At 68.1% G+C, this 55,316-nt stretch carries 57 protein-coding genes and 1 tRNA gene (2 of these 58 running past the window's edge); 45 read left to right on the top strand and 13 right to left on the bottom strand.

The genetic code is table 11. The features are described 5' to 3' along the window. The 8 genes from tig to GBB76_RS05950 form a co-directional block, all read left to right on the top strand. On the top strand, positions 1 to 1,112 hold the 3' portion of the coding sequence (tig, locus tag GBB76_RS05985; protein WP_152304764.1) for a trigger factor. The gene continues 241 nt to the left of window position 1, outside the view; only the last 1,112 of its 1,353 coding nucleotides appear in the window; its start codon lies beyond the left edge, outside the window; its stop codon occupies positions 1,110 to 1,112. Between the two features lie 153 nt (positions 1,113 to 1,265). Next, complete coding sequence (locus GBB76_RS05980) at positions 1,266 to 1,898, top strand: ATP-dependent Clp protease proteolytic subunit (protein WP_152302453.1); 633 nt, start codon at positions 1,266 to 1,268, stop codon at positions 1,896 to 1,898. A gap of 380 nt (positions 1,899 to 2,278) precedes the next feature. Further along, positions 2,279 to 3,550, top strand: coding sequence for an ATP-dependent Clp protease ATP-binding subunit ClpX (gene clpX, locus GBB76_RS05975; RefSeq protein WP_152302452.1), 1,272 nt, complete (start codon positions 2,279 to 2,281; stop codon positions 3,548 to 3,550). 250 nt (positions 3,551 to 3,800) lie between these two features. Beyond that, complete coding sequence (lon, locus tag GBB76_RS05970; RefSeq protein WP_152302451.1) at positions 3,801 to 6,236, top strand: endopeptidase La; 2,436 nt, start codon at positions 3,801 to 3,803, stop codon at positions 6,234 to 6,236. A gap of 309 nt (positions 6,237 to 6,545) precedes the next feature. Continuing rightward, the gene (locus tag GBB76_RS05965; RefSeq protein WP_013167015.1) at positions 6,546 to 6,824 is read left to right on the top strand and encodes an HU family DNA-binding protein; all 279 of its coding nucleotides are present in this window, start codon (positions 6,546 to 6,548) and stop codon (positions 6,822 to 6,824) included. 386 nt (positions 6,825 to 7,210) lie between these two features. Continuing rightward, a tRNA-Val gene (locus GBB76_RS05960) sits at positions 7,211 to 7,286 on the top strand. A gap of 148 nt (positions 7,287 to 7,434) precedes the next feature. After that, positions 7,435 to 8,106 carry an HAD-IA family hydrolase gene (locus GBB76_RS05955; RefSeq protein WP_152302450.1) on the top strand — a complete coding sequence of 224 codons (672 nt, stop codon included), beginning with the start codon at positions 7,435 to 7,437 and terminating at the stop codon, positions 8,104 to 8,106. Continuing rightward, positions 8,103 to 8,867, top strand: coding sequence for an ATP12 family chaperone protein (locus tag GBB76_RS05950; RefSeq protein WP_152302449.1), 765 nt, complete (start codon positions 8,103 to 8,105; stop codon positions 8,865 to 8,867). The genes GBB76_RS05955 and GBB76_RS05950 overlap by 4 nt, the downstream gene beginning before the upstream one ends. A 6-nt stretch (positions 8,868 to 8,873) precedes the next feature. Here the strand turns inward: GBB76_RS05950 and GBB76_RS05945 are convergent, their stop codons facing one another. From GBB76_RS05945 to GBB76_RS05935, 3 genes are all read right to left on the bottom strand, one after another. Continuing rightward, on the bottom strand, positions 8,874 to 10,061 hold the full coding sequence (locus GBB76_RS05945) for an acetate/propionate family kinase (RefSeq protein ID WP_152302448.1): 1,188 nt from the start codon (positions 10,059 to 10,061) through the stop codon (positions 8,874 to 8,876). 3 nt (positions 10,062 to 10,064) lie between these two features. Then, on the bottom strand, positions 10,065 to 11,021 hold the full coding sequence (locus GBB76_RS05940; RefSeq protein WP_152302447.1) for a phosphate acetyltransferase: 957 nt from the start codon (positions 11,019 to 11,021) through the stop codon (positions 10,065 to 10,067). 134 nt (positions 11,022 to 11,155) lie between these two features. Further along, positions 11,156 to 11,755 carry a hypothetical protein gene (locus tag GBB76_RS05935; RefSeq protein WP_152302446.1) on the bottom strand — a complete coding sequence of 200 codons (600 nt, stop codon included), beginning with the start codon at positions 11,753 to 11,755 and terminating at the stop codon, positions 11,156 to 11,158. Between the two features lie 510 nt (positions 11,756 to 12,265). Between GBB76_RS05935 and GBB76_RS05930 the strand changes: the two genes are divergently transcribed. From GBB76_RS05930 to GBB76_RS18625, 5 genes are all read left to right on the top strand, one after another. Beyond that, positions 12,266 to 13,222 (top strand): metal ABC transporter substrate-binding protein, encoded by a 957-nt coding sequence (locus GBB76_RS05930; RefSeq protein ID WP_152302445.1) that lies wholly within the window; start codon positions 12,266 to 12,268, stop codon positions 13,220 to 13,222. Next, positions 13,209 to 14,087, top strand: a complete 879-nt coding sequence (locus tag GBB76_RS05925; protein ID WP_152302444.1) for a metal ABC transporter permease — start codon at positions 13,209 to 13,211, stop codon at positions 14,085 to 14,087. The genes GBB76_RS05930 and GBB76_RS05925 overlap by 14 nt, the downstream gene beginning before the upstream one ends. A 20-nt stretch (positions 14,088 to 14,107) precedes the next feature. Beyond that, complete coding sequence (locus GBB76_RS05920) at positions 14,108 to 17,215, top strand: efflux RND transporter permease subunit (protein WP_152302443.1); 3,108 nt, start codon at positions 14,108 to 14,110, stop codon at positions 17,213 to 17,215. 67 nt (positions 17,216 to 17,282) lie between these two features. Continuing rightward, on the top strand, positions 17,283 to 17,918 hold the full coding sequence (gene parA, locus GBB76_RS05915; RefSeq protein ID WP_152302442.1) for a ParA family partition ATPase: 636 nt from the start codon (positions 17,283 to 17,285) through the stop codon (positions 17,916 to 17,918). Then, positions 17,915 to 19,348, top strand: coding sequence for a hypothetical protein (locus GBB76_RS18625; RefSeq protein WP_162375492.1), 1,434 nt, complete (start codon positions 17,915 to 17,917; stop codon positions 19,346 to 19,348). Before parA ends, GBB76_RS18625 begins: the two co-directional genes overlap by 4 nt. 7 nt (positions 19,349 to 19,355) lie before the next feature. Here the strand turns inward: GBB76_RS18625 and GBB76_RS05905 are convergent, their stop codons facing one another. After that, positions 19,356 to 19,550, bottom strand: coding sequence for a hypothetical protein (locus GBB76_RS05905; protein WP_152302441.1), 195 nt, complete (start codon positions 19,548 to 19,550; stop codon positions 19,356 to 19,358). 162 nt (positions 19,551 to 19,712) lie between these two features. Here GBB76_RS05905 and GBB76_RS05900 point away from each other — a divergent pair, with 162 nt between their 5' ends. Both GBB76_RS05900 and GBB76_RS05895 read left to right on the top strand, forming a co-directional pair. Next, positions 19,713 to 20,069: a hypothetical protein gene (locus GBB76_RS05900; protein ID WP_152302440.1), complete on the top strand. Its 357-nt coding sequence runs from the start codon at positions 19,713 to 19,715 to the stop codon at positions 20,067 to 20,069. A 23-nt stretch (positions 20,070 to 20,092) separates the two neighbouring features. After that, the gene (locus GBB76_RS05895) at positions 20,093 to 20,647 is read left to right on the top strand and encodes a hypothetical protein (protein WP_152302439.1); all 555 of its coding nucleotides are present in this window, start codon (positions 20,093 to 20,095) and stop codon (positions 20,645 to 20,647) included. A gap of 5 nt (positions 20,648 to 20,652) precedes the next feature. Here the strand turns inward: GBB76_RS05895 and GBB76_RS05890 are convergent, their stop codons facing one another. Continuing rightward, positions 20,653 to 21,087: a DUF6524 family protein gene (locus GBB76_RS05890; RefSeq protein ID WP_152302438.1), complete on the bottom strand. Its 435-nt coding sequence runs from the start codon at positions 21,085 to 21,087 to the stop codon at positions 20,653 to 20,655. Positions 21,088 to 21,179: 92 nt separating this feature from the next. Here GBB76_RS05890 and GBB76_RS05885 point away from each other — a divergent pair, with 92 nt between their 5' ends. The 4 genes from GBB76_RS05885 to GBB76_RS05870 all read left to right on the top strand — a co-directional run bounded on the left by GBB76_RS05885 (position 21,180) and on the right by GBB76_RS05870 (position 24,948). After that, positions 21,180 to 22,379 (top strand): hypothetical protein, encoded by a 1,200-nt coding sequence (locus tag GBB76_RS05885; RefSeq protein WP_152302437.1) that lies wholly within the window; start codon positions 21,180 to 21,182, stop codon positions 22,377 to 22,379. Beyond that, positions 22,376 to 23,896, top strand: a complete 1,521-nt coding sequence (locus GBB76_RS05880) for an ABC transporter ATP-binding protein (protein WP_152302436.1) — start codon at positions 22,376 to 22,378, stop codon at positions 23,894 to 23,896. Before GBB76_RS05885 ends, GBB76_RS05880 begins: the two co-directional genes overlap by 4 nt. 96 nt (positions 23,897 to 23,992) lie before the next feature. Then, positions 23,993 to 24,463, top strand: coding sequence for a hypothetical protein (locus tag GBB76_RS05875; protein WP_152302435.1), 471 nt, complete (start codon positions 23,993 to 23,995; stop codon positions 24,461 to 24,463). 86 nt (positions 24,464 to 24,549) lie between these two features. Continuing rightward, complete coding sequence (locus GBB76_RS05870; RefSeq protein WP_152302434.1) at positions 24,550 to 24,948, top strand: hypothetical protein; 399 nt, start codon at positions 24,550 to 24,552, stop codon at positions 24,946 to 24,948. Positions 24,949 to 24,993: 45 nt separating this feature from the next. On the opposite strand, the gene GBB76_RS05865 is transcribed toward GBB76_RS05870, so the two are convergent. Further along, positions 24,994 to 25,533, bottom strand: coding sequence for a hypothetical protein (locus GBB76_RS05865; RefSeq protein WP_152302433.1), 540 nt, complete (start codon positions 25,531 to 25,533; stop codon positions 24,994 to 24,996). A 220-nt stretch (positions 25,534 to 25,753) separates the two neighbouring features. Here GBB76_RS05865 and GBB76_RS05860 point away from each other — a divergent pair, with 220 nt between their 5' ends. The 4 genes from GBB76_RS05860 (at position 25,754) to GBB76_RS05845 (ending at position 29,707) form a co-directional block, all read left to right on the top strand. Further along, complete coding sequence (locus GBB76_RS05860; protein WP_152302432.1) at positions 25,754 to 27,304, top strand: efflux RND transporter periplasmic adaptor subunit; 1,551 nt, start codon at positions 25,754 to 25,756, stop codon at positions 27,302 to 27,304. A 21-nt stretch (positions 27,305 to 27,325) separates the two neighbouring features. Continuing rightward, positions 27,326 to 27,652: a hypothetical protein gene (locus GBB76_RS05855; protein WP_152302431.1), complete on the top strand. Its 327-nt coding sequence runs from the start codon at positions 27,326 to 27,328 to the stop codon at positions 27,650 to 27,652. A gap of 63 nt (positions 27,653 to 27,715) precedes the next feature. Further along, complete coding sequence (locus GBB76_RS05850; protein WP_152302430.1) at positions 27,716 to 28,507, top strand: VacJ family lipoprotein; 792 nt, start codon at positions 27,716 to 27,718, stop codon at positions 28,505 to 28,507. 183 nt (positions 28,508 to 28,690) lie between these two features. Then, positions 28,691 to 29,707: a cation diffusion facilitator family transporter gene (locus tag GBB76_RS05845; RefSeq protein WP_152302429.1), complete on the top strand. Its 1,017-nt coding sequence runs from the start codon at positions 28,691 to 28,693 to the stop codon at positions 29,705 to 29,707. 44 nt (positions 29,708 to 29,751) lie between these two features. On the opposite strand, the gene GBB76_RS05840 is transcribed toward GBB76_RS05845, so the two are convergent. Together GBB76_RS05840 and GBB76_RS05835 are read right to left on the bottom strand one after the other, a co-directional pair. Then, a complete protein-coding gene (locus tag GBB76_RS05840) occupies positions 29,752 to 30,183 on the bottom strand; it encodes a DUF6524 family protein (RefSeq protein WP_152302428.1) in 432 nt (143 codons plus the stop codon). A 1-nt stretch (position 30,184) separates the two neighbouring features. Continuing rightward, the gene (locus tag GBB76_RS05835) at positions 30,185 to 30,607 is read right to left on the bottom strand and encodes a DUF6524 family protein (protein WP_152302427.1); all 423 of its coding nucleotides are present in this window, start codon (positions 30,605 to 30,607) and stop codon (positions 30,185 to 30,187) included. 163 nt (positions 30,608 to 30,770) lie between these two features. Here GBB76_RS05835 and GBB76_RS05830 point away from each other — a divergent pair, with 163 nt between their 5' ends. The 8 genes from GBB76_RS05830 (at position 30,771) to GBB76_RS05795 (ending at position 38,280) form a co-directional block, all read left to right on the top strand. Continuing rightward, positions 30,771 to 31,646 carry a hypothetical protein gene (locus GBB76_RS05830; RefSeq protein ID WP_152302426.1) on the top strand — a complete coding sequence of 292 codons (876 nt, stop codon included), beginning with the start codon at positions 30,771 to 30,773 and terminating at the stop codon, positions 31,644 to 31,646. Then, positions 31,643 to 33,703, top strand: coding sequence for an MFS transporter (locus GBB76_RS05825; protein WP_152302425.1), 2,061 nt, complete (start codon positions 31,643 to 31,645; stop codon positions 33,701 to 33,703). Before GBB76_RS05830 ends, GBB76_RS05825 begins: the two co-directional genes overlap by 4 nt. Beyond that, positions 33,700 to 34,779 (top strand): ABC transporter substrate-binding protein, encoded by a 1,080-nt coding sequence (locus GBB76_RS05820; RefSeq protein WP_152302424.1) that lies wholly within the window; start codon positions 33,700 to 33,702, stop codon positions 34,777 to 34,779. Before GBB76_RS05825 ends, GBB76_RS05820 begins: the two co-directional genes overlap by 4 nt. A gap of 13 nt (positions 34,780 to 34,792) precedes the next feature. Further along, on the top strand, positions 34,793 to 35,635 hold the full coding sequence (locus GBB76_RS05815) for a formyltransferase family protein (protein WP_152302423.1): 843 nt from the start codon (positions 34,793 to 34,795) through the stop codon (positions 35,633 to 35,635). A 55-nt stretch (positions 35,636 to 35,690) separates the two neighbouring features. Next, positions 35,691 to 36,809: a tetratricopeptide repeat protein gene (locus tag GBB76_RS05810; protein WP_152302422.1), complete on the top strand. Its 1,119-nt coding sequence runs from the start codon at positions 35,691 to 35,693 to the stop codon at positions 36,807 to 36,809. Positions 36,810 to 36,928: 119 nt separating this feature from the next. Then, positions 36,929 to 37,180 (top strand): hypothetical protein, encoded by a 252-nt coding sequence (locus tag GBB76_RS05805; RefSeq protein WP_152302421.1) that lies wholly within the window; start codon positions 36,929 to 36,931, stop codon positions 37,178 to 37,180. 122 nt (positions 37,181 to 37,302) lie between these two features. Then, complete coding sequence (locus GBB76_RS05800; RefSeq protein WP_152302420.1) at positions 37,303 to 37,914, top strand: hypothetical protein; 612 nt, start codon at positions 37,303 to 37,305, stop codon at positions 37,912 to 37,914. Between the two features lie 33 nt (positions 37,915 to 37,947). Continuing rightward, positions 37,948 to 38,280, top strand: a complete 333-nt coding sequence (locus GBB76_RS05795; RefSeq protein WP_152302419.1) for a hypothetical protein — start codon at positions 37,948 to 37,950, stop codon at positions 38,278 to 38,280. 43 nt (positions 38,281 to 38,323) lie between these two features. Here the strand turns inward: GBB76_RS05795 and GBB76_RS05790 are convergent, their stop codons facing one another. Next, positions 38,324 to 38,716 carry a RidA family protein gene (locus GBB76_RS05790; protein WP_246669052.1) on the bottom strand — a complete coding sequence of 131 codons (393 nt, stop codon included), beginning with the start codon at positions 38,714 to 38,716 and terminating at the stop codon, positions 38,324 to 38,326. A 209-nt stretch (positions 38,717 to 38,925) separates the two neighbouring features. On the opposite strand from GBB76_RS05790, the gene GBB76_RS05785 reads away from it, so the two are divergent. Then, complete coding sequence (locus tag GBB76_RS05785) at positions 38,926 to 39,579, top strand: SH3 domain-containing protein (protein ID WP_152302418.1); 654 nt, start codon at positions 38,926 to 38,928, stop codon at positions 39,577 to 39,579. A gap of 73 nt (positions 39,580 to 39,652) precedes the next feature. Here GBB76_RS05785 and GBB76_RS05780 read toward each other — a convergent pair whose 3' ends face one another. From GBB76_RS05780 to GBB76_RS05770, 3 genes are all read right to left on the bottom strand, one after another. Next, positions 39,653 to 40,225, bottom strand: coding sequence for a hypothetical protein (locus GBB76_RS05780; RefSeq protein ID WP_152302417.1), 573 nt, complete (start codon positions 40,223 to 40,225; stop codon positions 39,653 to 39,655). An 85-nt stretch (positions 40,226 to 40,310) separates the two neighbouring features. Beyond that, positions 40,311 to 41,627 carry an ATP-binding protein gene (locus GBB76_RS05775; protein WP_152302416.1) on the bottom strand — a complete coding sequence of 439 codons (1,317 nt, stop codon included), beginning with the start codon at positions 41,625 to 41,627 and terminating at the stop codon, positions 40,311 to 40,313. Between the two features lie 9 nt (positions 41,628 to 41,636). Then, positions 41,637 to 42,353 carry a response regulator gene (locus tag GBB76_RS05770; protein WP_152302415.1) on the bottom strand — a complete coding sequence of 239 codons (717 nt, stop codon included), beginning with the start codon at positions 42,351 to 42,353 and terminating at the stop codon, positions 41,637 to 41,639. Between the two features lie 269 nt (positions 42,354 to 42,622). Between GBB76_RS05770 and GBB76_RS05765 the strand changes: the two genes are divergently transcribed. From GBB76_RS05765 to irrA, 6 genes are all read left to right on the top strand, one after another. Beyond that, positions 42,623 to 42,880 carry a cysteine rich repeat-containing protein gene (locus GBB76_RS05765; RefSeq protein ID WP_246669051.1) on the top strand — a complete coding sequence of 86 codons (258 nt, stop codon included), beginning with the start codon at positions 42,623 to 42,625 and terminating at the stop codon, positions 42,878 to 42,880. 21 nt (positions 42,881 to 42,901) lie between these two features. Next, complete coding sequence (locus GBB76_RS05760) at positions 42,902 to 44,128, top strand: efflux RND transporter periplasmic adaptor subunit (protein ID WP_152302413.1); 1,227 nt, start codon at positions 42,902 to 42,904, stop codon at positions 44,126 to 44,128. Next, positions 44,125 to 45,285, top strand: coding sequence for an ABC transporter permease (locus tag GBB76_RS05755; RefSeq protein WP_152302412.1), 1,161 nt, complete (start codon positions 44,125 to 44,127; stop codon positions 45,283 to 45,285). Before GBB76_RS05760 ends, GBB76_RS05755 begins: the two co-directional genes overlap by 4 nt. Continuing rightward, the gene (locus GBB76_RS05750) at positions 45,282 to 46,013 is read left to right on the top strand and encodes an ABC transporter ATP-binding protein (RefSeq protein ID WP_152302411.1); all 732 of its coding nucleotides are present in this window, start codon (positions 45,282 to 45,284) and stop codon (positions 46,011 to 46,013) included. The genes GBB76_RS05755 and GBB76_RS05750 overlap by 4 nt, the downstream gene beginning before the upstream one ends. Before the next feature lie 107 nt (positions 46,014 to 46,120). Further along, on the top strand, positions 46,121 to 47,137 hold the full coding sequence (locus GBB76_RS05745; RefSeq protein ID WP_152302410.1) for a GDP-mannose 4,6-dehydratase: 1,017 nt from the start codon (positions 46,121 to 46,123) through the stop codon (positions 47,135 to 47,137). Between the two features lie 266 nt (positions 47,138 to 47,403). Further along, positions 47,404 to 47,895 (top strand): iron response transcriptional regulator IrrA, encoded by a 492-nt coding sequence (gene irrA, locus GBB76_RS05740; protein ID WP_152302409.1) that lies wholly within the window; start codon positions 47,404 to 47,406, stop codon positions 47,893 to 47,895. 94 nt (positions 47,896 to 47,989) lie between these two features. Here the strand turns inward: irrA and GBB76_RS05735 are convergent, their stop codons facing one another. Then, positions 47,990 to 48,688, bottom strand: coding sequence for a substrate-binding domain-containing protein (locus GBB76_RS05735; protein WP_152302408.1), 699 nt, complete (start codon positions 48,686 to 48,688; stop codon positions 47,990 to 47,992). 487 nt (positions 48,689 to 49,175) lie between these two features. Here GBB76_RS05735 and GBB76_RS05730 point away from each other — a divergent pair, with 487 nt between their 5' ends. From GBB76_RS05730 to GBB76_RS05700, 7 genes are all read left to right on the top strand, one after another. Beyond that, positions 49,176 to 49,889, top strand: a complete 714-nt coding sequence (locus GBB76_RS05730; RefSeq protein WP_152302407.1) for a VOC family protein — start codon at positions 49,176 to 49,178, stop codon at positions 49,887 to 49,889. A 112-nt stretch (positions 49,890 to 50,001) separates the two neighbouring features. Then, positions 50,002 to 50,979, top strand: a complete 978-nt coding sequence (locus GBB76_RS05725) for a tripartite tricarboxylate transporter substrate binding protein (protein WP_162375490.1) — start codon at positions 50,002 to 50,004, stop codon at positions 50,977 to 50,979. Between the two features lie 145 nt (positions 50,980 to 51,124). Further along, positions 51,125 to 51,694 carry a chromate transporter gene (locus GBB76_RS05720; RefSeq protein WP_162375487.1) on the top strand — a complete coding sequence of 190 codons (570 nt, stop codon included), beginning with the start codon at positions 51,125 to 51,127 and terminating at the stop codon, positions 51,692 to 51,694. Continuing rightward, a complete protein-coding gene (locus GBB76_RS05715; RefSeq protein WP_152302404.1) occupies positions 51,687 to 52,229 on the top strand; it encodes a chromate transporter in 543 nt (180 codons plus the stop codon). Before GBB76_RS05720 ends, GBB76_RS05715 begins: the two co-directional genes overlap by 8 nt. A gap of 81 nt (positions 52,230 to 52,310) precedes the next feature. Then, a complete protein-coding gene (locus GBB76_RS05710; protein WP_152302403.1) occupies positions 52,311 to 52,787 on the top strand; it encodes a tripartite tricarboxylate transporter TctB family protein in 477 nt (158 codons plus the stop codon). A 1-nt stretch (position 52,788) separates the two neighbouring features. Next, the gene (locus GBB76_RS05705; protein ID WP_152302402.1) at positions 52,789 to 54,291 is read left to right on the top strand and encodes a tripartite tricarboxylate transporter permease; all 1,503 of its coding nucleotides are present in this window, start codon (positions 52,789 to 52,791) and stop codon (positions 54,289 to 54,291) included. A gap of 89 nt (positions 54,292 to 54,380) precedes the next feature. Then, positions 54,381 to 55,316 carry the 5' portion of an Hsp70 family protein gene (locus tag GBB76_RS05700; protein WP_152302401.1) on the top strand. It continues 384 nt past the right edge of the window, so the window shows 936 of its 1,320 coding nt (coding positions 1-936); its start codon is at positions 54,381 to 54,383; the stop codon falls past the right edge of the window.

Here is a 55,316-nt window from a genome sequence, read left to right as displayed (position 1 = left end):
ACAACGGCTTCAAGCTGGCGCTGCAGCCCAAGGTCGAGCTGCCGCAGGACGAGGCGGTCGTCAACGAGGTGATCGAGGGCAAGGCCGACCTGTCCTACACCGTCGGCCTCGAAGTGCTGCCGAAGATCGAGCTGGGCGACTTCAAGTCCATCGCCCTCGACAAGCCGGTGCTGGCGGTCGGCGACGAGGAGATCGAGGACACCCTCACCCGCATCGCCGAATCGAACCGCCCCTATGCCGCCAAGCAGGGCGCCGCCGAGAAGGGCGACCGCGTCCACATCAATTTCGTCGGCTCGATCGACGGCGAGAAGTTCGAGGGCGGCTCGGGCGAGGACGTCCCGCTCGTGCTCGGCTCGGGCAGCTTCATCCCCGGCTTCGAGGACCAGCTCCTCGGCATCAAGGAAGACGAGACCCGCACCGTCGAGGTCACGTTCCCGGACGAGTACCAGGCCGCCCATCTCGCCGGCAAGGCCGCGTCCTTCGAAGTGACCGCGCGCATGATCGAATCGCCCGCCGAACTGCCGGCCGGCGACGAGTTCGCCAAGGCGCTCGGCCTTGAGAGCTACGAGGCGCTGCGCGAGCAGGTGAAGAGCCGCATCGCCCAGGAGCACAACGGCCAGAGCCGCTCCAAGGTGAAGCGCCGCCTGCTCGACGCGCTCGACGAACTGCACCAGTTCGATGTGCCGCCCTCGCTGGCGCAGCAGGAATTCGACGGCATCTGGAACTCGGTGACCTCGGAGATGGAAGCGCAGAAGCGCACCTTCGCCGACGAGGGCACCACCGAGGAGGAGGCCCGCGCCGACTACGACAAGATCGCCAAGCGCCGCGTGCGACTCGGGCTGGTCCTTGCGGAAATCGGTGAGAAGAACAACATCCAGGTCACCGACGACGAAGTGACCCGCGCCGTCGTCGAACGTGCCCGCCAGTTCCCCGGGCAGGAACAGCAGGTTTGGGAGTTCTATCGTCAGAACGCCCAGGCGCTCGCAAGCCTTCGCGCGCCGATCTTCGAGGAGAAGGTCGTCGACTTCCTGCTCGAGCTTGCCAAGGTGAACGAGGTTCCCGTCACTCGCGAGGAACTCTACGCCGAGGACGAGGCCGACAAGGCCGCCTGAGTTTGCCGGTTGTCAGTGGGGCTGCGCGCGAGCGCGGCCCCACCCGCCGCGGCTTAATGGCCCGACGGACTGGCGGGGACGCGCTTTCCCATTATTGTGGGCGGGGTGGATTCGCGGGCGGTGCCTTTGCACCGAGCCGCCGAGGAACGGAATATGCGTGACCCGATCGATACTTACATGAATTATCTGGTCCCGATGGTGGTCGAGCAGACCAACCGGGGCGAACGTTCCTATGACATTTATTCGCGCCTCCTGAAGGAGCGCATCATTTTCCTGACCGGCCCGGTCGAGGACAACATGGCGACCCTCATGGTCGCGCAGCTGCTGTTCCTCGAGGCGGAAAACCCGAAGAAGGAAATCTCGATGTACATCAACTCCCCGGGGGGAGTGGTGACGTCGGGTCTGGCGATCTACGACACGATGCAGTTCATCAAGCCGGCCGTGTCGACGCTCTGCGTCGGCCAGGCGGCGTCGATGGGCTCGCTGCTGCTGACCGCCGGCGAGAAGGGCATGCGCTTCGCGTTGCCGAACGCGCGAATCATGGTGCACCAGCCCTCCGGCGGCTATCAGGGGCAGGTGACGGACATTCTCATTCACGCCAAGGAGGTCGAAAGCCTCAAGCGGCGGCTGAACGAGATCTACGTCAAGCACACCGGCCAGTCGCTGCAGGCGGTGGAGGACGCGCTCGAGCGCGACAACTTCCTGACTGCCGATACGGCCAAGAGCTTCGGCCTTATCGACAATGTGATCGACAAGCGTCCCGAGGAGGCTGCGGCCAAGCCCTGACGGGGCTCCCGGCCGTGTTTCCGAAGCCACGCCGGCTTCCTATATTGAAGGGCAGGCCCGCGTTCATGTGAAGCGCGGGCTTGCGTGCATCGCGGTATCGCGCTTGCATGACATTTGGATGATGTGTCGCCTGGAGGTGTGACAGGGGGACGACGGGGGCAAGCGCCCCATTCGCGCTAAGTCGGGGATGGATCGAATGCCTTCTTGATCGTGTCGGTTCCGGCATGCTTGGCTAGACCGAACGACAGGACCCTTAAGTCGCTTCCTTTTGACGGCCTTTTCGAGCCGTCGCGTTTCTCCCCACTTGGAGGCCCGCGGCGGCCTGCGAGACTGGGGCGGACCCGGGCGATGCCTGGGCCGCCGAGCGGACGGAGAGACGCATGAGCAAGGTTGGCGGCGGCGACAGCAAGAACACTCTTTATTGCTCGTTCTGCGGCAAGAGCCAGCACGAGGTCCGCAAGCTGATTGCGGGACCTACCGTGTTCATCTGCGATGAATGCGTCGAGCTGTGCATGGACATCATCCGCGAGGAGAACAAGTCCTCGCTGGTGAAGTCGCGCGACGGGATCCCCACCCCGAAGGAGATTTGCAAGGTTCTGGACGATTACGTGATCGGCCAGTTCCATGCCAAGCGCGTCCTGTCGGTGGCGGTGCACAACCACTACAAGCGCCTGAACCACGCCACCAAGCATGCCGGTGACGTGGAACTGGCCAAGTCCAACATCCTGCTGATCGGTCCGACGGGTTCGGGCAAGACGCTGCTTGCGCAGACGCTCGCCCGCATCCTCGACGTGCCCTTCACCATGGCGGACGCGACCACGCTCACCGAGGCGGGCTATGTCGGCGAGGATGTGGAGAACATCATCCTCAAGCTGCTGCAGTCGGCCGACTACAATGTCGAGCGGGCGCAGCGCGGCATCGTCTACATCGACGAGATCGACAAGATCAGCCGCAAGTCCGACAACCCGTCGATCACCCGCGACGTGTCGGGCGAAGGCGTGCAGCAGGCGCTGCTGAAGATCATGGAAGGCACGGTCGCTTCCGTGCCGCCGCAGGGCGGGCGCAAGCATCCCCAGCAGGAATTCCTGCAGGTGGACACGACCAACATCCTGTTCATCTGCGGCGGCGCCTTCGCCGGTCTCGACAAGATCATTTCCTCGCGCGGCAAGGGCACCTCGATCGGCTTCGGCGCGGTCGTGTCCGCCCCCGAGGATCGCCGTCCGGGCGAGGTGTTCCGCGAAGTGGAGCCCGAGGATCTGCTCAAATACGGGCTGATCCCCGAATTCATCGGCCGTCTGCCGGTGATCGCCACGCTGGAGGATCTCGACGAGGCGGCGCTGAAGAAGATCCTCTCGGATCCGAAGAACGCGCTGGTGAAGCAGTATCAGCGGCTGTTCGAGATGGAGAATGTCGAGCTTACCATCCATGAGGAGGCGCTGGGCGCCATCGCCCGCAAGGCCATCGAGCGCAAGACCGGCGCGCGCGGCCTGCGCTCGATCATGGAGGGTATCCTGCTCGATACGATGTTCGATCTGCCCGGCCTCGAAGGGGTCGAGGAGGTCGTCATCAGCAAGGAGGTCGTCGAGCAGAATGCACGTCCGCTTTACATCTATGCGGACCGGGCTGCCGGCGATGCGGGCGCGAGTGCCTGAGGAAACGTTCGCAGCGGAAGCCGGGCGGATGCGCCCGGCAGGGACCAGGGTGGGCTCCCTTGACGGGGGGCGGGGGCGTCGCCATCTCAGCCCCAACCACCGGTCCTCGACCGCATCGACGTGCCTCGCGCCTCTCGCTGCTCCCGCACAGAGATCAACGTTCGCGTTCCGGCCGCATTGCGGCGCGGTCCCGCTTCACGGCGTTCATCGCCGGGGATCGGGGTCGGCCGTCAACTGAAAGGAAAGAGCCATGACGAGCCCCAAGCCTCGCACCGCGCTCACGCCCGGCGTCTCGCAGACCTTCCCCGTGCTGCCGCTGCGCGACATCGTCGTTTTCCCGCACATGATCGTGCCCCTGTTCGTCGGCCGCGAGAAATCCATCCGCGCCCTCGAGGAGGTGATGCGCAACGACACCTTCATCCTGCTGGCGACGCAGGAGAACGCCTCCGATGACGATCCGGCCACCAGCTCCATCTACAAGATCGGCACGCTTGCCTCGGTTCTCCAGCTGCTGAAGCTGCCGGACGGCACGGTGAAGGTGCTGGTCGAGGGCATTTCGCGCGCCAGGGTCAGCCACTACACCGACCGCGCCGACCTCTACGAGGCCGAGGCGGTGGCGCTGGAGGAGGACATCGGCTCCAAGGTCGAGGCCGAGGCGCTCGGGCGCTCGGTGCTGGCCGAGTTCGACAGCTATGTGAAGCTGAACAAGAAGGTCTCGCCGGAGGTCGTCGGCGTCGTGACCCAGATCGAGGATCACTCGAAGCTGGCCGACACCGTCGCCTCGCATCTTGCGGTCAAGATCCCCGAGAAGCAGGCCGTGCTGGAAATCCTCAAGGTGACGACGCGCCTGGAGAAGGTGCTGTCGCTGATGGAAAGCGAAATCTCGGTCCTTCAGGTCGAGAAGCGCATCCGCACGCGCGTCAAGCGCCAGATGGAGAAGACCCAGCGCGAGTACTACCTCAACGAGCAGATGAAGGCGATCCAGAAGGAGCTCGGCGACGGCGAGGACGGCCGTGACGAGCTGGCCGAGCTGGAAGAGCGCATCAAGACCGTCAAGCTCTCCAAGGAAGCCCGCGAGAAGGCGACGCACGAGCTCAAGAAGCTGCGCCAGATGTCGCCGATGTCGGCCGAGGCGACCGTGGTGCGCAACTATCTCGACTGGCTGCTGTCGATCCCGTGGAGCAACAAGAGCAAGGTCAAGAAGGACCTGCCCTTCGCGCAGAACGTGCTCGACACCGACCATTTCGGGCTCGACAAGGTGAAGGACCGCATCGTCGAGTATCTCGCCGTCCAGACCCGGCAGAACAAGCTGACGGGCCCGATCCTGTGCCTCGTCGGCCCGCCCGGCGTCGGCAAGACCTCGCTGGCCAAGTCCATCGCCAAGGCGACGGGGCGCGAATATGTGCGTGTCGCGCTCGGCGGCGTGCGCGACGAGGCCGAGATCCGCGGCCACCGGCGCACCTATATCGGCTCGATGCCCGGCAAGGTCATCCAGTCGATGCGCAAGGCCAAGAAGTCCAACCCGCTCTTCCTGCTCGACGAGATCGACAAGATGGGCGCGGACTTCCGCGGCGATCCGTCTTCGGCCCTGCTGGAGGTGCTCGACCCCGAGCAGAACCACACCTTCAACGATCACTATCTGGAGGTCGATTACGACCTCTCGAACGTGATGTTCGTGACCACGGCGAACACGCTGAACATCCCGCCGGCCCTTCTGGACCGCATGGAGGTGATCCGCATCGCCGGCTACACGGAGGACGAGAAGGTCGAGATCGCGCGCCGGCATCTCATCCCGGCCACGCTCGCCAAGCACGGCCTGCAGCCGAAGGAATGGTCGATCGACAACGAGGCGCTGCTCACCCTGGTCCGCCGCTATACGCGGGAGGCCGGCGTGCGCAATCTCGAGCGTGAGATTTCCAACCTCGCCCGCAAGGCGGTGAAGGACCTCATGCTGACCAAGAAGAAGACGATCAAGGTCACCGCCAAGACGCTCGAGGACTATCTCGGCGCGCCGAGGTACCGCTATGGCGAGGCCGAGACCGAGGATCAGGTGGGCGTCGTCACCGGCCTGGCCTGGACCGAGGTCGGCGGCGAGATCCTGACCATCGAAGGCGTCATGATGCCCGGCAAGGGTCGCATGACCGTCACCGGCAACCTGCGCGACGTGATGAAGGAATCGATCTCGGCGGCGGCCTCCTATGTCCGCTCGCGCGCGCTCGATTTCGGCATCGAGCCGCCGCTGTTCGACCGTCGCGACATCCACGTCCACGTGCCGGAGGGGGCGACCCCGAAGGACGGCCCCTCGGCCGGCGTGGCCATGGCGACCGTGCTCACCTCGGTGCTGACCGGCATCCCGATCCGCCGCGACGTCGCCATGACCGGCGAGGTCACGCTGCGTGGCCGGGTGCTGCCGATCGGCGGCCTCAAGGAGAAGCTTCTCGCCGCCCTGCGGGCAGGCATCAAGAAGGTGCTGATCCCCGAGGAGAACGCCAAGGATCTCGCCGAGATCCCGGACAATGTGAAGAACGCGCTGGAGATCGTGCCGGTGTCGCGGATGGACGAGGTGCTCCAGCACGCGCTCATCCGCCAGCCCGAGGCGATCGTCTGGGAAGAGAAGGTGCCGGCGCCGGGCGAGATCGAGCCGGTGATCGCCCGCGACGAGGCGAGCGGCCTCGCCGCGCACTGATCGACGGACCTTCCGGTCCAACGCACTATCGGACGGCGGTGTCCTCGCGGACGCCGCCGTCCTGCTTTTGCGGGGCACCGATCCGGCTCCGGGGCCGTCGTGGAAAGGTCGCATTCGCCTAAATTGCAGGCCGCTATTGTTGTCTTCTAATGAGGTGTCTAGATACCTGCAATCGCATGAAAATCGTGTATTCGTGCGGGTTCCTAGGCCCGGGAGCTTGCAATCGCCGCGATTTGGAGAAAGGGTGCCCGCCCGTCGTCGGTGCATGCGATCGACGATTCTTGTGCAATCAAGGGAAGGACCGGTCAGATGACCACGAAGAACGAACTCGTCGCCGCCGTGGCCGAACAGGCCAAGCTGACGAAGGCCGCTGCTGCGGCCGCGGTCGACGCGACCTTCGACGCCATTGCCGCCTCGCTGAAGGCCGGTGAGGAAGTCAAGCTTATCGGCTTTGGCAGCTTCTCGGTCGTGACCCGCGCCGCGCGCGAAGGCCGCAACCCGCGCACCGGCAAGCCGGTCAAGATCGAAGCCTCGAAGGCTCCGAAGTTCACGCCCGGCAAGGGCCTGAAGGAAACCGTCAACGGTTGATCCGACACGCCGCGACGCCCACGCCGTCCTGACCGGATCATCCGGGGACGTGGCGGGGCGTCGAGGGCAGGTGTCCGCCGGCCACGTGCCGGCGGACCGGCCTCCCTCCGCGAGGCCCGAAGCGCGTCGCCCCGGCAGATCGCCCGGGCACTCGCCGCGTCTAGCATCTCCCTTCCGGCATCGTCTCTTGCGACATCGTGTCTGGCGACATCGCTTCTTGCGATACGGCCAGTTGCGACATCACCTCTTGCGACATCGCCGCGCGGATGCTTAAGACGGCCCGCTGGCGGTCCGGCCGGGCAGGCCCCGACAGGCCGCAGGCGCGGTTCTCTCCGCTCCGGGGCTGGGAACGCTTTCCCGGCCACCCGGATCGGCGGATGTCAGGCGGGCGGTTAGCTCAGTTGGTAGAGCATCTCGTTTACACCGAGAGGGTCGGCGGTTCGAGCCCGTCACCGCCCACCATCGACACGGCGTCCGGGCAGGTCCGCCACCCTCCGCGCCGCATCGCTCCCCCGCGAACATCGCAGTTGGCCGCAGCCGCCCCGGCGTCTAGAAGTCGGGCAACCGGGTCGCTTCCCGCCATCCTCCCGCCTTGCCGGATGCCTGCGCCGTGAAACTCGTTCTCTTCGATTGCGATGGCACGCTGGTGGACAGCCAGAACGTCATCGTCGCCGCCATGACGCGGGCCTTCGACCGCGCCGCGCTTCCCCGGCCGCCGCGCGAGGCGGTGCTCGGCATTGTCGGGCTCTCGCTGGTGGAGGCGATGCGCCATCTCGGCGACGACGACCCGCTGTTTCCCGCCGAGCGGCTGGCCGATCTCTACCGCGACGCCTTCCGCGAACTGCGCACCGAGTCGGGCTTCTTCGAGCCGCTGTTCCCCGGCATGCGCGGCGTGCTCGACGCGCTGGCCGCCCGCGACGACGTGCTGCTCGGTATCGCCACCGGCAAGTCGCAGCGCGGCGTGGCCGCCGTGCTCGGCCATCACGGGCTGGAAGGGCGCTTCGTCACCATCCAGACGGCGGACGATGCACCGTCCAAGCCGCACCCGGCCATGGTGCTTCAGGCCATGGCGGCGACGGGCGTCGAGGCCGTCGACACCGTGCTTGTCGGCGACACCAGCTTCGACATGGTGATGGCCCGCGCCGCCGGCGCCCGCGCCATCGGCGTCACCTGGGGCTATCACCCGGTCGACCGGCTGAGCCAGTCGGGCGCCGAGCGGCTGGTGTCGGATGCCGACGGGCTCATCCGGGCCATCGACGAGGTGTGGGAGATGGTGCCGTGAGCGAAGGACAGGACGGCGCGCCGCTGGCGCCGGGGCTGCCGCCGGGCAGCGGCGAGCGCAAGCTGCCGAAGCGGTTCTACACGCAGGCGGGCGTGGGCGAGGCCGGCGAGGGGCTCTACCGCATCGAGCTGGACGGGCGCCCGGTGCGCACCCCCGGCCGCAACCTCGTCGCCGTGCCGAATCGGGTGCTGGCCGAGGCCCTGGTCGAGGAATGGCAGGCGCAGGGCGCGGTCATAGACCCCCTGACCATGCCGCTGACGCGGCTCGCCAATTCCGCCATCGACGGCGTTGCCGGGGCCATGGAGGCGGTCGGCGGCGAGGTGGTGCGCTATGCCGGCAGCGACCTTCTCTGCTACCGGGCCGATGCTCCCGACCAGCTTGTCGCGCTGCATGCCGAGTTGTGGGACCCGCTGCTCGACTGGGCGCGCGAGAGTTTCGGCGCGGTGTTCGTGTTGAGCGAAGGGGTGATGCATGTCGAGCAGCCCCCGCGCACGCTGGAAATCGTCGCCGGCCTGCTGCCGGACGAGCCGTTCCGCCTCGCGGCGCTCAATCTCCTGACCACGCTCGGCGGCTCGGCGCTGATCGCGCTCGCCGTCGCGCGCGGGCGCCTGTCGGCGGAGGAGGGCTGGCGCGCCGCCCATGCGGATGAGGAAGTGCAGGAGAGGCTGTGGGGAACCGACGCCGAGGCGCTGGCGCGCCGCGCGGCGCGCTTCCGCGATTTTGAGGCTGCCGCCCGGCTTTTCACCCTGCTCGACGGCTGAGCACGTTCACGCATCCCCGCGCAGCAGGTGGAGGGTCGCCAGCGCGATCATCCGCTCCTCGTCGGTCGGGATGACGAGCACGCTTGGTATCGAGTTGTCGGCGTCGATGAAGGTCTGGCCGGCGGCGTTGGCCTCGGGATCTAGCGCGATGCCGAGCAAGGCGAGGCGTGCGCAGACCCGGGCGCGGATCTCCGGCGAGCGTTCGCCGATGCCGGCGGTGAACACCAGCGCATCGAGCCCGCCGAGCGAGACGGCCAATTGGGCGACCGCCTGCGCCACGTGCAGGGTGAAGTAGTTCACCGCCAGCGCCGCCGACGGCGCCTCGCTCGCCAGCAATTCGCGCATGTCGCTGCTGATGCCCGACAGGCCGCGCAGCCCGCTGTCATGATAGAGCATGTGGCCGACCTCGGCCGGGCTCATGCCCTTCTGCTCGATCAGGTGCAGCACCACGCCGGGGTCGAGCGCGCCGCAGCGCGTGCCCATGGGCAGGCCGTCCAGCGCCGTGAAGCCCATGGTGGATTCCATGCTGCGCCCGTCCAGCAGCCCGCAGGCCGAGGCGCCGGAGCCCAGATGGCAGATGACGACCCGCCCGCGCGCCAGTTCCGGCGCCAGCTCGCGCAGGGCGCCGGAGACATATTCGTAGGACAGGCCGTGGAAGCCGTAACGGCGCACGCCATCCTCGTAGAGCCCGTTCGGCAGGGCGAAGCGGTCGGCGACCTCGGGGTGGCCGCGATGGAAGGCGGTGTCGAAGCACGCGACCTGCGGCAGGTCCGGCCGGCGCGCGCGGATCACCCGGATGGGATCGAGATTGGTGAGCTGGTGCAGCGGGGCGAGCGGGATGAAGCTCTCCAGTGTGCGCAGCACCTCGTCATTCACCAGCTCGGGATGCGAGTAGTGCGGCCCGCCATGGACGACGCGGTGGCCGATGCCGATCAGTTCGTGTTCGGCGAGATACGGCGTCACCCAGTCGCTGATCGCGTGCTGGGCCTGCGCCGCCTTGCCGATCTCCTGCGCGTCGAAGCTGCGGTCGACCAGCACGCTGCCGGCGTCGTCGGTGGCCTTGAGGCGGGGGCGCGTGCCGATGCCGTCCAGCGCGCCGCCGAGGATCAGCGCCACGTCGCGGCCGACGACGCGGTAGAGCTTGAACTTGATGCTGGACGAGCCGGCATTGACGACGAAAAGCGCCTCGCTCACCGCTCAGCCTCCCAGGCCCGGCTGCTGCAGGCGGGCATGGGCGTAGAGCACCGCCACCGCGCAGGAGGCGAGGCGGGTGCGCAGCGCGTCGGCGCGGCTGGTCAGGATGACCGGGACGCGGGCGCCGACCACGATGCCGGCGGCGTCGGCGCCGGCCATGAAGGTGAGGTTCTTCGCCAGCATGTTGCCGGCTTCGAGATCGGGCGCCACGAGGATCTGCGCCCGCCCGGCGACCGGGGAGACGATGCCCTTGATGCGCGCCGCCTCCGGCGAGATGGCGTTGTCGAGCGCCAGCGGCCCGTCGAGGTCGCCCCCGGTGATCTGGCCGCGATCGGCCATCTTGCACAGCGCGGCCGCCTCGATGGTGCTCGGGATCGAGGTAGTGACGGTTTCCACCGCCGAGAGGATGGCGACGCGCGGCCGGCCGAGCCCGAGCCCGACATGCAGGTCGATGGCGTTCTGGACGATGTCGCGCTTGGCGTCGAGGTCGGGGAAGATGTTCACCGCCGCGTCGGTGACGAAGAGCGGCTCGCCATAGGACGGCACGTCCATGATGAAGACGTGGCTGATGCGCCGCCCGGTGCGCAGCCCGGTCTCGCGCGCGGTGACGGCGCCGAGCAGTTCATCGCTGTGCAGGCTGCCCTTCATCAGGAAGGCGGCGCGACCGGCGCGCACCAGCTCGACCGCCTTGGCGGCGGAGGCGACGCTGTGCGGCGCGTCGACGATCTCGATTCCCGTCAGGTCCAGCCCCTCGGCCTCGGCGACCGCGCGGATGCGGGCTTCCGGCCCGACCAGTATCGGCACGATGAGGTGAGCGTCTGCGGCATCCAGCGCGCCGCGCAGGGAGGAGGCGTCGCAGGGATGGGCGACGGCGGTGGGCAGCGCCCCGACCTCGCCGGCGCGGGCGATCAGCCGCTCATACTTGCCGTGGTCGTGCTCGGCCCTGGCCACGGTGCTCATCTGTCCTCATCCCTGTCTGCGCGCGGCCAAGTCGGCCGGCAACGCCCGAGTGTCGCGGCCGCCGGCGACGGCCGCACGACATAGATGACCGCCCGCCGCCGGCGGCGTTGATCTCGCGCAACGGTGGCGCGGCCTCAGCGCCGGACGTTGTATTGCTTGTCGAGGTCCTCGATGGCCCAGTCGGCCATGACTCCCCCCGCCAGGCATTTCAGCTCCCCTGTCTTGCCGCGCCAGAATTCGAGCTTGCCGTCACGCGTGGTCGAGCCGGAGAAATTCTCGATGCGGCATTTGTGGTCGGCATAGATGACGTCGAATTTCACGTCCTTCGAGAACTGCCGCTTGTCGCGATAGGTTTGCTCCATGGTGGCCTCGATGCGCCATTCTCCCGGCTCCATCTGGGTCACATTGAAGCACTGCCAGCCTGTCGAGGATGGGAGCGAGCCGAAGATGGTCTTCGCGCGTGGCAACTTGAAATCCTTGCATTCGTCGCCTTCCTCCTGGTCTTTGAAGGTGGCGGGATTTTTCTTCTCGTTGACAAGGACCGCATCGTCAAAAGTGAGGTACATCTTTCCCTTGCGGAGATAGAACGATATTCCAACGGTGAAATTCTCTTCGCCGGCCGATATCCACATCTCGACTTCGTCGTAAAGTTCGCCCGCACTTGCAGGAGCCAGTGTCAGCATCGTTCCGGCGATGACGCCGGCAAGCCACGCTCGTCTGCCAGTCCCGCACATGTCCGCCCCCTCCGCGACCGTCCGCGAGGGCCATTGCAGCACCGGCACCCGGCGCGTGCAACCAAGGAGCAGGGCTGGCCCGCGGTTGCCGCGGGCTCGGTCGCGAGGGCGGTGGAGAATCATCGGCGGGAGACGCGACCGGCGGGCGGTGGCGGAGGCGTCGCCGGGCGTGTTCGGTGCGTCCTCCGGTCGAGGGGGCACCCCATGCGCGGCATGCGCGTGGCAATGCGGGCCGATCCCTCGCCTTCGAGGTCGCACCGGCGCCGGAAATCCGACCGCCCCGTGCCCGCAGCGGAAAAGGAGTAAGGTTTCTTTGACTTACCGCAAGGTTCCTTCGATTTGCTGTTTGGCCGATCCCGCATTCCAATTAGACTGCCAGTCGATCGAGGCAGCCGGTCATCGACCGAGGTATCTCGGTACAATTCCGCATTCGGCACCACTGCGCGGGCGGTGTTCGGATCGGAATGAGGCGTAGAACCGCCGATCAGACGATCAATTGGGGGACGTGACATGAAGACGATCGCTAAAGCTCTCGCGGGCGCAGCCCTGCTGCTCTCGGTGGCCGGCACCGCGGCGAAGGCCGCGCCGCTCGAGATCTTCGCCTGCGTGCCCGAATGGGCGTCGCTGACGAAGGCGATCGGCGGCGATCGGGTCGCCAACGTCACGCTCGCCACCTCCGCGCTCGACAATCCCGAGAGCATGAAGCCGACACCGGGCCTCATCGCCACGCTGGGCAAGGCGGACCTGATCGTGTGCACCGGCGCCGGTCTGGAGGACAGCTGGCTGCCGTCGCTGCTCGAGCGCGCGAACAACCCCAAGATCGCCAAGGGCAAGCCGGGCTATTTCATGGCCAGCGAGTATGTGAAGCTCATCGAGGACGAGGAAGATGAGCACGACCACGGCCATGGCGAGAAGAAGGGTGGCGGCGGCCACATGCACGAGACCGGCAACCCGCATATCCAGGGCGACCCGAACAATGTGCGCCTCGTCGCCGGCCAGCTCGCCAAGCGCCTGATCGCCCTCGATCCCGAAGGCAAGGACGTCTACACGGCGAACACCAAGACCTTCATCAACCAGCTCACCGCGCTGACCAAGGAACTGAAGACCAAGGCCGCGCCGCTGAAGGGCATCAACATCGCCGTCCAGCATGGCCATTCGGTCTATCTGCTCAAATGGCTGGACGTGCGCACCGCCGCGACCGTCGAGCCCGAGCCGGGCGTCGCGCCGGGTCCGGCCCACCTCGCCGAGATCATCGGTGACGTGCCGAAGCAGAAGATCCGCTTCATCGTCTTCGCTCCCTACGAGGATCCCGCGCCCTCGCGCTTCGTGAGCGAGAAGGCCAAGATTCCGCTGGTGAAGCTGCCCTTCACGGTCGGCGGCACGCCCGAGGCGAACGACCTTTTCGGGCTCTACAAGGATTCGGTCGATCGCCTTCTGGACGGATTGGCTGGCCGTGAGCGCACTTAATCTCGACATTCTCGGCCCCGCCCTCGTTGCGGGGCTTCTCATTCTCGCCACGCACGTGCCGCTTGGCACGATCGTTCTCAATCGCGGCATCATCTTCATCGACATCGCGCTGGCGCAGGTCGCCGCGCTCGGCGTCGTGTTCGGCAATCTCGTGCTGGGCGCCACCACCGGCTGGGCCGTGCAGCTCAGCGCGGTCGGGGCGGCGGTCGGCTGCTCGCTGCTGCTCACCTGGACCGACAAGCGCTTCCCGGCGATCCAGGAAGCGATCATCGGCGTGCTCTACATCGTCGCCGCTGCGCTGCAGATCGTGCTGCTTTCCTACAGCCCGAACGGCTCGGAATATCTCAAGCAACTGCTGGTCGGGCAGATCCTGTGGGTCTCGCAGCTCCAGCTCATCGTGCTGGGCCTTCTCTCGGCCGTGGCGCTGGTGCTCTGGGCCGTGCGCGACCTCGTGCGCGAGCGCATCCTGTTCTACGGCATCTTCGCGGTGATGATCACGGCGTCGGTGCAGATCGTCGGCGTGCTGCTGGTCTTCGCGTCGCTGATCGTGCCCGCGCTGGCGACGCTGCACGCGCCGCGCCGGTGGCGGCTCATGGTGGCCTTCAACATCGGCACGGCGGGCTACCTGATCGGCCTTGTGCTGTCGGCGGTGCTCGACATCTCCACCGGCGCGGCCATCGTCTGCTCGCTGGTGCTCGTGGCGCTGCTGTCCGCCATCGCGATCTCGCGCCTGTCGGACGAGCCGCTGGCCATTCCCGGCCATCATGGCGAGGGGCATGGGCATGACCATTCCGGCCATGACCATTCCGGCCACGGCGCTGTCAGCCACGCTCCCGGCGCGCCGGTCGGCGGCGCGGCGAACTGAGCGAGGGCAAGTCGGGGCGGATGTTCGCGTTTCTGGTCAATATCAGCCTTCGGGCCCGGCTTCTGGTGATCGTGCTGTTCGCCGGCGGCATGGTCTATGGCGGCGTCTCGCTGACCAACCTGCCTATCGACGTGCTGCCGGACCTCAACAAAGGGCTGGTGACGATCGTCACCGAGGCGCCGGGTCTGGCGCCGGAGGAAATCGAGGTTCAGGTTTCCGCCCGCATCGAGGCGGCGATGGCGGGTGCCAGCGGCGTCACCCGCGTGCGCTCCTCCTCGACGACCGGCCTGTCCATCGTCTTCGTCGAGTTCGGATGGGACGGCAACATCTATACCGACCGGCAGATCGTGGCCGAGCGGCTGGCGCCGGTGCAGCTTGAGCTGCCGGCGGGCGTGCGGCCGATCATGGCGCCGATCTCCTCCTATATGGGCGAGATCATGCTGGTGGCGGTCTCCAGCAGCACGCTCTCGCCGATGGACCTGCGCGAGCTTGCCGACTGGACCGTCGGCCAGCGTCTCAAATCGGTGCCCGGCGTCAGCCGCATCGTGCCGATCGGCGGTCTGGTTAAGGAATACCGGGTCACGCTGGACATGCTGCGCATGAGCCAGCTTCAGGTGTCCATCGACCAACTGCGGCGGGCGCTGGAGGCGTTCGGCTCCAACACCGGCGGCGGCGTGGTGAACCAGGGCGATCAGGAATTCCTGATCCGCAACGTCTCGCGCACGCAGAGTCTGGAAGACCTGCGCAACATCGTGGTCGACCATCGCCTCGGGCAGCCGGTGCTGCTGCGCCAGTTCGCCGAAGTCTCCTTCCAGCCCAAGCAGCGGCGCGGCTCGGCGGGGCTCGAGGGCAGCGAGGCGGTCGTCATCTCGGTGCAGAAGCAGCCGCAGGCCGACACGGTGAAGCTGACGCACGAGATCGAGCAGGTTCTCGCCGATCTCCAGCGTTCCATGCCGCCGGGCACGGTGGTGAACGAGTATCTGTTCCGCCAGTCCGACTTCATCCACGCGGCGGTGGGCAATCTTGAACAGGTGCTGACCGAGGCCATCGTCGCGGTGGCGATCATCCTGTTCCTGTTCCTGTTCAACGTCCGCACCACCACCATCTCGCTGGTGGCGATTCCGGTCTCGGTGCTCACCACCTTCATCGTGCTGCGCTGGCTCGGCCTCACCATCAACACGATGACGCTGGGCGGCCTCGCCATCGCCATCGGCGAACTGGTCGACGATGCCGTGGTGGATGTGGAGAACATCTTCCGGCGCCTGCGCGAGAACGCCCAGAAGGCGGTGCCGTTGCCGTCCATCGAGGTCATCGCCGCCGCCTCGCAGGAAGTGCGCTCCTCGATCGTCTACTCGACCGCCATCATCGTGCTGGTCTTCGTGCCGCTGTTCGCGCTGCCGGGCATCGAGGGGCGGCTTTTCGTGCCGCTCGGCATCGCCTACATCGTCTCGATCCTCGCCAGCCTCGTGGTGTCGATCACGCTGACGCCGGTGCTGTGCTCCTTCCTGCTGCCGAACACGCGGGGCATCGACCACCAGGACAATGTCCTGGTGCGCGTGCTCAAGCGCGGCAACGCCCGGCTGCTGCACTGGGTGCTCGGCCATCCGGTTCCGATTCTCTCCTGCATCCTCGCTGCCGTGGTGGTGGCCGCCGCCGTGGTGCCGACCCTGCCGCGCTCCTTCCTGCCGCGCTTCAACGAGGGCGCCCTGGTCATCACCATGATGCTGGAGCCGGGCATTTCGCTCGACGAATCGAGCCGCATCGCCGCGACGGCCGAGAAGCTGCTTCAGGCCGTTCCGGAAGCGGTGAAGGTCGGGCGCCGCACCGGCCGCTCGGAGGCCGACGAGCATGCGCTCGGCGTGAACGTCACGGAGCTGGAGCTGGAACTGCGGCGCGACATGCGCGCGCTGCCCGCCATCATGGCCGATGTGCGCGAGCGGCTCGGCGGCCTGCCCGGATCGTTCAGCATCAGCCAGCCGATCGCACTGCGGATCGACCACATCCTCACCGGCGTCTCGGCGCAGGTGGTGATGAAGATATTCGGTCCGGACCTCGACACGCTGCGCACCATCGGCCGCGATGTCGAGGCCTGGCTGAAGACCATTCCCGGCCTCGCCGACGTGAACATCGAGCGGCAGGTGCCGGTGCCGCAGATCCAGGTGCATTTCGACCCCGACCGTGCGCTGCTCTATGGCGTGCAGCCCGGCGAGCTGACCCAGCGCATCGCCCAGCTCACCAATGGCGAGGAAATCACCGAGGTCATCGACGGCCTGAAGCACTTCGACCTCGTGGTGCGGCTCAGCGAGGCGGACCGCTCGACCGCGCAGCTCGGCGCCATGCTGATCGACACCCCGGCCGGTCAGGTGCCGCTGTCCACCATCGCCCGGGTCTCCGAGACCTCCGGTCCGAACGAGATCCTGCGCGAGAACAACCAGCGCCGCATCCTCGTCACCGCCAATGGCGACGGCACCGCCGACAATCTCGTCGCCGGCGAGATCGGCGACATGATGCAGAACCTCAAGCTGCCGCCGGGCTATTTCATCGTCTTCGAGGGCGTGTTCGCCGAGCAGGCGCGCTCCACGCTGCGCCTTGCGGGCCTGTCGACCATCTCCTTCCTGCTGGTGTTCTCGATCCTCTATGCGCGCTTCAAGTCGGCGCTGCTGGCCGGCATCATCATGGCCAACGTGCCGCTGGCGCTGATCGGCAGCGTGATCGCGCTCAAGATCAGCGGCGTCGAGCTTTCCATCGCCGCCATCGTCGGCTTCGTGACGCTGGCCGGCATCTCGACGCGCAACGGCATCCTCAAGATCAACCACTACATCCACCTGATGAGCCATGAGGGCGAGGTCTTCGGCGAGAAGCTGATCGTCCGCGGCGCCAATGAGCGCCTCGTGCCGGTGCTGATGACCGCCGCTTCCGCCGTGGTGGCGCTGGTGCCGCTGCTGCTCGGCGCGCACGAGCCGGGCAAGGAGATCCTGCACCCGGTCGCGGTGGTGATCTTCGGCGGCCTGATGAGCGCGACGCTGCTCGACACGGTGCTGACGCCGCTGCTGTTCCAGCGATTCGCGCCGCGCGTGCTCGACAAGCTCGTCGAAACCCCGGACGCTCACCTCAAGGGAGCCTATTGATGCGGACGGATGCGACGGCTAAGGCCGGACCTGTCGCAGGGCATGGGCGCGACGGTGGGGGCGGGGCATGATCATCGGGCTGCTGAACCAGAAGGGCGGCGTCGGAAAGACCACGCTCGCCACCCATATCGCCGGCGAGCTTGCCGCCAATGGCGGCCGCGTCACCGTCATCGATGCCGATCCGCAGGGCTCGGCGCTCGACTGGGCGCAGACCCGCTCGCAGAACGGCCTGCCGCGCCTGTTCGGCGTCGTCGGCCTCGCCCGCGAGGTACTGCACCAGGAAGTGCCCGACATCGCCCGCGCCAACGACCATGTCATCATCGACGGCCCGCCGCGCGTGACCGCGCTGGCGCGCTCCACCATCCTGGCCTCCGACTTCGTGCTGATCCCGGTTCAGCCCTCCTCCTACGACCTGTGGGCGAGCATGGAGATCGTGCAGCTCATCAACGAGGCGAAGCTGTTCAAGCCGGCGCTGAAGGCGGCCTTCGTGGTCAATCGCTGCATCACCGGCACGGTGGTCGGGCGCGACGTGCGCAGCGCCTTCGAGGACGGCATCCCAGCCCTCGAGGCCGTTATTGGTCAGCGAATTGCTTTCGTCGAGAGCGTGGCCACCGGGCGGCTGGTGCGCGAACTGGACAAGCGCGGCGCGGCCGCAAGGGAAATTGCGGCACTGACCGCCGAGATCATGGAGCAGGGAGCATGACGGCCAAGCGCGTCACCATAGGGGCGAAGCCGACGCTGGTGCCCCGCGATACGGCCGAGGCCGGCAGCGACATGGCCGACACTGCCGGCCCCGCCGCCGCTCCCGCCGCCGCGACGGCGGCCTCGATCGAGGACTGGCTGCGGCAGGGCGAGGCGCGCGCTTCGGCCTCCGATCCCGCCGATGGGGAAGGGGAACCGGCCGACGCGACGCCGGCGGGCGCCGCCCCGGAGATTGCCGACTTTGAGATTGCTGCCTCGGAGATCGCCGCCGAGGAAAGCCGGGCGCCGGAAGCGGCCGCCGGGCCGCGCACCGCACCGCACTCTCCGGTGGAGCCCGTTCCGGCTGCGGCCAGCGCCACCGTCGGGTCCGCTGCCGCGACCTCCTCGCGAACGCCGCCGCCCGCCTGGGCGGGTATCGCCGGAGGCGCCGCCGCCGGCGCAGCGGCGGCCGCCATTGTCGCATGGGCGCTGATGCAACTGGTGCCGGGGGGCGATGTGCGCGTCGGGCCGCTGGTCGAGCGCGTCGCCCATATCGAGACCGGGCTGCGTGACAACGAGACCCGGTTCGGCAAGCTCAACAACGAACTCGCCCAGATCATCGACGCGCAGGACGCCACCACGACGCGCATCGACGAGCAGGCGAGCGCGATTGACGCGATCAAGCTCGCGGCCACGGGCGAGGCCAGCCGGACCGATCCCGGCGCCCCCATCGCCTCGCCGGTCTTCGCCGTCGCCCTCGCGCAGTTGCGCGCGACCTTCTATTCTGGCCGCCCCTTCGAGGCCGAGCTGGTCAATGTCTACGCCATTGCCGGCAATAACGACCTGTTTTCCGGCTACCTTACAGAGCTGATGGCTCCCGCCCGCACCGGCGTACCCAACGCGGCCGAACTGTACCGGGTGTTCCCGTCCTATGTCGCGGCGGCGGGCCTGCGCATCGGCGATCCCGCCGGCTACTACCAGTACGGCATGTCGCTGGTGAACCGCTATGTCGGGCTCGCCACCGAGCCGCACAAGGTCGAGATGTCCAATCTGGGCGTCACCCGCGCCAGCGCATTGCTGGCCGCTGGCGACGTCGCGGGGGCGATGAGCGCTCTGCGCGATCTCGACGCGCCGTCGGCGGTGGCGATGGCGCCGTGGCTGGAGGCGGCGCGCAGCTATCTGCGCAGCGAGACGGCCATTACCGAGATGACGCGGATCACCGTCGACCGTCTGCGCGAGCGGGTGGTGAAGGAGATGCCGGCCGCAGGGGCGGGCGAACTGGCGCCGCAGCTTCAGGGCGACGCACCGGCCACGCTGGCGCCGGCTCCGCCGCCGGAAGCGTCCCTCACGTCGCCGGATGCCCCGCCGCTGGCCACACCGTCCGCCGATGTCGGTCTGCCGCCGGCCCCTGTGCCGGACGCGGCGCCGGACACGCCGCCGTCGACGCCATGATGGCGGATTACTTCAGCGTGCCGGGAAGCGAGGTTTCCGGCCGCATGTCGACGATATTGCCGCCAATGATGCGCGCGCCGTGCGAGGTGACGCCGGCGTCGGCTTCCATCAGCACTTCGCTCGACAGCTCGGCCGAAATCTCGACCAGAAGGTCTGCGGCGAGACCGAGCACGATGACGGCGACGGGAACGAGGTAGAGCATGGGCCTCCTCCAGGTAGCCCCGACAATAGGAACAGCCCGGAGTCGCGTAAAGGGGGAGGCGCGCGCATGCGCTTGCTCCCGCCGCGGAACAGCGCATGATGACGCCAATGGCGGACGCCGATGCCCTCAAGCGCCGGCGGAGGCCCTTCGAGGTTGGCTCCGATGAGCGATTCGGCCCCGGAATCGGCGGATTCTTCCGCCCGCGCTGCCGCCGCGCCGGCGCCCGGCATCGGAGACGAGCCGATTCGGCCCGATCCGCCGGCGCCGGAGCGCCCGTGCTGCGAGGCCGAGGCGGCACTGGAGCGGGAGCGCTGGCTGCGCGCGCAGTTCGAGCGCGAGCACCAGGTGACGATGTCGGTGATGCGCATTCTGCTTGGCAGTGTGCGCGATCAGAGCCGGCGGATGCGCTTCTGGCGATGGCTGATCGACGACGAGCGTTCGGAGCGACGCCGGCAGGAAGCGCTCTACCGGGCCGACGGCCAGGTCGACGCGGCGTTCGGGCGGCGGCCGTGGAAGTGATGAAGACGAGAGCGGTTAGAGACATGCGGACGCCCTACCCGATGATGCGCAGGATTGCCGCCCTGGCCGCCGTGCTCTTCCTGATGGCGCTGCCGGTCGATGGCGCCCGGGCGGAGGAGGGGCACAGCCACGGCCCGGCGCCGCGCACCATCTCCGTCGCGCCGCGCACCGAGGCCCGGATCGGCAACCAGGAGGCGGTGCTCGCCTATGACCGCGGCAAGCTGGTGCTGTTCCTGCAACGCTACACCGACGGGCAGCCGACCAGCGGCGCCGGGATCGAGATGACCATCGACTTCGTGCCGGTGACGTTCGAGGAGGTGGCGCCCGGGACCTATGTCGCCAGCGACGTGATGCTGGCCGCCGGCCGCAACGAGCTGGAACTCGCCTATAAGATCGGCGGCCGGGAAGGTACCGACACGCTCGTCCTGAACATGCCCCAGAGTTCGACGGAAACCACCGCCAGCCGCCGCATGAACACGCCGGGCACGGCGGTGTCCGGCCTGCTTCTGGCGGCTATCGCGCTCGCCATCTATGCCGGCACCACGGCCCTTCTTGCTCTGAGGTCGAGAACGGCGTGACCATTTCAGGCGTTCAGATTGTCGACGCTCACCTGACCCGTCAGCATCACCCAGGCCGAGGCCCAGCACATGCCGATGGCGATCAGCCCGCCATACATGTAGAGCACGATGGGCAGCAGGTCGCTCATGTCGCGCAGCGGGACCACTCCCGCGTCGACCAGCAGATAGGCGAGCGAGCCGAGCAGGGCGACCGTGAGGGCGATGCCCGGCGCGCGAAGCTGGCGCGTCGTGACGCGGATCAGCAGCATATAGACGACGACGTAGAGGCAGAGGATCGGCAGTTGCACCAGCCAGTCCTGCGACCAGCGCTCGCCGATCCAGTGGACCAGCGAATAGCCGCTCGCATTGTAGGTCGACAGCACCAGGAACAGCGCGCCGAACAGGCGCACCGCGAACATGGCGAAGCCGAAATTGCGCGGGCGTGGGCGGCGGATGCGCAAGGATGTCTCCTGTCGGGGCGGTCGGCAATTCTAGAGGCTTGGCGGGCGCGAGCAAACCGCATTGCTGCGGTTGGGCAGGGGGGGAGCCGATGATGTCGCGCTTCGTCCTCGCGCGCCCGTCCCTCGCGCGCCTCGCCTCGATGCGGCTGCCGACGCTGAGCCTGCGCATGCAATATGCCGGTGGCATCGTCGTCTCGGCGGCGATCATCGCCGGCTTCGTCGGCGCCGCGTGGCGGGTGCTGCCGCATGCGCCCTCGGAGGCGCGCGTGCTCTATTTCCGCGAGCCGCCGCCGGCGACCATCACCTATTCCGGCACGGTGCCGGTCTTCGTGATGAAGCCCGACCACAGCGTGGTGCGGCACGGCACCGCCGAGATGGGGGCGGGCGGGCTGATCCGCGTCGATCCGTTCCCCAGCACCATCAACGAACATGGCAACGCCACCGAGGCGATTCTCGCCGACCCCAGCCTTGGCATTCTCTGGGCGGCGGCGACCGACACCTCGCAGGCGGAGCTGCGCCACCGCATCAGCCTCGTGCAGGACATGGCGGCGCAGACGATCGAGCGCGTCATCACATCCGACGTGTTCACCAACGATTACCGCCCCGTGCTGCGGGCGATGCTGACCGACGCGATCTCCACCGCCTGGCGCGACCCGCGCACGCAGAAGGCGGTGCAGGGGCTGCTGGCCAATGCCGAGCCGACGCTGCGGCGCTCGCTCAATGGCGAGGTGCGCGAAATCCTCGTCAGCCGGCTGTCCGCCGCCATCTGGCAGATGCTGCGGGCCAACTGGGCCAACGCCTTCGGCGTGCCCTTCGGCTACGATCTCGACTACGAACCGGCCATCCGCGCCATGACCGAGACACTGGCCGACCCGCGCCTCCAGCAGGTGCTGCTCGGCTTCGGCCGGGCGCAGCTCGAAACCCCCGAGGCGCGCCAACTCGCCGAACGCCTCGTCATCGGCACCGTCGACACATTGATGCGCGACCGGCGCGTGCCGGCGACGGTCTCGCAGATGTTCTGGGACGTGCGGCTGCGGGCGATGCTGCGCCCCTTCTCCAACTCGCTGTTCGCGCTCGCCAGCGCGCTGCCGCAGCATCTGGGCGGCCTCGGCTCGGAGAGCACGCTCAACCCGCTGGCCGCCCACGTGTTCAAGGCCTTCGCGGTGGCCTCGCGCACGCCGCTCATCCTGCTGGTGACGCCGAAGGATCTGGAGAGATTGCAGACCATGGAAAGCGACACCGCCGTGACGCTTCAGCCCGTCGCGGCCGGGCCGGGTGGAGCGACGCCGTGAGCGGTCACGTCCTCTCCATCAGCGGGTTGACCATCACCACGCCGAACGGCGTCGATCTGGTGCGCGACACCCATTTCGAGGTCGGCGCGCATGAGCTGGTGGTCATCATCGGGCCGAGCGGAAGCGGCAAGACCAGCATCATCAACACGCTCTGCGGCCTCATCGACGAGCGCGACGGCGAATGGAAGATCGCCGGCCGGCTCAGCTATGGCGAGCGCGAGATCGACCTCTCGGAAAGCCGCAGCGACATGTGCGGCCTCGTCTTTCAGGGCAACGCGCTGTTCGACGATCTAAGCGCCGGCGAGAACGTGAAGATCGCCGCCGACCACGCTCCACGGGATGCGCAGGTCTACGACGCCACGCCGATCATGTCGCTCTTGTCGGACATCCGGCCCGAGCAGCCCATCGCCTCGTGCAGCGGCGGCCAGAAGCAGCGCATCGCCATCGCCCGGACGCTGATCGCCGGCCATCCGATCCTGATCCTCGACGAACCCAATTCCGGTCTCGACATCATCTCCTCGCGGCGGCTCGCCGGCATCATCAAGGACATATGCGTCCAGCGCGGCACCCCCGTGCTGATCGCCGCGCATCATGTCGACGACCTGCTGCCGCTGGCCGACCGCGTGCTGATGCTCGACACCCGCGCGCGCACCGTGCGCCCGGTGGCGCCGGACATGGCCTCGATCGAGCGGGCCATGCGCGGGCTCGACAGCGAGGGCGAGAGCGCGCTGGCGGCCGCCGAGCGGGGCGCGCCGGCGCCGCAGTCCGAGGCGTGGCAGGGGCTGGCGCGGCGCGGCCATCCGTGGCGCTGGTTCGCGCGCTATTTCGCGGAATATTTCTGGGTTCTGTGCGCCTCGCCCTTCATGCTGGCCTATCTCGGCCTGGGCGGCGCCATACTCGGCTTCGTGTCGATCTGGTTCGGGTTCAACTATCACGCCTTCGGCGGCTATCTGAAATCGATCCTGCACGACGAGACGCTGGCCGGCATCGGCTTCGTGCAGACGACGATCTCGGTGCCGCTCATCGCCTCCATTCTCGTCGTCGCGCGCAACAGCGCGGTGATCTGCGCGGATCTGGGCAACCGCACGCTGTCGGCGCAGCTGCCGGCGATGCGCAACCTCGCCATTCCGGGGCTGCGCTATCTCGTGGTGTCGATTCTCATCGCCAACACGCTGTCGCTGGCGCTGCTGACCGTGGCGGCGCTCGCCACCGCCTCATGGTCGGCGCTGCAAACGTGGCAGATATTCTTTCCCGACCAGCCGCCGGAGTTCTGGCAGGAGAACTATTTCCGCCGGCTCATCGAGGCGGGGCCTGCGCTTTACGTGCAGCTCGGCTGGGTGTTCGCGAAGATTGTGTTGAGTTCGGTACTCGGAAGCGGGGCGGCGATTCTCATCGGCTTGCGCCCCAAATTGTCGGTGGTATCGATCAACAACGCCATCGCCAAGGCGATTGTGATTGGCGTATCTTTGACGCTGCTGTCGCATGCGTTCTTTGCGATATTGCAGTTCTGGCGGTGACGTCGGTCTGGTTGAGTCACGTCGGCGACGCTCGGCGTAACGATAATGGGGTTGGAGGGGCGCTGGCGGTGGCGCTCTCCAGGATCGGGGCGAGCAATGCCTAAGCAGGATACGTCGGGCGATCGGTTCATGGGCTATGTGGAGCTGGCGGCGCTCGACCGCCCGTTCCTCTCCAAGGCCGAGGAGCGTCGTCTGCTCGAACAGGGTATCTCGCAGTTCGGACTCGACCCCTCCGACGCGCGCGGAATCGTGCTCTACGTGGCCCAGCAGCAGGGGCTCCGCCTCGAGCGCGAGGTGGACAGCCGCATCCTTCCCATCCTGTCGCGCTATGGCGGCAAGCGGAAGAAGATCGACAAGAAGAAATTCCGCGAGGCCACTTCGCTCTATAACGAGCTGGCCGGCGGCGTGCTGAGCGAGGACGAGTCGCGGCAATATGTGAAGCAGGTGATGGAGCAGAACAAGTTCCGTCCCAAGCGGAACGTGATGATGTCGCGCGGCTGGTATGATAAGATCGGCAAGGAAAAGAAGTCGGCTTCGCTGTTTCCGCTTCCTTTCCGCAACGTTTAGGCCGTGCCGGACGAAGCCTGCATTCTTTGGTTGAGCGCCCCGCGTCTGCGTGCGGGACCGGCGGGCGCAGAGGGGGATAGACGTCGATGCGCAAATTGATCCTCGCCTTCACGCTCGCGACGTTCGGCGCCATGAGCGTACTGGCCGCGCCGGTTTCGGCGCAGCCCGCGCCGCCGGCGACCCTTCCCGTACCTGCCGTCGAGGCCGCTCCGGCCACCTCGCTGTCGAGCAGCGTTCCGGCGCCTACCGACCCCGACGCGATCGACTATTACCGCGTCGCAGCCATCGCGGCGGGTGCTGTCGGCGGCGTTCTCGTCGCCAATGTCGTCGTCGCCAGCCTTGCCGGCTCGGCGGCGGCCACGGCCGGTGGGGCCGCGGCGGTCAGCACGGCGGGCTATGCCGCCAGCGCCGGCCAGATCGCGGTTTCCACGGTCGGGGCGGTGGTCGGCGGCTATGTCGGCGGCTGGATCTACGGCAGCAACTAGGCTTGGCGCGCCCGGACGGGCGGGCCGGAGCTGAATGCCGCGCGGCTACTGGCTGACAGTGCCGGCGGTGGCCGGGCGGTTGGCGGTGCGCCAGTCGCCGAGCAGGGCGTCGCCCAGCCGGACAAGGGCGTCGCGTACCTGCACCGGGTGCGATTCGGCCGGCGAGGCCACCAGCACGGCGCTCTGCCACATCACGACATAGCCGCTGCGGATCCAGCCGACATCCTTGTCGAAGAACGACGCCTTCTTGTAGGCGCCGAGCATCAGGGTCGAATTGCACAGACCGCTCTCGCCATCGCGCGCCGAGAGGATGGTGATCACCCCGAGATTGGCGTCCGAATCGGTGGACTTGATCCCGCCGGCTTCAAGATTGCGCTGTGTCTCGCGGACGAGGGCGGCCGATTCGATGCCGCAATCCAGCGATTCGACTGTCGTCGGGCTGGCGGTGACGCGCAGCGCCTGGATGCCGCGGAAATCCATGTCGCTGGCGATGCCCTGCGCGGCCGCGGAGCCCGCCGCGAGCCCGGCGCCGAGCAGGCTCCCGACGAGCAGGGCGGCGGCATGCGTGCGGAGGGGGCGAGTCATGGAAGGTTCCCTTGAGGGTGCTCGTCCGACAATATGCGTCGCCGACTTCATATCAAGCGCAATCGCGCCGCGCGGCGCGGCCGGGAGGGCGAGGGGTGCGCCAAGGTAATGTGATGCCACGCGGGTGCTTCCTCTGGAAACGCTACGTAATCAAGGGCTCGGCGCCCGCGAAGTTCTTCGCGTCGCGGTACGGACGTGCTAACGTTTCGACGCTTGGCGCATGGGTAATCGTTGCGTGCGCCTGCGGGTGACGCGGGTCGAAATCGCTATGCTGTATTACTTTGTAACCACGCTGGTTTTTGCCGCGACCATCGCCGCGACCGGCATCGTCACCGAAGTCGGCACCAAGTACGTCGCGCGCTATTTTATCGAGAACGAGAGCGGCGACTTCGGAATCAACCCGCCGTCGAACGACCCCGCCGCGACGCCGGCCAGCGCGCCGCAGATGCGCGAGGCCGCCGGCACGCCCGACGCCCGGACGGCGGCGGCCACGCCGAGCCCGATCATGCCGATCCTCCTCAGCAGCGCCGACGGGGCGCCCGCCTATCCGCTCCTCAAGAGCGCCGGGGCAGCAACGCGCGCCGCCGAAGGTTCCTACCGCGTGGCCTCGCTTTCGGGCGGCGTGCCGGCGAAGGATGGCGCGATCAAGGACGCCGACGCCGACGCCAACGATGTGGCGTCGACGCCCGAGGCTGCCGTGCCCGAAGCTTCGGTGGCTGAGGCGGCTGTCCCGCCGCAGGCCCAGCCGCGCGCCGCGCTGGATCTCCTGCGCGACACGCCGCACCGGCGTCCGGACGGCTCGGCCTTCCTGCCGATGTCGACCCAGCGCGTTTTCTCCATGCGCTGGACGACCAGCCACAGCGCCGATGTCGCCATGGCCTACGAGATTCCCGGCCATGTGATCACCGATCCCTCGACGGGCACCACGGTGGCCGTGCCGCTGGCCGGCATCATCGAGGCCAACGCCGGCACCTTCCCCTATCTCGGCATGCGGGTGCGGCGCGGCGACCTTCTCGCCTATCTCCAGCCGACGGTGACGGTTTCCGAGCGTGCGCAGATCGAGGCGCGCATCCAGCAGCTCTCCAACCAGATCTCGCTCGCCGAGAAGCAGATGGAGCGGCTCGGCGACGTTCTTTTCGTGCGCTACCGCACCAACAAGATCGAGGCGATGAAGGTCCAGATCGACGGCTACCGCCGCGAGCTGATCTCCCTGCAGGGCGCGCTCGACCGCCGCGAGAGCCTGCGCTCCACCGCCGACGGCGTGATCTCGAAGGTCTCCGCCGTGGTCGGCGGCACGGTGAGCCAGGGCCAGATCGTGTTCGAGATCGTCGATCCCGACGCGCTGTGGGTCGAGGCGGCTGCCTACGATCCCGCCATCGCCAAGGGCGTGCGTTCGGCCACGGCCATCACTGGCGACGGCCGTTCCTTCGCGCTCGCCTTCATCGGCGGGGGCATGACGCTCAGCAATCAGGCGATCCCGCTGCGCTTCCGCGTCGTCGGCGCCCATGAGGGGCTTTCGGTCGGCAAGCCGGTGACGGTGATCGTGCAGCAGGACAAGACCATCGCCGGCATTCCGGTGCCGGCCTCGAGCGTGATACGCGACGCCGACGGGCGCTCCATCGTCTGGGAGCGCACCGGCGCCGAGACCTTCATGCCGCGCCAGGTGCGCGCCACGCGTATCGCCGGCAACCAGATGGTCGTCGAGTCCGGCCTCGCCGACGGGGCGCGCGTCGTCACCGACGGCGCCAGCCTGCTCAACCAGATCCGATAGGGGGCACGGGTGGCGAGGCTGGTGATTCTGCTGACCGCCGCGCTGCTGGCCACCGCGCCGGGCGTCGGCGCGCCGGCTGCCGCCACCGAGTCCGTCATTCGCGTCGCCGCGCTCACGCCGGCGGTGTCCTTCGGCCAGCCGGCACGCCTGCCGACGGCGGACGAACATGCGGCGCGGGCCGGAACCGATGCCGGGGAGTCCGGGTTGGAACTGCCGACGCAGCAGGCGATTCTCGGGGCTGCGCTGCTGGGCGGCGCCTTCGCCCTCGGCCTCGCCGCTACCGGCTCGCTGTCCACGGCCCTCGGCGCCGCCGGCGCCATGGCCATCGGTTACGCGGTGCTGCCCTGACGGGCGCACCTGTCACATCGCAGCCGCGCGGCACGGGCCGCCCGGAACTGAAGGAGGCGTAGTATGATCCGGGCCTGCAAGACCTATCTGCCGCTCGCTTTCGCCGGCGCGGTGCTTCTCGCGGCGGCGCCGGTCTCGGCGCAGACCGCCGCCACCTCGGCGGCGTGGGACCCGCTGGAGCCGCTCAACCGCGCGACCTATGCCTTCAACGTCGCCTTCGTGGCGGTGGTGGCCGAGCCGGTGATCAGCGCCTATCGCGCCGGCGTGCCGACGGCGGTGCAGACCGGCATCGACAACGTCTTCACCAATCTGCGCGAGCCGCTGACCGCCATTTCCAGCGGCGTGCAGGGCGACCTTAACAATCTCGGCCTCTCGGTCGGGCGTTTCGCCATCAACACGACGGCGGGCATTGGCGGCATCTTCGACGTCGCCAGCCGCATCGGCTGGGTGTCGCGTCCCGAGGATCTCGGCGCCGCCTTCTGCAGCTACGGCGTGCCGACCGGCCCCTATCTGGTCCTGCCCTTCGTCGGCCCGACCACGGCGCGCGAGGCGGCCGGCACGGTCGCGACCTACGGCATCACCTATGGCGTCGCCCATGACTACACGCTCGGCTATGTCGTCGCCGACCGCGCGGTCGCCGCGGCGAGCGACCTGCCGCTGACCGAGGTGACGATCACCCCGAGCGATGCACCCGCCGCGCCGGGTGCGGACGCGCCGGCCGCCACCATCGTCGCCCCGAGCTACGAGGATTCGCGGGCCGACTATCTCTCCTTCCGCCAGCAGCTCTGCACGGATGCCATTCCCGCGGCCGAGCTGAAGTCCAGCCCGCTCGGCGGCGTGATCCGCGTCAACTGACGCCGGCTGGCGGGCAGGCCCGCCAGCCCGTCCCCCGGCGCACAGTCCGGGCGGTGGCCACGTGCTGCCGGCCGGGCCTGTGCATCGGGTCCGGCATGGAGGCCGGGGCCGACACGCCCGCGTCACGCCCCTGCCGCATAACGTTTTCCCAACCCGCCCGCGCCAGCCCAGACGGACATCCCGATGAACGCCTCCGCCGAGCCGGCGCACCCGCCGCACGACCATGAGCCTCACGCCCACCCGCCGGGCGCGCACGCCTCCGGCGGCAAGGGCGGCCATGGGGCCGGCGACGGCCACGACCACGGCATCGCCGTGACCGACGACAGCCAGATGCGCGTCTTCTGGGTGATGATCTTCACCGGCGGCTACATGATCGCGCAGGCGACGGGCGGCTGGCTTTCCGGGTCTCTGGCGCTGATCGCCGATGCCGGGCACATGCTCTCCGACACCATCGCGCTGTTTCTCTCCTGGATGGCGTTCCGGCTGAGCCGGCGGCCGAGCGACGAGCGCCGCACCTTCGGCTATCACCGCTTCCAGGTGCTGGCGGCGCTGGCCAATGGCGCGACGCTGTTCCTCATTGCCATCTGGGTGGTCTACGAGGCGATCGAGCGTTTCGCCGAGCCGGTCGAGGTGCTGGGCGGACCGATGCTCATCGTCGCCGTCATCGGCCTGCTGGTGAATGTCGGCGGCGTGCTGGTGCTGCGCGGCGGCGACCGGCGCAACGTCAACATGCGCGGCGCGCTGCTGCATGTGGTGGGCGACCTGCTCGGCTCGGTGGCGGCGATCTCGGCCGCGCTCGTCATCCTCGCCACCGGCTGGATGCCGATCGACCCGATCCTGTCGGTCTTCGTGAGCCTGCTCATCCTGCGCAGCGCCTGGTCGCTGATCGCCTCCTCGTTCAACATTCTCATGGAGGGCGTGCCGGACGAGATGCAGGGCACGGCGGTGTCCGACGAACTCCTCACCATCGAGGGCGTCGCCGGTGTGCATCATTTCCACGTCTGGGGCCTGACCGGCGAGCGCCTGCTGGCCTCGCTGCATCTCGTGCTGGCCGAGGGCGCCAGCGCCCGCGAGGTGAAGGCCAGCGTCCGCGCGCGCATGGCCGAGCGCTTCGGCATCGATCACGTGACCATCGAGACCGAGGGGCCGGACGAGCATCCCGAGGGCACGCCGCCGCTCTTCGTGACCGCCGGCCACTGAGGCGCGCAACTGGGGCGCGCGGCTGAGGCGCACGACCCGCAGGATCAGGGCGGCGTGCGCAGCACGTCGCGCTCGCCCGAAATGCGCTTCTGCACGAACGACCAGCTGGTGCCGACGCCGATCACCAGCGCGATCCAGAACAGCACGAAATAGGTCGTGATGTGCACGTCGTCGAAGGCGAAGAAGCCGAGGCCGACGCCGGCGATGAGCGACATGATGACCAGCAGCGACAGGGCGGTGACGCCGAAATAGCCGATGGTCAGGAACGCCATGCGGCCGAAGGCGACGAGGCAGGTGAACAGCCCGACGCCGACGAAGAACTGGAAGGTCGTCAGCTCGCCGCCCTGCGTGACCCAGTGGAAATAGGAATAGCCGCTGGGATTGTAGGTGGCGAACACCAGCGTGGTTGCCATGAGCCCGCGCCGCGCGAACAGGCGGACGAAGTCGACCGGCGGGTTGATGTCCAGCCGTGCCATCTCACACCGGCGAGTTGAACGTCACATCGGTGGAGTCGACCTGGCCGCTGAGGCGGTTGCGCAGATGCGACCAGGACAGGCCGGACGCGTAGACGCAGGCGAGGATCACCAGAAGTGTGAAGGTGAACACCCGCGGGTCCTCGACATGAAGCAGGCCGTTCTCGATCAGCACCCAGGCGCCCGAGGCGAAGGTGGCGGTGAGCAGGCCGATACCGATCAGGCCCAGCGAGCGCATGCTGGAGAGGATCGCCACCACATGGAGAATCAGCAGCAGCACGCCGACCAGAATCTTGGCCGAGACATTGCCGGAATGCTCGGTGATCCAGTGGAAATAGGACATGGCGTAGGGATTGTAGGTGCCGAGCACCAGCGCCAGGCCGGAGAGCAGGCGGGCCAGAAGGTCTACCGGTCCGAACTCATGCATGGTTCAGGCGATCTCCGCGGTCCGCGCGCGGCCAGACGAGGGTGACGTAAATGCGTCCATTCGCTGGCATTTCGAAAGAGTTGGGCTAAACATTGGCTCTCGCAATTCCCGCCCGCGAATCCAGTATAAGCGGTCGCGGGCCCGCGTCCACCATGGGGCCGACGTGCCGAACAGCGCGCCTAGCCGCCCGGCCAGTCCGGGCTCGTTCGTTCGTTCGCTGCGAGCCTCGCTGCACGCCACGACCTTCGTTACGCTGTCGCTGCTGGTGTCGCTGGCCTTCGTGCTGGCGCTGGCGACGCTGCTGAACTACTCGAAATTCCTCACAACCTATACCGAGCTTTCCGACCGGCGGGTCGCGCTGGTGACGACGTGGACCCGCGATTCCATTGAGGTGCTGCTCAATCTCGGGCTTGAGCTGAAGGGCCTGCACGCCGCGCCCGCGATTCTGGAGCAGGCCAAGACCCGCTACCCCCATATCGAGAGCATCTCGCTGTTCGATACGGCGAGCGGGCGCATCCTCTACTCGACCTCGCCGGACCTCGCCGGCAAGCCGACCCCGCCGGCCTGGCTCGAGGCGCAGGCGCATTCGCTCAAGCCCACCTGGCACATTGACGACGACGACCCGGCGATTGCCGGTATCCGGCTCGATTCCAGCTTCCTCAAGGGATTGGGCGGCATCGCCATCGTTCACTCCACGACGCAGGCCCGCGCCCGCATGGCGCAGATGCGCGACGAGCTGCTGATGACCGCGTTCGGCGTCTTCGCGATCTTCGCGGTGCTGGCCGTGGCGCTGGCGCTGCTGGCGACGCGCGGCATGCGGCGCACGCTGCGCGGCCTGACGGACGCTCTGGATCCGACGGCGCAAAGCCCGGCCGAGACACGCGTACCGGCGGAATTGCAGGCTCCGATCATCGCCTTCCGGCAGGCGGTGGCTGCGGCCGAGATCGAACTCGCCGGCGTCGAGCAGGAACTGGGCGCCGCGCCGGCGCCCGTGGCGGCCGACCCAGTGCCAGCCCCGGCCGGGGAGGATCGGCCATGAGCGAGGCGGTAGCGGCAAGCGACATGGCGCGTCTGCGCACGCGCATCCTCATCATCACGCTCACCCTGGCGCTGGCGGCGGCGACCCTGCTGTCGCTGCGCACGCACCGTCTGTTCAAGGACGTCCTGTCGCCGGAAATCACCCAGAAGGCGGATATCGTCGCCGAACTCGCGACGCAGGATGTCGAGCGGGCGCTGGGCTTCGGCATTCCGCTCGACCGGATGGTCGGCGTGCCGGCCTATCTCGATCAGTTGCTCGCGACCCACGAGGAACTCGCCTACGCCGCCGTGCTCGACCCGCAGGGGCGTTTGCAGTTCGCGGCCGGCGCGGACAGCGGGGACATCGCCGAGGAACTGAAAGAGCCGGTGGCGAGTTTCGCGCCCGGCAGCATCGACCGCGAGATCGTGTGGGAGAAGGGCCGCCAGATGGTGCTCGGCCGCGCCGAGGGGCCCGACGGCACGACGGCGGCGGTGATCGCGGTGAGCCTCGATTCGCGTTTTGTCGACCGCCAGTTCGAGGAACTGGCGCAGGACGTGTTCATCGTGCTGCTGGTAGCGCTGTTCCTCGCTTTCGAGATGGCGGTGGTGCTGCTGACCGGGCGCACATTGCGCCCGCTGAACCAGCTTATCGAGGCGGTGGAGGCGGGCGGGCAGGGCAACCTGCACCGGCGCATCGCTTACCGCGCCAATGACGGCATCGGCCGGGTGGTACGGCATTTCAACAGCCTGGTGCAGGGGCTCAACGAACGCTACCGCCGCCTTGCCGCCCGCACGACGGACCTGCCGGCGCTGCGCGAGCAGGTGGCGGCGATCGGTGCGCGCTTCGGCCTGACCGAGGGGCCGATCGACAGCTTCGGCATCCGCGCCGCCGTCACCGATGTGCGCCTGCCGCTGTTCGTCTTCGTCATGGCGGAGGAGCTTCAGAAGTCCTTCCTGCCGCTCTACATCGCCTCGCTCGACGCCAATATCTCCTGGCTGTCGCCGCAACTGCTCATCAGCGTACCTATCTCGGTCTATATGGCGACGCTGGCGCTCTCGACGCCGATTTCCGGCTCCTGGTCCGACCGCTACGGCCCGCGCCGCATCTTTATCGCCGGCCTGATGGTCGCCATCGTCGGCTTCCTCGCCGCCGCCGCCGCCCATAGCGTGCTGGAGCTGGTCGCCGCGCGCGCTGCGGGCGCGATCGGCTACGGCATGTGCACCATCGCCGCGCAGGGCTTCATCGTGCAGGTGACGGACAAGGACGAGCGCACGCGGGGCGTCTCGGTTTTCGTCACCGTGCTCATGTCGGCGAGCATCTGCGGCACCGCCATTGGCGGCATCATCGCCGACCGGCTCGGCTATCGGGTGGTGTTCGTCTGCGCCGCCGTGCTGGCGCTGATCGCCGGCGTGCTGGCCCTGCGCATGATGGCGGGCGGCATGCCGGCCGAACAGGCCCGCCGTGTGAAGCTGTCGGATCTGGGCATCGCATTGCGCAATCCCCGGTTCCTGGCGCTGGTGCTGTTCGCCGCCATTCCCAACAAGATCGTGCTGACCGGCTTCCTGTTCTATGCCGTGCCGCTCTATCTTGCCGGGCTGAATGTCTCGGAGGCCGAGACGGCGCGCGTCATGATCCTGTATTCGCTGGTCATCGTGCTGCTGGGGCCGTGGGTCAGCCGCATGGCTGACGAGCGCGGCTACAGCTGGTCGCTGGTGATCGTCGGCACGCTGCTGTCGGGCCTCGCCATGTTCCTGCTGGCGGTGCGGGCGGACGCCTACGGCGTCGCCGCCGCCGTGGTGGCGGTAGCCGTGGCGCACGCCATCTCGATTTCGCCGCAGATCGCGCTGGTGCCGGAGATCTGCGCCGACGAGATCGCCCGCGTCGGCCAGACCACCGTACTCGGCGCCCTGCGCACGCTGGAGCGCATCGGCAGCGTGATCGGGCCGATTCTGGTCGCGGCGGTCGCCGTGCGCTTCGGCTACACGGCAAGCCTGATGGTCATCGGCGGCATGATCGCGCTGTGTGCGCCCATCCTGCTGCTGGCCCAGCGCTCCACGCGGAAGGCGGCGGCACCATGAGCGGACGGGGCACCTCGCGCCTATGCACGGCCGGCCTGAGGCTCGTCCTCGCGCTCGCCCTTCTGGCGCTCGCGGCCGGCGGCGTGAGCGCGCAGGAGACCCGGCGCGAGCCCTTCAAGGTGATGATGGTGCTGTGGCGCGGCTGCGAGGATGCCTGCCGGGGCTTTCAGGACTACCTGTCGTTCCGTGGCGTGCCGGTGCAGTACCTGATCCGTCAGGCCGGCACGCTGAACCTCAAGTTCCCGGACCTCGTGGCGGAGGCGCGGGCGCTCAAGGTCGACCTAGTCGTCACCTGGGGCACGACCGCGACGCTCGGCATGGTCGGCGAGTACGACAATGCCGATCCGGCCCGCTACCTCCACGACATCCCGGTCCTGTTCATGATCGTCACCGACCCGGTCGCGGCGCGCGTGGTGGAGAGCCTCGACCGGCCCGGGCGCAACGTCACCGGCACGCTGGTCATCGTGCCGGAGGAGACCCAGCTGCGGGCGATCCGTTCCTATCTGCCGTTCCGCCGCGTCGGCATCGCCTACAACGAGGACGAGGTGAACGCCGTCTCCTCGGTGCAGAGGGTGCGGGCGCTCGCCGACGAGATGGGCTTCGAGGTGGTGGCGCGGCCGGTGCCCCGGGACGCCGCCGGCAAGCCGATCGCCGCCAGCCTGCCCGAGGTGGTGCAGCAGCTCGCCGACGCGAAGGTCGACCTGATCTATATCGGCTCCAGCTCCTTCATCCTCAACAATCGCGGGATATTCACCCGCGCGGCGGTCGAGCGCGGCCTGCCGGTGGCGGCGGCCGGCGAGGTGCCGGTGGTGGAGGCCGACGCGCTGCTCGGACTGGTCAGCCGCTACTACACGGTCGGCCAGCTGACCGGCACGCGCGCCGAGCAGATTCTCGTCGAGGGCCGCAAGCCGCAGGACATTCCGGTCGAGGCGCTCAGCCGCTTCTCGCTGATCGTCAACATGGAGGTCGCCCACAAGCTCAACCTCTACCCGCCGCTGCTGATGCTGAACGCCATCGAGGCGATCAAGACCGGCAAACCGCCGGCGGACGCGGCTGCCGCCGGCGCCGCGCCATGAGGAGGGGCCTCTTATGAGGATACTCATCCTCAGCAAGCGCGACCTGACCGCCACCGTGTTGCTGAACGACCTTCTGGCGCGGCTGGCGCCGCTGCCCGACTGCCGGCTGCGGGTGGTGCTGGCCGAGCGCACGCGGCCGGTGGAACTGGACGTGCCGGAACTGGCGCGCATGAAGCATTTCGAGCGCGACCTGCCCTTCGGCATGCTGTTTCCGAAGCTCGACGGCGCGCCGGGGCATGCGGGCGAGCTGATGACGCCCGCGCAGCTTTCGGCGCATCACGGCGTCGACCTGTCGGTGGCGCGCGGTCTCGACGATCCCGCCTTCGTGGCGGCGGTTGAGGAGTTCGTGCCCGACCTCATCGTCTCGGCGCGGTTCAGCTTTCTCATCCCGCGCCATCTCTTCGACGTCGCGCGGCACGGCGTGGTCAATGTGCATCCCGGGAGCCTGCCGGACTATGCCGGGCTCTATCCGCATTTTTTCTCGATGTTGGCCGGCGAGGAATCGCTCGGCTGCTCGCTGCACCACATCGATGCCGGCATCGACAGCGGCCCGCTGATCGCCGAGGGCGCGGTGCCGATCCGCCCGGGCCGCTCGGCCTTCGCCCACAATCTCGACAGCCATCTGCTGGGCAACCGGCTGATTAACGAACTCGTCGAAAACCTGATCGGGGGGCGGGCGGTGCCGTCTGTTCCGCAAGGACAATCCAAGGTAAAGTCGAATACATATCCGACGCCGGCAGAGTTCGACGCGTTCCGAGCCGCCGGTCTGTCGCTTATCAAGGTGCAAGAATACCGGGAACTTCTCGGCCGCTTCGGAATTTCCGAAGATCTTCCGGGAGTTTCCGATGACGTGTGAGACGGTTTTTCGGCCGCGGCGCATGAGGGCCGCGGGATTCGAGGCGGGGGCTTAGATGCTGGATTTCGGCATATTCACTTTGCCGGCGGTGGCGGCTGCGATGGTGTTCGTGGCGGCGCTGTTCGTCGGCGAGGACATCGTGATCGAGAAGGTCTATGTGCCTGAGGTCCGCGAGTGGAGCGGCTATACCTCGACGGTGGCGACCCGCATCCTGACCGATGAGCTGCGCGAACTCAGCGTCGCCGCCGCCTCGGAGCTTCAGGCCATCAACATCGACGAAGGCGGTGTCGAGAAGGGCATTTCCGCCTTCGAGGACTATTTCGAGGTCGGCCTGCTGATCAACGGCACGCGCAACGTGCTCGGCCTGATCAAGTACTACATCAATGGCGAGATCACCGAGCAGCGCGAGGAAACGCAGCTCGTCATCCGCGTCTACACCAAGAAGGAAGACGAGCCGGTCAAGCTGATCGTGGTGCGCGGCAAGGTCGACGACATCGACGGGCTGCTGCACGAAGGCGCGATCCAGATCCTCGAATTCATCAACCCCTATGTGATCGCGCTCTATCACCGCCGCAACGAGCTTGAGGCCAAGCAGTTCGACTTCCCCAAGACCCGGGCGTCCATCGCCATGTTCCTGGAGAAGCAGCCGGCCGAGCAGCACTTCCTGGCCTATGGCCTGCTCGGGCGCACCCACATGCTGCGCGCCGAGCGCGACACCACCCTGACTCCCGAGCAGCGCGAGGCGGAATATGCCGAGGCGATCCGCCTGCTCGACGCGGCGCTCTACCAGCAGCCGGATTTCCTTTATCCGCTGATCAATCTGGGCATCATCTACGCCGGCAAGAAGGACTATGCCCGCGCCGACGCCTTCTTCGCCCGCGCGGTGCGCCAGCATCCCAACTACCTGATCACCCGCACCGCCTGGGGCAAGATGCTGGACGAGCAGGGCCTCGTCGACGACGCCATCCTCCAGTACGAGGCGGCGGTGCTGATCAACCCGGACGACGCGCAACTGCACGCGAAGCTCGCCGGCCTCTACGAGCGTGCCGGCCGCAAGGAAGACGCCGCCGCGCAGGCGGAGAAGGCGCTGAAGCTCGATCCGGTCTCGCAGGCCTATTTCGACAAGTCGAAGGACTACGGCGTCAAGGACCTGCCGGCGACGGCGGTGCAGTGACGGGCCGGACGTAATGGGCCGGATGTGACGTGTCCTGCGGCCTTCCTTTCGCGGGGCGGGCGCCTTAAGGAGAAAGGGTGGGTCGCGGCGGGGTCGTGGCCGTTTGGGGTCGCCTCGGGATGCTAGAGACGCTGTTCGTCATCGGCTTCGTCCTGCTTCCGCTTGCGATCGCCGTGGTCCTCATCCTCTACCGTGCCCGCTTCCTCGTCATCGGCCTGTCGGCGATCATCCTGCTACTGGTGCTGATCTGGATGGTGCTCAAGGCCAGCGACATCGTCGAGCGCACCTTCGATCCGCAGGAGCCGGCACTGTCCATGCCCGGCAACTGCGCCGGTCCGGGGCAGGGTGAGTCGAAGGATTGCCGGCTCTGAGAGGCTCCGGCGACCACGATGCGACACCCCGGGCAGTGCGTATCGCGCGCGCCGGGATGGCGCGGAGGGGATGAATCCGGCATGCTGGCGCGGGCTGTCGAAGGGGAAGTTGCGAGCGGGCCATGGGAAGCGATCTGGCGCTGACGGCAATCGCCCTCGCGGTGCAGGCAACGGCCCTCGCCGTGTTTCCGTTCGCGCTGCTTGCCGCCTCGTGCCGCGCGATCAACGCGGCGCAGGACTGCCAGCTCCCCGCCACGCCCTATGTCGAACTGATCGCCATCGCCATCGGCGTGTGCGCGGGCGCCATCGTGATACACGCCAATGTCCGTTGGGCGCTGCTCGACCCGGGCGAGATTTTCCGCCGTGGCGGGCCGTGGGACATGAGCTTCGGCCAGTTCCTCGCGGGCCCCGCCAATCCGCTCGCCTACGACCTGTCGGCCATTCTGGTCTGGCCGTTCTCGGGCAGGCTGCCGAGTCTGGCGGGTCTTGCCGTGCTGCTGCTGGCCGGCCTCGTCTTCTACGTGCCCGTGCTCAAATACCGCACGCGCCGCGCTTTCGCGCATGGCCTGCGCAATGTGGTGATCGTCGTCTGGGGCGCCTGGGCGACGGTCTATCTGTTCTTCTATGCCGGCTGGCTCGCCAACCGGCTGAACTTCTGGATATTCCTGGTGTTGTTGCTGATCGTGGGCTTCCTGCGCCGGCGCTCCGAGCGCGTGGTGCTCAAGATCAACTAAGGCGGTCAAGACCGCCCTATGAGGAGAATGGCCATGAACATCGCCCATCGCCTGACGGCGGCCGTCCTTGCCGGATCGATGCTGATGGCAGCCGCGCCCGGCGCTCTCGCCCAGCCGTCCGGTCAGTCGACGGAGCCGCCCAGCACCTTCGACCGCATCGAGAAGTCGCTCTCCGAGGCGGCGTCCGAGGCGATCGACTTCGTGAAGAGCTACATCCCCTACGCCATGCCCGAGGTGCAGGAGAACGGCGACATCGTCATCCGCAAGCAGAAGCCCGACGCGGGCGCGGCGACCGATGCGCCGGCGACTTCCGCCCCCGAGACGCCCCCGACCGGCACGGCGACCAGCCCGGACGTCAAGATCTGAGCCCGGCGCAGCTTGGCACGCCGGCACCGCGCCGCGTGCCGTCTCACCCCGGGCGGTGGGCGATGAAGTCGATTTCCACCAGCGCGTCGCGGGCGAGTCCCGTGACGCCGACGCAGGTGCGTGCCGGCCGGCGGTCGGCCGGGAAATAGGACGCGTAGGCGGCGTTCATGGCGGCGTAGTCGCGCTTGAACTCGGTCAAGAACACCCGCGCCTGCACCACATGCGACAGGTCGAGGCCGATCCCGGCCAGAACCAGCACGAGATTGTCCATCACGCGGCGGGTCTGCGCCTCCGCGCCCTCCGGGAGAGGGCGGGAATCGTCGTCGGGCCAGGTCGGCATCTGGCCGGTCACGAAGACCCAGCCATCCGCCTCCACCGCATGGCTGAACGGGGCGACCGGCGTCGGCGCGCCCGCGATCATGTGGAACTGGGCCATCGGCATCTCCTCGGCTGTGGGCTGGCCTGAAATTTCCGATCCCGCCGGCCTGCCGTCAACGCCGCCGCGCGCCTTCGGCCGCGCGCCGCTGTCACAATTTGAAACGCGGGCGAGACAGGCACGCGACAGCGGGCCGCTAGCCATGAAGTCCCCGGAAAACCCCGCCTCCTGATGTGTCAGCGAGGTGGACACCACATGAGGACCTCGGAATGCTCCGCAAGCTCATCCTTGCCGCCGTGCTGGTCGTCGCCGGCACCTCGGCGGGCGCGGCCGCGACGACGGCGGTCGCGACCGCGAACGTCAATCTGCGCGCCGGCCCGTCGACCGCCTATCCGGCCGTCACCGTCGTGCCCGCCGGCGCCACCTTCACCACGCATGGCTGCGTCAGCGGCTACAGCTGGTGCGACATCGGCTTCGGCCCGTATCGCGGCTGGGTGGCCGCGAGCTACATACAGGTCATCTATCGCGGGGCGCCCGTGGTGCTGACCGCCCCGGTCGCCCCGGTCATCGGCATCACGGTGGTGTCGTTCAACCGGACCTACTGGGACAGCTACTACAGGGCCTATCCCTGGTACGGGCGCTGGGCGGCCTATCCGCCGCCGGTCTATCGCCCCTACGCGCCGCCCCTGCCGGTCGTGACCTCGCGCAGCGGGCAGGTGAACTGCGCCAACGGGGCCTGCACGGCGACACGCAGCGCCACCGGCTATTATGGCGGCGCGACCACGCAGACCCGCAGCTGCGCCGACGGGAGTTGCACGGCCACGCGCTACACGGCCGGGCCGCGCGGGGGCACCGCCACGCGGACGCGCAACTGCACGGCCGGGCAGGGGTGCACCGCCACCCGGAGCGCGCAGCGCTGGTAGGGAACGGCCCGGAACGCCGGATTCGATAAAAACAGGGCCGGGAGCATGCTCCCGGCCCTGTCGTTCGACCCCTTCAGAGCGGTGCGCCGAAGTCCATGCCGCGGCGCCATTCGACCAGATGCAGCACCCGCTCGACGAGACGCTGCTGCATCCGCCGGGCGGTCTCGGTCTGTTCGGGCGTGAGCACGGCCTTCAGGCGCGCGGTGGCGTCCCTGAGCGCCTGCGCCTTTGAGGCACGGGCAAGGGCGATGCCGGCCATGTCGTCCGCCAGATCGAACGCGCCGGCCTTCGCCCGCTTCTCCGGGTCGGCCCAGCGTTCGATACCTTCTCCTGTCGGCAGGAAGGCGATCAGCGCCGCCGTATAGGCGCGCCACGCCTCCTGCTGGTCCGGGCGAATGCCGAGCGCGGTCTCCTGCGCCGAGAGCAGCACGCCGACGAACAGCCGCACCATGACAGGGTCGAGGGCCGGCCATGCCTCGTCGTCCGACATTGCCGGTTCGCACATGAACGGACCGGCGGACTCGGCCGGCTCGGTGAGCCCTTCCGCCGGGCCCCAGGTGCGCCCGGCGGCAGGCAGGGCGGCAGTGGAGACAATGGCGATGGCGGCGAGGCCGCCGGCCAGATGCTTGAGGGTCATTCGGCTCATGGTTTTCCATCCTTTTGCCGTTGAGGATGGCGCGAGGCTAGGCGGCCCACGTCTCGGCGGTTGCACGCCGGCATGTCGATTTGTTTCAGCCCGCCGGCAGGCTCACGCGCACGCGCAGGCCGCCGAGCGGGCTCCGGTCGAGGGCGACCGCGCCGCCATGGCGCTGGACGATGCGCCGGACGATGGTCAGCCCAAGCCCGGTGCCGCCGCTTTCCCGGTTGCGCGAGCCCTCCAGCCGGTAGAACGGCTCGAACACGCGCTCGCGTTCCTCCGGGGGAATGCCGGGGCCGTCATCGTCGATCACGAGATCGACCCCCTGTGCCGTACGCTCCACCCGCAGGAAGGCCCGGTCCGCATAGGCGAGCGCGTTCTCGACCAGATTGACGCAGATCCGCCGCAGAGACTTGGCGTCGACCCGCACCGGGATCGGGCCGGCGGGAAGGTCGACCACGATCCGGGCGGCCTGGGCGTGCCCCTCGCAATAGTCGCGCACCAGCGCGGCGAGATCGGTCGAACTGGCCTCGCCGGAAAAGAAGGCGTCCTGCGCGAAATCCAGCGTGTCCTCGACCAGAGCCTGCATCGCCTCGACATCGGCGACGGCGCCGGCCCTGTGGCGGCTTTCCGGCATCATCTCCACCCGCAGCCGCAGCCGCGTCAGATAGGTGCGCAGGTCGTGCGAGATGGCGCCGAGGGTGAGCGTCCGGTTGCGCAGCAGGGCGGCGATGCGAAGCTGCATCGCGTTCACCGCGCGGATCAGCGTGCGCAGTTCCGGCGCGCCCCGCTCGGGAATCGGCACGGGATCCCCATTCTCGCCGATCCGGTCGACCTCGCGGGCGAGGTGCGAAAGCGGGCGGGTCTCGCGCGCCACCGCCAGCAGCGCGGCAATGGCGACCAGCACGCCGAACAGCCCGGCGAAGAAGCCTATGGGGATGCCCAGCACGCGTACAGTCACCCGGTCCTCGACATCGAGCCAGAGATAGTCGCCGGTGGCGAGGCGGACAAAGACGCTGAGCGTGTCGCGCCGGCGGTCGCCGTCCCTCTCGTCGAGCCGTACCCAGACGCCCCGGTCCGCCAGATCCCGGCTGGCGAGGGCGGCGCGGATGGCCCGCTCGACGCGGATCAGCGTTGCCTGCCTCGTCAGGCCATCGGGCAGGGCGGGGACGATCGACGCCGTGCGGCCGGTCTCGCTGAAGGCTTCCAATATGGCGGGCCGCAGGGCGGGCGGGGCCTCGTCCACCAGCTTCACCAGCGAGGCCACCTGCCGGGAGAAGGCCGGCGAGGCCCCCCCGGCCGGCGCCCGGCCGTCGGAAACGCCGAAGTTCAGCAGCAGCACCGCGAGCTGGATGGCGAACAGCGCCACCGCGACGATGAGGATGATGCGCGCGAGCAGGCCGAGCCGCATGGCGTTCCCTCAGGCGTCGCGCACGTCGGCGGAGAACAGGTAGCCGACATTGCGCACGGTGGTGATCGGCTGCTCGCTCTCCGGCAGGCACTGCGCCAGCTTGGCGCGCAGGCGCGAGACGGTGACGTCGATGGTGCGGTCGAAGGGATCGGCGGCCCGCCGGCGCGTCCAGTCGAGCAGCTGGTCGCGCGACAGGACCCGGCCGGGCCGTTCGAGGAAACAGGTCAGCAGGTCGAACTCGGCGGTGGTGAGGCCGATGCGGTGGCCGCCGGCATCCTCGGCGATCCGCGCGTCGAGATCGACGACGAGGCCGCAGAAGCCGCGGCGCCGGCGCTCGGGCACGCCGGCCGACAGGGCGCCCGAGGAGCGGCGCAGCAGGGCGCGGATGCGCGCCAGCAGTTCGCGCGGATTGAACGGCTTGCCGAGATAGTCGTCGGCGCCGATCTCCAGCCCGACGATGCGGTCGATCTCGTCATGCTTGGCGGTCAGCATGAGGATGGGGACGCGCGAGCGGGCGCGCAGGCGGCGGCAGATCGACAGGCCGTCCTCGCCCGGTAGCATGACATCGAGGATGACGAGATCCGGCATGCCGCGCAGCAGGGCACGGTCCATCGCCGCGCCGCTTTCGACCGCCTCGACGGCATAGCCCTCGGCGCCGAGAAAATCGACGAGCAGGCTGCGAATGTCGCGGTCGTCCTCGACCAGAAGAAGTCGTTCCACGCTCATGCCCATCGCCATCGCAGCCCCGTGTCGCGCCGGCAAGGGGCCGGGCGGCGGCCGACACAAACTGTAACAAAACTCCCTGCTGCCGAGACATCGCTGCAATGGGCGCCCGCCATCGTCCTGTCCGTGGCGCCGGAGCTTCACCCGATCCCGGCTTCACGGGGATCAGTGCCCAACCCGTCTGATCCCGTGCCATGGAGCCCGCTTGGCCGACCGCCCCCCAAAAGGGCGGGCTCCATGGCACATCCTGCCTTCCAACCGGAGCCGCTACCATGCGTCGTGATCTTCTTATCCGTGGCCTCATCGTCGTCGTCTTCGCCACCATGGCCGGTGCCGCCTTCGCGCAGAACCTGACCCGTTCCCAGCAGCAGGCGTTGCGCACGGCGTGCGAGGCCGACATCCGCTCGGTCTGCGCCGGCATCCAGCCGGGTGGCGGCCGGCTGCTCCAGTGCATCCGCGCCAACCCGGACAAGATTTCCCAGGGGTGCAAGGACGCCCTGGCCTCGGCGAAGGCCGCGCAGGCGCAGTGAGCCGCACGCCGGCGACGCGCGATGAACGTCCAGTCGCCCATCGGTATGCCTGGCACGCTTGCCCCGCTGGCGCCGCCGCCACCGCGCGAGCGGGGCAGGGGGCGCCTTCGCCATGCCCTCGTCGCGCTGGCGGTGCTGGCGCTCGGTCTGCTGGGCTGGCGCTATGGCTTTCCCCACGCGGTGCCGGCGGAGCCCCTGCGCCCGGGCCCGCTGGTGGTCGAGCTGAAGGGGCCGGGGACGCTGACTGCCCTTTCCGAGGCGACGGTGAGCAGCCGGATACAGGCCCGCATCGAGCAGCTGCCGGTCGACCGCAACGATGTCGTGGCGAAGGGCGATGTGCTGGCGCGTCTGGCCTTTGGTGACCTTGCCGGCGAGGTCGCGGCGGCCGAGGCCAGTGCCGAGGCGAGCGAGCGGGCGATCCGGGCCGCCGAGGCCGATCGCGGGCGCGCGGCGGCGTCTCTCGACAAGGCGCAGGCCGCCCATGACCGGCAGCAATCGCTGTTCGGACGCGGCGTCACCAGCCAGGCCGGCCTCGACGACACGCGCGCGGCGCTCCGTCAGGCCGAGGCCGAGCTGACGCACGCCGACCGCTCGGTCGAGAGGGCCGAGGCGGAGAGCGCCGCCGCCCGCGCCCGCGTAACGGTGGCACGCACGCAGCTTGCCGATGCCGTGCTGACCGCTCCCATCGGCGGCGTGGTCGTGTCGCGGGCGCACAATCTCGGCGACATGCTCACGCCCGGGGAGGAATTGCTCCGCATCGTCGATCCCGCCGGGATCGTCCTGACCGCGCGGCTCGACGAGAGCGTGATCGACCTTGTCCGGCCCGGGCAGGCCGCCCGCATGACCTTCGGCCATTCGGCGGCCCCCGTCACCGGCCGCGTCCTGCGGCTCGGGCGTCAGGTCGACGAAGAGACGCGCGAGTTCGAGGTCGATATCGCGCTCGACCGGCTGCCGGAAAACTGGGCGCTGGGCCAGCGCGGCATCGCGCGCATCGCCGTGGAGCGGCGCGAGGATGCGCTCACGGTGCCGCACGCCTTTCTTGCCCGTCGAGACGGGAAGCCCGGCGTCTGGGTGCTGGAAGGAGACCGCGCGCGCTGGCGTGCCGTCACCCTCGGTGCCCGTGGCGCGGATCGCGTCGAGGTCGTGAGCGGGCCCGGCGCCGGCGCGGTGATCCTCGAACCGGCCGGACTCTATCCGCGCGCCCGGGTCAGGCCGACCGAAGCGCGCCCGACCGAGGCGCGCCCGTGAACCTTGCCCTCAAGGACGCGCGGCACAGTCCGACGCGTTTCATCCTGACCGCCTGCGGGGTCGCGCTGCTGATGACTGCGGTCATCGGCATGACGGGCCTCTATCGAGGGGTGGTGGAGGATGCCCTGCTGATCATCGAGCGCATCGACGCCGACCTGTGGGTGGTTCAGGGCGCGCGCGCCGGCCCCTTCGCCGAGGGCTCGGCGGTGGCGGCGGACATGGATCGCCGCGTGGAAGGGGTGCCGGGCGTTGCCGATGTCCGCCGCTTCACCCAGTTCAGCCAGCAATTCTCCTTCGCAGGGGCCACCCGCCGCGCCACGATCACCGGCATCGACATGCCGCGGGACGACGGGCGCTGGGTCGAGATCGCCGCCGGGCGCTGGCTGGGCGGGGGGCGCTTCGAGGCGGTCGCGGATGCGAGCACGGGCCTTGCGGTCGGAGATCGGGTACAGCTCGCCCACGATGTCTATGAGATCGTGGGCCTCACGCGGCAGATGGTGGATTCGGCGGGAGACGGGCTGCTTTTCGTCGGCATCAACGACGCGACCGCCATCGCGCAGCGTCGCACCTCGGAGGAGGTACACCTCGCGCGCGCGGCGCGCGGCGCCGTCGCCGTCTCCGCCGATGCGAGTTCGGTGGCGCAGGACAGCAAGATCGCGGCCGTGCTGGTCCGGCTGGAGCCGTCGGCGGAGCCCGCCGAGGTCGCAGCGGCGATGGCGCGCTGGGGCGACGTGCGCGTGCTGACCCTCGCCGAGCAGCGCGACCTGATGCTGAACGCGCGGCTGTGGAAGCTGCGGCTCCAGATCCTCGCCTTTACCGGCATGATCCTGCTGATCACCGCCATCGTGGTCTCGCTCATCATCTACACGATGACCGTCGAGAAGCTGCACGAGATCGCCCTGCTGAAGCTCATCGGCGCGCGCGAGAGCGTGGTGGCCGGCATGATCGGCCAGCAGGCCGGGCTGATCGGCCTCGCCGGATTCGGGCTGGCGCTCGGCCTTTCCCGTCTGGTCTTCCCGCTGTTTCCCCGGCGCGTCGTGATGCAGGGCTCCGACATGGTGCTGCTCGGGCTGGCGCTCGCCCTCATCTGCGCCGTGGCGGCCTGGGTGGGCATTGCCCGGGCCTCGCGCGTGAGCGCCCGCGAGGTGCTGTCGTGACGGACGTGCCGGTGCTGTCGGTACGGAGGCTGACGCGCCACTATGCCGGCCCGGGCGGAATCACCCGCGCGCTGGACGGGGTGTCGCTCGACATCGGCGTCGGCGAACTCGTCGGCATTTTCGGCCCCAGCGGCTCGGGCAAGAGCACTTTCCTGATGCTCGCCGGCCTTCTGGAGGCGCCCAGCGCCGGGGAGGTGTGGCTGGCCGGCGAGCGCGTCTCATATCCCGGCGCCGACATGGACCGCCTGCGCGCGCTGCGGCGCCGGCGGATCGGCTTCGTCTTCCAGAAGGCCAATCTCATTCCCTTCCTGTCGGCGACCGAGAATGTCGCGCTCAGCCTCGAACTGGCTGATGTCGCGCCGCGCGACGCGCAGGCGCATGCGCGCCGCCTGCTCGCGCTCGTCGACCTTTCCCATCGCGCCGACAACCTGCCGTCGCGGCTCTCGGGCGGTGAGCAGCAGCGCGTCGCGGTGGCGCGGGCGCTCGCCAACGGGCCGCCGCTGATCCTTGCCGACGAGCCGACCGCCGCGCTCGACAGCGTGCGTGGACGGCAGGTAATGGAGCTTTTCCGGCGCATCGCCGTGACGCAGGGCGGCGCCGTGGCGGTGGTGACCCACGATCCGCGCTCGGCCGACCTGTTCGACCGTGTCGTCCATTTCGAGGATGGCCGGCTCGCAGCGGAGGGGCACGCCCCGACCGGCCTGCATCCCGGCAGCCCGCCACGATAAGGCGTGGCCGGCGCCTTCCGGCAGAGCCGGGACCGGCCCCGCCTCAACTGGACGCGCACTCTGTTGTTGGCTACCAACGGGCGACCGGACAAGATGGAAGCGATGGCGTGAAACGGGCATTGATCACCGGAGCGACCGGCCAGGACGGCGCGTATCTCGCGCGGCTTTTGCTCGCGAAGGGCTATGACGTCACCGGCGCCATCCGCCGCAATTCGCAGCCGGAAATGGTGCGGCTCGAGAAGCTCGGCATCGCCCGCGAGCTGCGCACGGTCGACTTCGATCTCAGCGAGCCCAACAACATCACCCGGCTGATCCGCGGCAATGCGTTCGACGAGGTGTACAACCTCGCGGCCCAGAGCTTCGTCGGCTCGTCCTGGGAACAGCCGGTCTATGTGGCCGACGTCAACGGCGTCGGCGTCGTGCGCCTGCTCGACGCCATCCGCACCTACACGCCGCAGACGCGCTTCTACCAGGCCTCGACCTCGGAGATGTTCGGTCTCGTGCGGGTCTTGCCGCAGGACGAGCAGACGCCCTTCCACCCGCGCTCGCCCTATGGCGTGGCCAAGGTCTATGGCCACCACATCACAGTGAACTACCGCGAATCCTTCGGGCTGCATGCCTCCTCGGGCATCCTGTTCAACCATGAGAGCCCGCTGCGCGGCACCGAATTCGTGACCCGCAAGATCACGGTCGGCCTCGCGCGATTCGCCCGTGGCGACCATGCGGCGGTGGAACTGGGCAACCTCAACGCCAAGCGCGACTGGGGCTTCGCCGGCGACTATGTCGAGGGCATGTGGCGCATGCTCCAGCAGGAATCGGCGGACGACTATGTGCTCGCCACCGGCGTCACCACCTCGATCCGCGAATTCGCCGGCTTCGCCGCCGAGGCGCTCGGGCTCGATCTCGAATGGTCGGGTGCCGACGAAACCGAGCAGGCGGTGGACCGGCGCAGCGGCAAGGTCGCCGTGCGCGTCAATCCCGCCTTCTACCGTCCGGCCGAGGTCGACCTGCTGGTCGGCAATGCCGCCAAGGCGCGCGCCAGGCTCGGCTGGGAGCCGAAGGTCGATGTGCGGGCGCTCGCCGCGATGATGGCGCGGGCCGATTACGACGAGTGCGGCCAGTAGGGCCCCGGAAAGCCCGAGACTTATGCGGGCGATCTCGTGAGGAGGCGGCGCCGGGACTGCGGCCGTGGGGGAGCTGTTCTCGCCATCGACACGACCGTGCAGACGACAACAGAAAGCCTCTGCAAGCTGGTTGCAGGCAATATTACGAGATACCTCGTAGTTTACCCAAAAGAAACAGTCTTGTCAACTTCGTGGGGCTAAGCCAGCTTGCCGTTACGGCCGGCCGTTTTCGCCGGTCGTTCCACAGCACATCGAAGGTTTGAATCATGATCAAGACAAACGCCTGCAGCGGCCATGCCGCTGCACCGGTGAAGCTCGCCTGTGCGCTGCGCACCGGCGGTTGCGTGGGGTGCAACGTCGAAGGGCTCCTGCGCGAGGTGGGGTTGAGGCCGACGCGCCAGCGCATCGCGCTCGGTCGCATGCTGTTCGCCCGGGGGCACCGCCACATCACCGCCGAGATACTCCATGAGGAGGCGATCGCGGCCCGCGTTCCGGTCTCGCTCGCCACGGTCTACAACGCGCTGCACCAGTTCACCGAGGTGGGCCTGCTGCGCGAGATCGCGGTGGAAGGGGGGCGGACCTATTTCGATACCAACGTGTCCGATCACCATCACTTCCTGCTCGAGGACGAGAACCGGCTTGTGGATATAGGCGGTGAGACGGTCGGCTTCGCCGGCCTGCCCATGCCGCTCGAGGGAACGGTCATCAGCCGCGTCGACGTCCTGATCCGCCTGCGCCGTCGGCCCGCCGCGCGCTGAGCCGGTTTCGATCCGCCGCCGAGCGGCGCCGCCGAACCCGTACGGGCCTCGGCCGATATTCTTCAAAAATTCCGTCGAGATCGCCAAGGCCGGCTTATGCCGCCTGGAAGCCCATCCGTGCGCGCAGCGGCGCGGTTTCGGCTCCCGCCAGCAGCGCCATGAAGTGCGCCGCCGGGGCGGAGTTCGCGGCGTTCGGGGTCAGTGCGGCGGCGTAGAGCGTCGTCAGCGCATAGGGAGGCGGCAGCGGAGCGGCGATGCCGACGCTCCCAACCAGGGCGATTTCCGAGGCCTGGGTGCAGCCGATCGGCCTCGCGGCGGTCGATGCGCCCATTTCCGTCATGGCGACGATGCCGTTTGCAGCGATGCGCAGGCGATCCGCGATCTGTTCCGCCAGTCCAAGCGCGCGGAGCATGTCCATGACATGCGCGCCCGACGTCGCCACTGCCGGATCGGGCAGATGGATGGCATCGGCTCCGGCGAATGCCGCGCGTACATCCTCGACCGTGCCGAGCGGCGGCGGCGGATCACCGGCGCGCACCGCGACGCAGGTGTCGACGTAGCCGATCGGGGCGATGCCGGCAGCCGTGGCACCGGAGGCGGCAAGGGAAAGCAGGGCCTTTTCGCTCAGGATCACGATATCGGCCGTTTCGCCGCCCCTCAGCCGCTCCACGATGGCGCCGACCGGACCATAGGTGCGCAGGGCGGTATGAGACGTCTCGGTTTCGAAGCGCGCCGCGAGGGCTTCAACATATCCCTTCGCCGCGCCCGCAGAAAAAATACGAATTTCAGTCACTGACGGGCGTCCTCATCGAAGAAAAAAGCGGAATTCGGCGTGCATAACGCGCCGTTTGTCTTGTTATTATGAATTTCAGAGAGGTTCGGGGAGGGAGATGGCGTCCGATTCGACTGTCTGATCGGAGGTATGGCGCGATGCAAGGCGTTCTTTTTGCTTGGTATACTTCAATCGCGACGTGGCGGCGCCTCGATCATTCATGATGGTAGTCAATATTACGAGCTACCTCGTATTTTATTTGTAAGAAACAGACTTGTCAACCCCATGGGGCGCGCCTAGCTTCGATATATCGCACGGAACCGCTTCGACGAAGTGTAGCAAAAGAAATCCGAGGCGAAATGGGGGAGAAACGATGCGCCGCCGTCTGTTGACGGTGGAACAACGGCGTGCGTTTGCCTGCTGAATGGCATGCGCGGTTTCAACTCTACATATTTATGATGACCAAAGATTTGCGGACAACGCGTTCGCGAAAATGAGGAGTAATGTCATGTCGAGAATCGTGCACATCGCCTTGAAGTGTGGCGATATGGAAAGCTTCGAGAGCGCGACGAAGTTCTATGAAGACATCTTCGGTATCTACCAGACCAAGAATACCCATGCGCGCGGCCATCATTCGCGCCACATGACCGACGGCAATATCGACCTCGCGCTCATGCTCTACGACAGCGAGGACGAGAAGGAAGCCAAGCTCGCCGGCGCCGGTCCGCGCATCCACCATATCGGCATCGAGGTCGACGACCGGCCGAGCATGATCAAGAAGATCGAGGACAATGGCGGCTCGATCTACTCCGACCGGGCCGAGGGGGCGCTGAAGTATCGCTCCGCCGACGGCACGCTCGGCGAGATCGTCGGCATCGGCCGCTATCTCAAGAAGGACAGGAGCAAGCTTTCGCGCATCTCGCAGGTGACGCTGTACGTCAACGACCTGGAGAAGGCTGCGAATTTCTATCGCAACGTCTTCGATTTCGAGCCCGCGCCGGGCTCCAACGGCACCGTGCACAACCTCACCGACGGCGAGACGGTGCTCTCGCTGGTCAAGGCCGACCAGCCGGCGATCGAATACTGGACGCTGGAGGTGGCCGATCCGAAGGCTGTGGCCGAGCAGGTCACCGAGCGCGGCGGCAAGATCGTCAGCGGCGCCGCCACCTCCGTGAAGTTCGTCGGCCCGGACGGGAACCAGGCCGAACTCACCGCTGCCTGAGCGCGTCCGCGCCGCATCTCTAGCCGATGCCGTGCCTGCCCTTCGGGGCGGCCTGCTCGACGGGCCGTCCCGAAGTAAACAATGAGGGAGGAAACCCACAATGAAACGCCAATTGAACAGACGCCATGCTCTCGGCTGCGCGCTCGCGCTGGCGATCTCGGGCATCACCCCGGCACTTGCCGGCGAGTTCGTGCCGACCCGGCCGCTGGAACTGGTGGTGCATGGCGGGCCGGGTTCGGGCAACGATCTTCTGGCTCGCGCCGTCGTTGCCATGATCGACCAGGCCAAGCTCTCGCCGGTGCGCATTCAGGTCGTCAACAAGCCGGGCGGCGGCAGCACCAATGCTTCGTCCTACCTTCTCAGCCGGAAGGGCGATCCCAACACGCTCGGCATCTTCACCAGCGTCTGGATCATCGATCCTCTTCTGCAGGAGGCGGCCACCACCCGGCTGAACGACCTGACGCCCGTCGCCCGGCTGATCTTCGAGCCGGCGCTGGTGACGGTGCGGGCCGACTCGCCCTTCCAGTCGCTGGGCGATTTCATCGCGGCGGCGAAGGCCAAGCCCGACCAGCTCAAGCAGTCCGGCGGCAACGCCTCCTCGCGCGAGAACATCCTGCGCCAGCAGCTGATGGGCGCCACCAAGACGAGCTGGGCCTTCGTGTCCTTCCCGTCCGGCGGCGAGCGGCTCTCCGCTTTGCTCGGCGGTCATGTCGACATCATGATCCTCGACCCGAGCGAGGCGACCGAGCTGATCCGCGGCGGCAAGATCCGCGTCCTGGCTCAGATCGGCGAGAAGCGCCTGCCGGCCTTCAAGGACGTCCCGACGCTGGCGGAGGCCGGCTTCGATGTCGCCACCTTCGCCCAGACACGCGGCATTCTCGGCCCGCCCGACATGGCCCCGGACGTGATCGCCTATTACGACAGGCTGGTGGCCAAGCTGGTCGCGCTGCCGGCCTGGCAGAAATACATCGAGGAAAACCACTTCATCAGCGCCCCGCTCAGCTCGGCGGAGACGCGCAAGTTCGTGGTCGACTACGAGAACCAGATCCGCGACCTGCTCACACAGGCGGGTATGAAGGTGGTGCGCTAGCGCCGCCGGGAAGCCGCGCAGCGCGGGACGGCGCCCCCGGTGGGAGCGCCGTCCCTCCGCCCCGCACCCGCGACCGAACGGCATGAGCCGGGGGCATCTCGTCCCTCGGTGCCGGTCCGCCGCTCCCCGCCTTGCGGAGACCACCATGCATTCCCTCGACATACAGCCATCGCGTGCCGACGTGTCGCTGGCGGACATCGCCGCGCTCCATCTCAAGATCGGCTGCCTCAGCTTCGGCGGCGGCATGACCGGGCTGATCTACCACGAGGTGGTGACGAAGCGAGGCTGGCTGGGGGAGGCCGAGTTCCTCAGCGGGCTCGCCATCTGCCAGATCCTGCCGGGCGGCAATGTCGTCAACCTGGCCGTCTATGTCGGTCAGCGGCTGCGGGGCTCAAGGGGAGCCGTTGTGGCCCTGGCCGGCCTGCTCGGCGGGCCGTTCTTCATCATCATCGGCTTCATGCTGGCCTATGAGCGGCTGGCCGGCCTGCCTCTCGTCGCGGCCGGGCTCGGCGGCGTCACCGCCGCCGCCATGGGGCTGATGCTGATGATGACCGTGCGCGGCGCGCAGGCGGCCCGGCATGCCGGGTCTCTCGCCGTCATCGCCGCGACCATGGTCGCGGTGGGGGTGCTGCATCTGCCGCTCATCGCGGTGGTGTGTCTTGCCGCCCCGGCCAGCATCGCGCTGGCGGCCCGCAGAAGGGCGCGTCATGTCTGACAATCCCTATGTCGCGCTCACCCTGGCCTTCGCACCGCTCTCGCTGGTGGCGTTCGGCGGCGGCGTCAGCGTCCTGCCGGCGGTGCAGCACCAGGCGGTCGACCTTCATGGCTGGGTCGACGCGCAGCAATTCCTCGAATTCTTCGCCATCTCCCGCACCGCGCCGGGGCCGGGGCTGATGCTCACCACGCTGATCGGCTGGCAGGTGGCGGGCTGGGTTGGCGCGCTGGTCGCGATGCTGGCGATCTTCGTGCCGTCCTCGCTGGTCTGCCTCGTGGTGATGCGCACGCTGTCGCGCCACGAGGGCAAGTCCTGGCACGCCGTGGTGCATGAGGGACTGGCCCCGGTCGGCACCGGCCTCGTCGGCGCCGGAGTGCTTTCGCTGTTTCGCATCGCCGATGCCGGCCCGGCCTCCTGGCTGGTCGCGGCAGCGACCGGCGCAGTGATGCTGGCGCGCCCGCAGATCCCGCCCATGCTGCTGCTGATGGCGGCCGGCGCCCTGTTCGCCGGGTGGAGCTTCCTGAGCCCCACCTGAAATCCAAGACAACCGCCGCGCCGCCGGGAAGCGGGTCGGCATCAGCCATAACAAACATAAAAACAATATAGGGAGGTAATAATGCTGAGATACTTGAGGGATCCGAATATCATATTTGGATCCGGCCTATCCATACTCGGGCTGTACATCGTGCAGCAATCGCTCGGATGGGTCGTCTATGAGCGCGACGGTCCGGGCCCCGGTTTCTTCCCGCTGATCTATGGCGGTGCGATGCTGCTGTTCGCGCTGTGGCTGACCTTGCAGGCCATCCGCGCCGGCGGCGTTGCCGCCACCCGTCCGGAGGACGAGCTGAACACCGCCGGGCGGATGGAGGCCTGCGCCACACTGGCGGCGCTCGTCGCGAGCGTGCCGCTGATGTGGGCCTTCGGCTTCCTCGTGGGGTTCGGCCTCGTCCTGTTCTTCATCATCCGGGTGGTCTTCAGCCGTCCGACGCTCAATGCGGCGGTCGTCGCAGCCGGCATCGTCGGGGCGCTCTATCTCGGCTTCTCCGTCCTGCTGCAGTCGCCGCTGCCCGCCAGCACCATCTGGGGTTTCTGACATGGAAGCGCTCAATGGACTTCTGCATGGCTTCGGCATCGCCATGCTGCCGGCTAACATCTTCTGGTGCTTCGTCGGCTGCTTTCTCGGCACGGTGATCGGCATATTGCCCGGCCTCGGCCCGGCCGCGACCATCTCGCTGCTCCTGCCGCTCACCTACACCATGGACCCGACCGGCGGCATCATCATGCTGGCGGGTATCTATTACGGGGCGAAATACGGCGGCTCGACCACCTCGATCCTGCTCAACATGCCGGGCGAGGCTTCCTCGGTGGTGAGCTGCATCGACGGCTACCAGATGGCTCGCAACGGGCGCGCCGGCGCCGCGCTCGGCATCGCCGCCATCGCCTCCTTCGTCGCCGGCACCATCGGCCTCTTGCTGATGACCTTCGTCGCCCCGCCGATCGCCAATTTCGCGCTCAGCTTCTCCTCGCCGGAATATTTCGCACTGATGGTGATGGGGCTGTCGCTGGTGGTGCTGCTGTCGGGCAAGTCGATGGCGAAGTCGGCGCTCTCGCTGGTGTTCGGCCTGTGGCTGGCCACCATCGGTACCGACCTGTTCACCGCCCAGGCGCGCTTTGTCTTCGGACACAGCGAACTGCTCGGCGGCATCGAGTTCATGACGGTCGCCATCGGTGTCTTCGCCATTGCCGAGATACTGCTGAACATCGAGGCGAAGGAGAAGAGCGAGCTGCTGACGGTACCGAAGGGGCTGCGCAACCTGCTGCCCTCCTGGGCCGAGCTCAAGGCCTGCCGCTTCGCCTTCCTCAACGGGTCGGTTACGGGCTTCATCATCGGCCTGCTGCCGGGCGCGGGAGCAACCGTCGCCTCCTTCGTGTCCTATGGCATCGAGAAGGCGGTCTCCAAGCATCCGGAGCGCTTCGGTCATGGCGCGCCGGAGGGGCTCGCCGCGCCGGAAGGGGCGAACAATGCCGATACCGGCGGCGCGCTGCTGCCGCTGCTCACCTTCGGCATACCGAGCGGCTCGTCCACCGCCGTGCTTCTGTCCGCGCTGATCCTGTGGGGGGTGAAGCCCGGGCCGCTGATGATGACGGAGTCCCCGGACGTGTTCTGGGGCCTCGTGGCCAGCCTCTATATCGGCAATGTCGTGCTGCTGGTGATGAACCTGCCGCTGGTCGGCGTGTTCGCGCAGATCCTGCGGGTGCCGCTCTATATCCTGCACCCGGCCATTCTCGGCGTTGCCGTGGCCGGTGCCTATGGAGCGGCCGGCAACCTGTTCGACATCGTGCTGCTGCTCATCTTCGGCCTGATCGGCTTCCTCCTGCCGAAGGGGGGCTTCCCCTCGGCGCCGCTGATCCTCGGCTTCGTGCTGGGCCAGCCGATGGAGCGGGCGATCCGCCAGTCGCTGGCGATGTCGGTAGGCGACCCGATCATCCTCGTCGACCGGCCGATTTCCGCCGTGCTGCTGGTGATCGCCCTGCTGATCCTGCTGTCGCCGCTGTGGCGGCGCTTCCGGAGAGCGCGGGCGGTGGCGGCGGCGTGAGGCGCCGTCCCCCTTGTGGGGTGACCTGCGGAGCGGCGACGGGTGCGCCGCTCCGCTTCCACATTTCCTGAACGTGCAGAGAGACTGACATGACAGCCTGCGGACTGGATTTCGGTACGTCGAACACGACGCTCGGTGTGGCGCGGGGGGATGGCCCGGTGCTGTGCGCACTGGAGGGCGGAGAGTCCACGCTGCCGAGCGCCATCTTCTTCGATCGCGAAGGCGCCCGCCGGCTCGGCCGTGCCGCCATCGACGCCTATGTCGAGGGTGTGGAGGGGCGGCTGATGAGCGGGCTCAAATCCGTGCTCGGCAGTTCGCTGATCGACGAGAAGACACAGATCGGTGCCCGGCGCGTCGCCTTCCGCCATGTGATCGGCGCCTATATGCAGGGCGTGAAGGAGCAGGCCGAGGGCTGTCTCGGCCATGAGCTTACCTCCGTCGTGCACGGGCGGCCTGTGCATTTTGTCGATGGCGATGCGGCCGCCGACCGCCGCGCGGAGGACGCGCTGCGCGTGATCGCCCATGAAATCGGCTTCCGTGACGTCTGCTTCCAGTTCGAGCCGATCGCGGCGGCGCTGGATTACGAGCAGCATATCGACGCCGAGCAGGTGGCCCTCATCGCGGACATAGGCGGCGGCACGTCGGACTTCTCGATCGTGCGCCTCAGCCCCGACCGGCGACGCAGGGTGGAGCGCGGCGAGGACATCCTCGCCAATGATGGCGTGCATATCGGAGGCACGGATTTCGACCGGGTGCTGGCCTTGCGGTCGGTGACGCCGCTGCTCGGGCACAACAGCCCGATGAAGCGGGCGGACCTCAACGTGCCGTCGAGCTATTTCCACGACATCGCCACCTGGCACCGGATCAACCGCCTCTACGACCCCAAGGTTCTGACCGAGGTACGGCAGGTGCGGCGTGACGCCGCCCGGCCCGAACTGATCGACCGGCTGATCCGCGCCATCGAGGAGCGGCGCGGCCATGCGCTGGTCGGTGCCGTGGAGAAGGCGAAGATCCGGCTTGCCTCC

This window comes from Ancylobacter sp. TS-1 (genome assembly GCF_009223885.1).
Lineage (GTDB): Bacteria > Pseudomonadota > Alphaproteobacteria > Rhizobiales > Xanthobacteraceae > Ancylobacter.
Note: the sequence above shows the minus strand (reverse complement) of the source record. Positions and strands in the feature narration are given on the sequence as shown.

Excerpts from the sequence above, each read along its gene's own strand:
- GBB76_RS05805 (WP_152302421.1), top strand. The coding sequence starts at position 36,929 with ATGCTAGAGACGCTGTTCGTCATCGGCTTCGTCCTGCTTCCGCTTGCG.
- GBB76_RS05705 (WP_152302402.1), top strand. The coding sequence starts at position 52,789 with ATGGAAGCGCTCAATGGACTTCTGCATGGCTTCGGCATCGCCATGCTG.
- GBB76_RS18625 (WP_162375492.1), top strand. The coding sequence starts at position 17,915 with ATGACGGCCAAGCGCGTCACCATAGGGGCGAAGCCGACGCTGGTGCCC.
- irrA (WP_152302409.1), top strand. The coding sequence starts at position 47,404 with ATGATCAAGACAAACGCCTGCAGCGGCCATGCCGCTGCACCGGTGAAG.
- GBB76_RS05865 (WP_152302433.1), bottom strand. The coding sequence starts at position 25,533 with ATGACTCGCCCCCTCCGCACGCATGCCGCCGCCCTGCTCGTCGGGAGC.
- parA (WP_152302442.1), top strand. The coding sequence starts at position 17,283 with ATGATCATCGGGCTGCTGAACCAGAAGGGCGGCGTCGGAAAGACCACG.
- GBB76_RS05765 (WP_246669051.1), top strand. The coding sequence starts at position 42,623 with ATGCGTCGTGATCTTCTTATCCGTGGCCTCATCGTCGTCGTCTTCGCC.
- GBB76_RS05835 (WP_152302427.1), bottom strand. The coding sequence starts at position 30,607 with ATGCATGAGTTCGGACCGGTAGACCTTCTGGCCCGCCTGCTCTCCGGC.
- GBB76_RS05790 (WP_246669052.1), bottom strand. The coding sequence starts at position 38,716 with ATGGCCCAGTTCCACATGATCGCGGGCGCGCCGACGCCGGTCGCCCCG.
- GBB76_RS05840 (WP_152302428.1), bottom strand. The coding sequence starts at position 30,183 with ATGGCACGGCTGGACATCAACCCGCCGGTCGACTTCGTCCGCCTGTTC.
- GBB76_RS05720 (WP_162375487.1), top strand. The coding sequence starts at position 51,125 with ATGCATTCCCTCGACATACAGCCATCGCGTGCCGACGTGTCGCTGGCG.
- GBB76_RS05875 (WP_152302435.1), top strand. The coding sequence starts at position 23,993 with ATGCCTAAGCAGGATACGTCGGGCGATCGGTTCATGGGCTATGTGGAG.
- GBB76_RS05845 (WP_152302429.1), top strand. The coding sequence starts at position 28,691 with ATGAACGCCTCCGCCGAGCCGGCGCACCCGCCGCACGACCATGAGCCT.
- GBB76_RS05905 (WP_152302441.1), bottom strand. The coding sequence starts at position 19,550 with ATGCTCTACCTCGTTCCCGTCGCCGTCATCGTGCTCGGTCTCGCCGCA.
- GBB76_RS05980 (WP_152302453.1), top strand. The coding sequence starts at position 1,266 with ATGCGTGACCCGATCGATACTTACATGAATTATCTGGTCCCGATGGTG.
- GBB76_RS05935 (WP_152302446.1), bottom strand. The coding sequence starts at position 11,755 with ATGTGCGGGACTGGCAGACGAGCGTGGCTTGCCGGCGTCATCGCCGGA.
- GBB76_RS05730 (WP_152302407.1), top strand. The coding sequence starts at position 49,176 with ATGTCGAGAATCGTGCACATCGCCTTGAAGTGTGGCGATATGGAAAGC.
- GBB76_RS05710 (WP_152302403.1), top strand. The coding sequence starts at position 52,311 with ATGCTGAGATACTTGAGGGATCCGAATATCATATTTGGATCCGGCCTA.
- GBB76_RS05920 (WP_152302443.1), top strand. The coding sequence starts at position 14,108 with ATGTTCGCGTTTCTGGTCAATATCAGCCTTCGGGCCCGGCTTCTGGTG.
- lon (WP_152302451.1), top strand. The coding sequence starts at position 3,801 with ATGACGAGCCCCAAGCCTCGCACCGCGCTCACGCCCGGCGTCTCGCAG.
- GBB76_RS05800 (WP_152302420.1), top strand. The coding sequence starts at position 37,303 with ATGGGAAGCGATCTGGCGCTGACGGCAATCGCCCTCGCGGTGCAGGCA.
- GBB76_RS05775 (WP_152302416.1), bottom strand. The coding sequence starts at position 41,627 with ATGCGGCTCGGCCTGCTCGCGCGCATCATCCTCATCGTCGCGGTGGCG.
- GBB76_RS05820 (WP_152302424.1), top strand. The coding sequence starts at position 33,700 with ATGAGCGGACGGGGCACCTCGCGCCTATGCACGGCCGGCCTGAGGCTC.
- GBB76_RS05850 (WP_152302430.1), top strand. The coding sequence starts at position 27,716 with ATGATCCGGGCCTGCAAGACCTATCTGCCGCTCGCTTTCGCCGGCGCG.
- GBB76_RS05715 (WP_152302404.1), top strand. The coding sequence starts at position 51,687 with ATGTCTGACAATCCCTATGTCGCGCTCACCCTGGCCTTCGCACCGCTC.
- GBB76_RS05895 (WP_152302439.1), top strand. The coding sequence starts at position 20,093 with ATGCGGACGCCCTACCCGATGATGCGCAGGATTGCCGCCCTGGCCGCC.
- GBB76_RS05780 (WP_152302417.1), bottom strand. The coding sequence starts at position 40,225 with ATGAGCCGAATGACCCTCAAGCATCTGGCCGGCGGCCTCGCCGCCATC.
- GBB76_RS05815 (WP_152302423.1), top strand. The coding sequence starts at position 34,793 with ATGAGGATACTCATCCTCAGCAAGCGCGACCTGACCGCCACCGTGTTG.
- GBB76_RS05795 (WP_152302419.1), top strand. The coding sequence starts at position 37,948 with ATGAACATCGCCCATCGCCTGACGGCGGCCGTCCTTGCCGGATCGATG.
- GBB76_RS05940 (WP_152302447.1), bottom strand. The coding sequence starts at position 11,021 with ATGAGCACCGTGGCCAGGGCCGAGCACGACCACGGCAAGTATGAGCGG.
- GBB76_RS05785 (WP_152302418.1), top strand. The coding sequence starts at position 38,926 with ATGCTCCGCAAGCTCATCCTTGCCGCCGTGCTGGTCGTCGCCGGCACC.
- GBB76_RS05825 (WP_152302425.1), top strand. The coding sequence starts at position 31,643 with ATGAGCGAGGCGGTAGCGGCAAGCGACATGGCGCGTCTGCGCACGCGC.
- GBB76_RS05885 (WP_152302437.1), top strand. The coding sequence starts at position 21,180 with ATGTCGCGCTTCGTCCTCGCGCGCCCGTCCCTCGCGCGCCTCGCCTCG.
- clpX (WP_152302452.1), top strand. The coding sequence starts at position 2,279 with ATGAGCAAGGTTGGCGGCGGCGACAGCAAGAACACTCTTTATTGCTCG.
- GBB76_RS05760 (WP_152302413.1), top strand. The coding sequence starts at position 42,902 with ATGAACGTCCAGTCGCCCATCGGTATGCCTGGCACGCTTGCCCCGCTG.
- GBB76_RS05860 (WP_152302432.1), top strand. The coding sequence starts at position 25,754 with ATGGGTAATCGTTGCGTGCGCCTGCGGGTGACGCGGGTCGAAATCGCT.
- GBB76_RS05900 (WP_152302440.1), top strand. The coding sequence starts at position 19,713 with ATGAGCGATTCGGCCCCGGAATCGGCGGATTCTTCCGCCCGCGCTGCC.
- GBB76_RS05810 (WP_152302422.1), top strand. The coding sequence starts at position 35,691 with ATGCTGGATTTCGGCATATTCACTTTGCCGGCGGTGGCGGCTGCGATG.
- GBB76_RS05965 (WP_013167015.1), top strand. The coding sequence starts at position 6,546 with ATGACCACGAAGAACGAACTCGTCGCCGCCGTGGCCGAACAGGCCAAG.
- GBB76_RS05930 (WP_152302445.1), top strand. The coding sequence starts at position 12,266 with ATGAAGACGATCGCTAAAGCTCTCGCGGGCGCAGCCCTGCTGCTCTCG.
- GBB76_RS05770 (WP_152302415.1), bottom strand. The coding sequence starts at position 42,353 with ATGAGCGTGGAACGACTTCTTCTGGTCGAGGACGACCGCGACATTCGC.
- GBB76_RS05870 (WP_152302434.1), top strand. The coding sequence starts at position 24,550 with ATGCGCAAATTGATCCTCGCCTTCACGCTCGCGACGTTCGGCGCCATG.